Source organism: Chryseobacterium salviniae (assembly GCF_035819015.1).
Lineage (GTDB): Bacteria > Bacteroidota > Bacteroidia > Flavobacteriales > Weeksellaceae > Chryseobacterium > Chryseobacterium salviniae.
Window position 1 is genome coordinate 1 of the sequence record NZ_JAYLAA010000059.1, and the last position, 57671, is coordinate 57671.

Below are 57671 nucleotides of genomic sequence, written 5' to 3' on the forward strand. Positions count from 1 at the left end.
KGGGGGGGCGCGGCTTCGCCCCCCCCCCGAAAAAAAGAAAAAAGCGAGTGCGGAGAGCGGGAATAAGCTCCTAAAAAAATGCTCCTCCTTTCCTGACATCAAAAGAAATGATCGGTCACAAAGACCGATCACTCTCAAATTATTACTTACCTAACATTGCATAATACATAGCAGTAACGCAGAAAGCCTATAGAATATTTTAAAAAATTAAAAAATTTCCAATACCGAAATTTCTACTGACAAACTGTTGTCATCAACCTGTTTTATCTTTGTATCAACAATAACAAACAAATTAAAATTATGACAACTACAGCAATTAACACGAAACAATTCATGACCTCTGAACAACTTCTTGAACACTGGCAGGGGCACAGAAATCTTACAAGAAGAGTAATCGAAGCCTTCCCGGAAAAAGAGCTTTTTGAATTCTCCGTTGGCGGAATGAGGCCTTTTGCAAAATTGGCAGTTGAACTCATCAGCATTGGCGGACCGGCTTTGAAAGGGATTGTAGAGAAAAAAATGGATGCTCATGATGAAGAAAGCTTTAATCCCAAGACAAAAGCAGAACTGCTGAACAAATGGGATGAAGAAACAGAAGTAATCAACCGTTATTTTGGGCAGATTTCGGAGGAGCGTTTCCAGGAAACTTTCAATTTATTCGGGCAGTATGAGTTTCCTGTTTACCAGAATATTCTGTATTTCGTGGATAATGAAATCCATCACCGCGGACAAGGCTACGTGTACCTGAGAGCTTTGGGAATGGAACCGCCTTTTTTTTGGGAGAGATTTTAAGCTTTCTGATGCCGCTCTACCGATTACGGGTATTGATTAACAATACAAATAAAACATCATTTGTTTAAAATCTTATATTCTGCTTAATTAAGTTTTTGCATCAACCTCAGCACTACAAATCTGCTGAGGTTTTTTGATGCTTTGCTGAAATATCTTCAATGATCTCAGCAAGTCTTATTTTAAGAATTTCCGGTTCCAGAATGGTTGCATAATCTGCAAAAGTGATGAGCCATCGTGGAAATCCGTCTGTAATCCATTCTGTTTCAAAGGTGAGTTCCATGCCCAGATCGGTTTCCTTTTCTTCAATTAAGCCGTAATATTTTTTTGAGTTGGAAAGATGGTTGATGATCTTTTTTTCAACGAGAAGCTTTACGATGGTTTTATTTCCGTTTCCGTTTTGGCGGTAGTCGTTGATCTGGCCGTATTCCTGTAGAAAAGGATTCTGGGTTTTATAGATCTGTAAAATCCTGTCGACCCTGAATTGTCTGAAATCGTTGCGCAGCGTACAGAAAGCCATAATATACCAATAGTTAAACTCAAAGAAAACGCCTACCGCTTCAATCGTTCTCATGGAAACGCTTCCATCAATGGTTTTATATTCTATGGTTAGCTGCCGTTTTTCGGCGATACTTTCCAAAACTATCGGAAGGACATCTTTGATATGGTCTTCCGTTTCGGGATAATAATTAAAGATATCAATTTGTTTTTCAATATTCTGAATAAGGTTTTTATCTGAATATTTCAACACTGAACGCACTTTTTCCATCGCCGTTCTGTAATGGCTTCCCAAACTCTGATGGGAAAATTTCTGCATCAGCTTTTCAGCGGTGATGAAACTCAGCACTTCTTCTTTGGTAAACATAACCGGCGGAAGTTTGTATCCTTCCATTAAAGAATAACCGCTTCCTGCTTCACCGATGATGGGAATTCCGGCATTCTCCAATGTTTTGATATCACGATAGATCGTTCTTACACTTACATCGAATTTTACGGCCAGATCCTGCGCTCTCACAATCGGCTTTGACTGTAACTGAGTGAGAATAGCAGTGACGCGGTCGAGTTTTTTAAGGTAATGATCGTTCATGAGTGAGAAGTTAACAAAAATACTTTTTACTTTTTTATTTCTAATTATCTTTAAAACTATTAACCAGCCTATCCAGATTCAGGCTTCTTGCAGCAGCATCAAATATTTCACGGTATGTTCCGTTGATTTGCACCAATTCGTCGTGGGTTCCGCTTTCCACTACCTTTCCTTTTTTCATAACATATATTTTATCCGAATCTAAAATCTGTGATAAAGAATGCGAAATGATAATTACCGTTCTGCCTTCTTTTATAGCATCCAAAGAATTTTTAATCTGTTCTGTTGCAATGGCATCCAGACTTGCGGTCGGCTCATCAAGGAAAATAATCGGCGGATTTTTTAAGAATAATCTGGCAATAGCAATTCTCTGCTGCTGTCCTCCGGAAAGCTGGGTAGCATCATGTTTATAACCATTGGGTAAATCCAGAATCTGCTCATGAAGGTATGCTTTTTTTGCAGCTTCTTCTATTTCCTGAAATGTTGCATTCATATTTCCATACCGGATATTGTCTTCAATGCTTCCCTGGAAAATATGATTTTTCTGCAATACCAATCCAAGGTCATTTCTTAGAAAAGTATTATCAAAATTATTTAAATCAACTCCATCCAAAACAATTTCTCCTGAATCGGGAAGGTAAAATTTGCATAAAAGATTGATAATGGTAGATTTTCCGGCTCCGCTTAATCCAACCAAAGCTGTTGTTTTTCCGTTTTCTATTTTCATCGAAACATCATGTAATGCCTGAGTTCCGTTAGGATACGTAAAATTGATATTTTTCAGTTCAAAATTTCCTGTAATATCCTTTTCCACAAAGTTTCCGTTCGGTTCTTTCTCGTCATCTGCATTCAATATATCGAAATACCCTTCGGCATAAATCATAGCATCGTTCATATCATCATAAATCCGGTGAAGCTGGCGAATCGGTGCCGAAACATTATTAAAAAGCATAATATGAAGCATAATAGCTCCGATGGTCATCTGCTGATCGAGTACAAGATAAACGGTTAAAAGAATAATCAAAACAACACCGAACTGTTCGATAAATGTTTTTAATCCATCATAAATAAAATTCGTTCTCCTTGTAAACATCTGGCTTTCCATCAGCTGCATCTGAAGATCGTATTGCTTTTTCCCTTCAAATTTTTCACGGACAAAACTTTTGATTACCATAATGGAATTGATGAGATTTAATAATCCTGATGTTTTCTGCTCACGCTGGTTTCTCAATGTTCTTCGTACGCCGCTCAGCTTTTTTGCCTGTAAGGAACTGACATAAAAATATATCGGGACAATAACCGTGGAAACAATCCCGACATACATATTTTGAAGGTACATGATGAGTAAAGCAATGATAGCATTTGAAAACAATGGCAGCATATCAATGAAAAAATTCTGAACGAGCCTGGTTAAACTTTCGATTCCTCTGTCGATCCTGATCTGAAGCTTTCCCGATTCGTGGTTTTCATCATTAAAATATGCAACACGATAAAGAAGAATTTTGTCAATTGCCGATTGCGCCAATACCGAACTTACATTAATCCTGATTTTTTCACCATAAAATTTCTGTCCGAAATTGATAAAAATATTCAGCAATTCTTTTCCTAATAAAATAACAGATATCACGATCAAAACATGAATACCTTCCGACATCGGATGCGGAAGCCGGGTAAGCTTTGTGACTTCATCCACGGTATATTTCAGAACCAAAGGGTTTACCTGGGCAGCAAGTGCTCCTAAAAATGTAAGAAATAAAGTTCCGTAAATCATCAGCCGATATGGTTTAATGAATGGAACCAGCTGCTTATAAATCCCGAATAAGGTTACCGTTCTGTTGAATGGTTTTGCCATACAAATTCTTTTAATTGAAAAACGTACCGCTTTACAAAGAAAAAGGTACGTTTTATTCTATTTTTCAGCAAATATCTGCTTTAATTAATTTTCAAAGACATAAGTGGTAAGATAATGCAGTTCCTGTCTGCTTGCAGCTTTAGATTCTGCTTCCGCCTGTTCCAATGAGTATTGGGAATTGATCTCTTTTTTCTGAAATACAAAAGCATTATTGGCCGTTTTATCAACCACATCATTGAAAATATGCTGAATTTCCGAATTTCCCAGTGAGGCAAAACTGATATCTTCAAAACCGTACATTAATCTCAGATCATCGAATTGTGCAAAATTCTGGTTCACAAATTCCTGCAGCTGTGCTTTAGAATCGAAATTTCCGGCCCAAATGTTATAGGCATAGCTTTTCTTTTTAGGCTTATCCAAAATACTCTGATACACGAAGTTTTCCCCCAAATACGCCTCTCTTACCTGCGGATCGTTGGCCAGCTCTTCCGGAAGGCCTTCCTTCAGGATCCTTCCTTCAAACATGATGTAGGTTTTATTGGTAATAGCCAGCGTTTGTTGTACGTTATGGTCGGTGATAAGAATTCCGATGTTTTTATCTACCAAACTTCTTACGATCTTCTGAATATCTTCAACCGCAATCGGGTCTACTCCGGCAAAAGGTTCATCCAAAAGGATAAAGCTTGGATCCGTAGCAAGGCAACGTGCGATTTCTGTTCTACGGCGTTCTCCTCCGGACAAAAGATCTCCTCTGTTTTTTCGGACATGCTGTAATGAGAATTCTTCAATCAGCTCGTCACATTTAATCTGCTGTTCCCGTTTGGAAAGTTTTGTCAGCTGCAAAACGCCCATGATATTTTCCTCCACGGAAAGCTTACGGAAAACAGAAGCTTCCTGCGCAAGATATCCGATACCTTTTTGTGCCCTGCGGTACATGGCATCAGTGGTGATTTCCTGCTTATCCAGGAAAATTTTTCCTGAAGTGGGCTTAACCAATCCTACAATCATGTAAAAAGAAGTGGTTTTTCCGGCTCCGTTCGGACCGAGCAACCCAACAATTTCTCCCTGCTGAACCTGTACGGATACACCTTTTACAACTTTTTTCGGACCGTATTCTTTGATTAAGTTTTCTCCTCGTAAAATCATGAAGCAAATATATAAAATGTAACTGTTTACTTTACAAAAACAATAAAAAAAACACCCCGAAATGAGGTGTCTTTTTATCTGATGAGATTATCTGTTTAAAATCATTGCTGCTTCTTTCGCAAAATAGGTGAAGATCATATCTGCTCCGGCTCTTTTAAAGCAGGTAAGGCTTTCGATAATGGTCTTATCGTTGTCCAGCCAGCCGTTTTGCGCCGCTGCTTTTACCATGGCGTATTCTCCGCTTACATTGTAAACTGCAATTGGAAGATCGATCGCTTCACGAACTTTAGAAACAATATCCAGGTATGGAAGCCCTGGTTTAATCATGATAATATCCGCTCCTTCTTCAATATCTTTGAAAACTTCGTTCAATGCTTCGCGCGAATTGTGAAAATCCATCTGATAGGTTTTTTTATCTTTCGGAATTTCCATAGTATCTTTCGGGGCACTGTCCAGAGCACTTCTAAAAGGTCCGTAAAAAGAGCTGGCATATTTTGCGGCATAACTTAGAATCCCCACATCGGTAAATCCGCTTTCTTCCAATGCTTCGCGGATTACCTGAACTCTTCCGTCCATCATATCGCTCGGTGCTACAATATCTGCTCCGGCTTCTGCGTGTGAGACAGACATTCTTGCCAACGCATCATTGGTTGCATCATTAACGATTTTGCCATTTTCAATAATCCCGTCATGACCGTAAATGGAATAAGGATCGAGTGCTACATCGGGCATCACCACCATTTCCGGAACAGCATCTTTTATCGCTCTGATCGTGTTCTGCATTAATCCGTTTTTGTTCCAGGCTTCTTTTCCGGTATTGTCCTTAAGATCATCTGAAACTTTCATATACAAGTTGACCGCTTTTACTCCTAAAGCAAATAACTCCTTACATTCTTTTACTGTCAGATCAATGCTTCTCCTGAAAATTCCGGGCATCGATGCAATCGGTTCTTCTTTATTTTCGCCCTCCATAACGAAGACCGGCATTACAAAATCACTTGTAGTAAGGATGGATTCTCTTACCAGACTTCTGACAGATTCATTTACTCTCAGCCTTCTATTTCTTGAATGTATCATTTGGAATACTTTTTGAATGAAATTTAATGCAAATTTACTACAACTTAAACAAAAAAGTATTGCAGGAGATTGTAGAATTGCTTAATTTTGTTTTAATATATTTATAGAAATTGTAATTTGATGAAAAAACTTTTACTTTTATTTATCTTTTTAGCTGCTTTTGTTGGATTTTCCAACAATGCAAAAGCTCAGATAAAGGAGCCTTCAGCATTTTCCCAGAAAGCTGATGACGGTGTTCTTGTAGCCTACCCCAATCCTGCAAAGGACTTTTTGATTGTAAAGGCCAAGGACTCTAATCTTAAAATTAGAAGTGTAACTTTTTATTCCATCTTAGGAAATCAGGTTGCCAATTATGCTGTAAATATGAATTCGGGAGAAATTAATATTGAAAAATTAAAACCCGGAAAATATCTGATCCGCTATATATTGAGTGACAACACGATAAAGGTTACACAAATCGTAAAACAATAATTAAATCCTGATAATCATCAGGATTTTTTCTTTTAGATTAATCTGTTTTCAATAATTCCGTAACTTTCGGAACTTTTCCTACTAATCAGTAAAAACAATTTAATGCTAAAAGCTGAACATATCAGAAAGACTTACAATGCAGGCAAAAAAATAGCATTGGACGACTTCAGCATTCATGTTCCGAGAGGAAGCGTGTATGGTCTTTTGGGCCCGAACGGAGCCGGCAAAACTTCATTCATCCGTATTATTAATCAAATTACTCAAGCAGATTCGGGAGATATTATGATCAACGGACAGAAACTCAATCCGGATCATATCAAGGATATTGGCTATATGCCTGAAGAAAGAGGGCTTTACAAAAATATGACCGTGGGCGACCAGCTTCTTTATTTCGGTGAGCTTAAAGGAATGACTAAAAATGATGCTTTGAATGAAGCCAAAAAATGGTTCGATAAGCTGCATATCGATCAATGGTGGAAAAAGAAACTTTCTGAGCTTTCAAAAGGAATGGCGCAAAAGATCCAGTTTGTAGTTACAGTCCTTCATAAACCCAATCTTCTGATCCTGGACGAGCCTTTCTCCGGTTTCGATCCTGTAAATGCGAATCTTATTAAAGATCAGATCATTGAACTGAAAAATAACGGCACCACCATAATTCTTTCAACGCACCGTATGGAAAGCGTTGAAGAAATGTGTGATTATGTGGCGCTTATTAATAATTCTAAAAAGATTATTGACGGAAGGGTATTCGATGTAAGGGAAAAATTCAAGAAAAATATTTTCGGAATTACACTTTCGGAAGTACAGGATATTCAGCTTGAACATTTTAAAAGAAAATATCAGATATTCAATATCATTAATGAAAATAATCTCATTTCCTTTGATCTAAAGAATGAAACGAATCAGAATAATATTCTCATTGATCTGGTTAATGTAGGAAAAGTACGTTCGTTTGAAGAAAAAATACCAAGTATGAATGAAGTTTTTATTAATGCAGTAAGCAGCACTATTTAATTATGAATAATATTTTTTTAATTACAAAAAGAGAGTTTCTGACTCAGGTTAAGAAAAAATCTTTCATTATATTAACTATTCTGGCTCCTATTCTTCTTGTTGCTTTCGGGGCGGTTATCGGCCTAATGTTTAAGGCTAATGAATCTCACAGCGTTATTGAAGTGGTGGATAAAAGCGGATTATTTACCAATCAGCTGAAATCTTCCGAACAATTGAAATATATTTTTGTTTCTGCTGCGGATGAAAAATCGAAAATCAATAATCTTAAAGGTAATGAATCCTTAGACGGAATTTTAGTTTTGCCGGAACTTAAAAATAAGAATTTTGATGATCTTCAAAAAAATACAAGGCTTGTTATCAATAATAAGATAGGCTTTGACACAAAACAAAAAATCATCTCCGATATTAATGAGGTTATCAGGAAGGAAAAAATAAAACAACTGGGCATTGCAGAAACACAGCTTATTAATCTTGATAAAAGCTTTACCCTGAAAACAATTAATGTTTCTGAGAATAATAAGGAAGATTCCGATCTCGCATTTGGAGTAAAAAGCGGATTGAGCATTCTTCTGATGTATGTTACTTTTATGTTTATCATCATCTATGGTGTTCGGGTGATGCGCAGTGTGCTGGAAGAAAAAAACAACCGTGTCGTGGAAATTATCATTTCTTCGGTAAAGCCATTTGAGCTGATGATGGGAAAAATTTTAGGGGTTACGCTGGTTGCCTTAACGCAGTTTGTAGTTTGGATCACCATGTCTGTAATCGGTGCTCTGGTTTTAAATACCGGATTTTCTTCCATTCAGAAAAATATTCCGGGGACAAATGAAGAACTTACAGATAAGCTTGATGTTGCGCAAATTGCCACTCAGGTTTCCCACAGTTTGCTGGAGCTTAATTTTCCGCTGATTATCTTTGTTTTTATCGTTTTTTTCCTGTTGGGATATATCTTTTACAGCTCTATCTACGCAGCTATTGGATCGGCGGTGGATAATGAAACGGAAACACAGCAGTTTACGCTTTTTGCTATTCTTCCTTTAATGTTGGGAATGTATGGTAGTTTTTCGCTGATGAATAATCCCGATGGCCCACTTGGATTCTGGCTTTCGATTATTCCTTTCACATCCCCTGTTGCAATGATTGCAAGAATACCTTTTGGGGTTCCGGCATGGCAGATTGCGCTATCAATCGCTTTACTTTTGGGAACAACTATTTTTATGATTTTCCTGGCAGGAAAGATCTACAGGGTTGGAATCCTGATGTATGGGAATAAAGCTACACTAAAAGAACTCTGGAGGTGGATTAAAGGATGAATTATTATTACGAATGTTAAATAAAATTCCCGAAGCAAGCTTCGGGAATTTTTATGTTTTGAAATCTGAAATTTCTTATCTGAAAATGTAGTTTACACTTACACTGAGAACCTGTTCAGATTTACTTTTATCGGTTCCGTTCGGCTCTTTATCAAGTCCCGGATAGGTATTGGAAAGCCCAAAATCATATCTTGCCGCTATCTCCAGCTGTCTTTTGTAGCTGTAACCAAAACCAAAGCCGATTCCAAAGTTAAAGCTGTTTGCTTTTCCGTTGACATTCGGCAGGGATGCTACTGTAACATCCGGATCGTAATAAGGCCTTGATACCGGTGCATCTTTTACACGCTGATTAATCAAGAAATTAAATCGCGGTCCTATCAATCCGAAGAATTCTGATTCCGCTTCAGAAAAATAGGCTTTAAAGCTGATTGGTACGCTCAGATAATCATTGGCATAAACAGCATCATAACCATCCTTACCTTTAGCATCTTTATCTTTTCCTGTTTCTCCGGCCCCGAAATATTGGATTTCAGGCTGAAAGAAGAATTGATTCGTGCTGCCTACAGGAATTAAAGCCAAAGCTCCCGCCTGTACGGTAAACCTTCTTCCAGAGGGATTGTGAGCATTCTTTACTGCCGAAAGGTTGGCTCCGGCAGAGACTCCGAATCTTGTACTGCTGAAGTCGATTTGTGCAAAAAACATCCCCGACAATAGCAAGGCGGAGGGTAATAAAAATTTTTTCATTGTGTATATATTTAAAATTATGCTAAAACCTTAGCCACGGTAACACCAATATCAGCAGGGGAATCTACTACATTGATACCGTTTTCTCTCATGATTTCCATCTTTGCCTGAGCGGTATCTTCAGCACCACCAACGATAGCACCTGCGTGGCCCATTGTTCTTCCTTTAGGAGCAGTTTGTCCGGCAATGAAACCTACTACAGGTTTTGTAGAACCGCTGGCTTTGTACCATCTTGCAGCTTCTGCTTCAAGACCACCACCGATTTCTCCGATCATTACAACCGCTTCCGTTTCAGGGTCATTGATGAATAATTCCAAAGCTTCTCTGGTAGTTGTCCCGATAATTGGGTCTCCACCAATACCAATTGCTGTAGAAATACCGAAACCGGCTCTTACAACCTGATCTGCAGCTTCATACGTGAGGGTACCTGATTTTGAAACGATACCTACTTTACCTTTTTTGAAAACGAAACCTGGCATAATACCAATTTTAGCTTCTTCAGATGTAATGATTCCCGGGCAGTTCGGACCGATTAATCTGCAGTCTCTGTCGGCAATGTAAGATTTTACTTTCACCATATCTGCTACAGGAATACCTTCGGTAATACATACAATAACTTTGATTCCTGCTTCCGCAGCTTCCATGATGGCATCAGCTGCAAATGCAGGCGGTACGAAAATGATACTCACGTTTGCTCCGGCTTTTGCCACCGCATCAGCTACTGTATTGAATACCGGCTTTCCAAGGTGCTCGCTTCCTCCTTTTCCCGGAGTAACACCACCTACCACGTTGGTTCCGTATTCGATCATCTGGCTTGCGTGGAAAGTACCTTCATTTCCCGTAAATCCTTGTACAATTACTTTAGAATCTTTGTTTACTAAAATTGACATTTTATTATTTATTTAATTTATTTATTAATTTTTAAATGCACACAAATTTAATTAAATTTCTTTGATTAAAGATAAATCTAAACAATTTGTTTATTTGAGATTTCTCAGCTTAACCTCTTTTTTCAGATAGGTTCTGAAGTCTTCTGCAATGGAGCCGAAATAGGTTCCTTTAGATAAATCCCTGTTTACACCTGCTTTGGCGAGTAACACAGTACCTTTTTCTATTCTGAGGCCCGATGCAATTCCCACCTGTCCCCAAATAGTAACTTCATCTTCAATGATACAGCAGCCGGCAATTCCCGTTTGGGACGCAATAAGGCATTTTTTTCCGATTACGGTATCATGCCCGATCTGGATCTGGTTGTCTAACACTGATCCTTCTCCGATAACCGTAGAATCCGTTACTCCTCTGTCAATGGTACATCCGTTTCCGATTTCAACGTTGTTTTTAATGATGACATTGCCAACAGAGATCAGGCGGTCAAAATTTCCGTCCAGTTTTCTGTAGTAGAAAGCATCACCTCCGAGAACCGTATTGGATTGAATGATAACATTATCACCGATCACCGTTCGGTCACCGATTACAACATTCGGGAAGATAAGGGTGTTTTTTCCGATCTTAACATTGTTTCCAATTACTGCTGAACGATGAATATGAGTTCCGTCTCCGATTTCCACATCATGGAGCTCTTCTGTGAAGTTGTAAATTCTCGTGAAGTGGGTATTGATTTTATTGAAATCCCTGAAAGGATCATCGGAAACCAAAAGGGCTTTTCCTTCCGGGCATTCCACTTCTTTATCAATAAGGATAATTGTGGCTGCGGAATTGAGGGCTTTATCGTAATATTTAGGGTGGTTTACAAAAACAATATCTCCTGGTCTTACCCTATGAATCTCATTGGTTCCGAGTACTTCAAAATCTTCGGGACCAATATATTTAGCTCCGATAATTTCGGCAATTGTTTTAAGTTTTTGTGGCTGATGAAACGTCATATTTTTAATGATGTTTAGTTATCAAACATGTCAAGATTAACCTTCATGTTTTTCTTAAATATTTAAAACTAATCGGACTTCATCCGATTCTTGTATAAATTGTCCCTATGAACTCTTTGAAACTTTTATAAATAAAAATTCGGAGTGCAATTGCAGACCGAATTTCTGTAGATTGTATTAAATTATTCTTTAACTCTTTCTAAGTAAGAACCATCTTCCGTGCTTACTTTGATTTTGTCTCCCGGTTCGATAAATAAAGGAACCATTACCCTTGCTCCTGTTTCAACGATAGCGTTTTTAAGAGCGTTGGTGGCTGTATTCCCTTTTACTCCCGGATCGGCTTCCACGACTTCCAGATAGACAGATTGCGGTAATTCTGCGGAAAGAGGTGTTTCATCTGCTTCTTTCAGGATAATTGTCACTTCTTCACCAGCTTTCATAAGGTTTGAGTTTTCGATCATCTCCTTGTTGAGGTACAGCTGAGAGAAGTCGTCATTATTCATGAAGTGGAATCCGTTCTCATCATCGTATAGATACTGGTATTTTCTGGTGATTACTTTTACTTCGTCGATTTTATGACCTGCAGAGAAGGTGTTGTCGATTACTTTTCCGTTGGTTACTGATTTTAGTTTTGTTCTAACGAAAGCAGGGCCTTTTCCCGGTTTTACGTGAAGAAATTCGATAACTTTATAAATATCGTTGCTGTACTCAATGCAAAGTCCTTTTCTGATATCGTTGCTTGTTGCCATTAATTTTTGTATATAATTATTTTCTTTTGTTAAATTGTATTCCCTCTCCCTGCGGCATCATTCTGTTGAATGTATTGTTATTGAACGTATTTACATTATTCTGAAGTCGGTTCACATTCATCTGAATTTCGGAGTTATAGGGGTTGGCCGTTCCAAAAACAGAGTTTGAATTATCCTTTTTCAGGATAGATTTAAAATTACTTTTGGCAAGGCTGTCTTTAGACTTCTCGGGAAGTTTTCTTTCCATGATGGAAGCCTTCGTTGTTTTCTGAGTTTTTAATCCTTCCGTCTGCTGACCGAATACAGTAGTTGCTGAAAGCATCATAAAAAAGATTAAAATTTTCATATCTGATTTTTGTTGAATTATTCTCTTCCGGTTCCGTAGCCTTTAACGATTCCTCTCGGAGAGTTCTGAATGAATTGAAGGATTTCGTCTCTTTCAGCGGTAGGAAGCATTTCTTTCTCGATATGGGAAATTGCCTGTGAAACATTCATTTTCATCTGGAAAATGGCTCTGTAAATTTTCTGGATTTCAAATATTTTTTCGTTGGTAAATCCTCTTCTTCTTAGTCCTACGGAGTTGATTCCTGCATATGACATTGGCTCTCTTGCCACTTTTACATAAGGCGGGATATCTTTTCTTACCAGCGTTCCACCGGAAATCATTACATGCTTGCCGATTTTACCGAACTGATGAACTGCGGATAAACCTCCCATTACGGTATAATCACCAATTTCTACATGTCCTGCAATACCGCAACCGTTTACAATGATAACGTGGTCACCAATCACACAATCATGAGCAATATGCGATGTTGCCATGATAAGGCAGTTTTTACCTATTTTGGTAAATCCCAGTGCTTTTGTTCCTCTGTTTACGGTAACACATTCTCTGATGGTAGTTTCGTCGCCAATAATCACCTGGGTATCTTCCCCATCAAATTTCAGATCCTGAGGAATAGCGGATATTACCGTTCCCGGAAAAATTCTGCAGTTTTTACCAATTCTTGCTCCATCCATGATGGTAACATTGGGACCGATCCAGGTTCCTTCTCCTATTTCTACGTCTCCTGCAATGGTAGTGAAAGGTTCTACGATTACATTTTTGCTGATTTTCGCACGCTTATCTACGGCTGCTAATTGATGAATCATTTAATCAACTTTATTTTTTGCAACTTGAGCCATTAATTCTGCTTCTACAGCAATGGTATCTCCAACATATCCGTAGCCCTGCATGTGGACAATTCCTCTTCTGATCGGCTCGATCAATTCAATCTTGAAAATAATAGTATCCCCCGGCACTACTTTTCTTTTGAATTTTACTTTATCAATTTTTATGAAATAGGTAGAGTAATTTTCAGGATCCGGAACACTAGCCAATACCAGGATACCACCTGTCTGCGCCAATGCTTCCACCTGTAAAACGCCCGGCATTACAGGTTCTTTCGGAAAATGTCCTACGAAGAACGGTTCGTTCATGGTTACATTTTTCAATCCTACTACATGAGAGTCTGAAAGCTCAAGAATTTTGTCAATTAACAAAAACGGGGGTCTGTGCGGCATAAGCCTCATGATTCCGTTGATATCAAAAACAGGTTCTTTGGTAAGGTCAAAATCGGGAACGTTCTTTTTTTTCTGCAGTTTCCACTGTCGGTTAAGTTTTTTGGCAAACTGGGTATTTACATAATGGCCCGGCTTGTTGGCAATCACTTTTCCTTTTATTTTTACTCCTGCTAAAGCGAGGTCACCGATCACGTCGAGTAACTTGTGTCTTGCCGCTTCGTTAGGATAATTTAAATTCAAATTATCAAGAATTCCGTTTGATCTAATGGATACATTGTCTTTTCCGAAAGCTTTTTTCAGCTTTTCCGTAGTTTCGGGAGTAAGATCTTTGTCTACGTATACAATGGCGTTAGAAATATCCCCCCCTTTAATAAGGCCGTGATCTAACAGCATTTCGAGTTCATGTAAGAAGCTGAAAGTTCTTGCAGAGGAAATCTCATCTTTAAATTCTGAAATATTTTTAAGCGTGGCATTTTGGGTTCCTAAAACTTTAGTTCCGAAATCTACCATTGTTGTAACTTCGTATGTATCTGAAGGGATAATTGTGATTTCAGACCCAGTAGCCGGGTCATTATAGGTAAGTACTTCTTTCACAACCAGATATTCTCTGGCAACATTTTGTTCTATAACACCTACGCTTTCAATAGCTTCAACGAAATATTTTGAAGATCCGTCTAAGATTGGAGGTTCGGAAGCATCCATTTCCAGAATCGCATTGTCTATATCACAACCTACTAAAGCAGCTAAAAGATGTTCACAGGTTGTAATTTTTACGCCTAATTTTTCTAATGTTGTCCCTCTTTCTGTGGCTACTACATAGTTTACATCTGCTTCTACCTGGGGATGCCCTTCCAGGTCTGTTCTTACAAAAACGAAACCTGTATTTTCTTTGGCCGGTTTCATGGTAAGTTTTACTTCTTTACCAGTATGAAGTCCGATCCCGGAAAGTGTTACTTCCTGCTGAAGCGTTTTTTGCATATCACTCATTAGTTTAATCTTTTGAGTTATTCTCAAGATTTTTTATTCTATTAACGATTTCAGTAAAGTTTCTGAAATGAATGTAATTTCTCAGATAATCATTATAATTGATTGCCGGTGAGCCATACAATGTTTCTCTATCATTTACGCTGGAGTTTACACCGCTTTGAGCCTGAATTTTCACCTGATTTCCTATTTTTATATGGCCTACGATACCTACCTGGCCGCCAATTTGGTTCCAGTCTCCGATGGTAGTAGATCCTGCGATACCTGCCTGTGCCGCAATTACATTGTTTTCACCTATTTTTACGTTATGTGCAATCTGAATCAGGTTATCGATTTTTGTTCCTTTACCAATTACGGTTGAGCCTATAGTTGCACGGTCGATGCTGCAGTTTGAGCCGATTTCTACATCATCTTCAATAATAACATTTCCCAGCTGCGGAATTTTTTTGAAGCCTTCCGGTGTGGGCTGGAAACCGAATCCGTCTCCGCCGATTACCGTATTAGAATGAATCACACAGTTGTCTCCAATAATGCAATAATCATAAATTCTGGCACCGCTGTCTATTTTACAGTTTTTACCGATCTTCACTCCTTTACCTATGTATACCTGTGGATAAATCTGGGATCCTTCCCCAATTTTCGCTTTTTCTGAAACATACGTAAAGGCACCAATATAAGCTTTTTCACCGATCATGGCCGTTTCATGTATTGAAGAGCCATTTTCAATGCCTTCTTTTTTCCCCTGCATTTCCTGATAAAGGTTCATGAGTATCTGGAAAGAAAGATAGGCATCTTTCACCGATATAATGGTAGGAGTATAAGAATTTTTGGTAATAAGACTTTCTGAAACAATAATCACCGAGCATTTTGTGCTGTCTAAATAATGCGTAAATCTATCTTGTGCTATAAAAGAAAGATGCCCTGTTTCCCCACTTTCAATAGGTGAAACACCAGTAATAAGTGCACTCTCGTCACCTATTATTTTTCCGTCAATAAAACTTGCAATTTGCGAAGCTGTAAATTCCATATTCTGCAAAGATAAGAAATTCTGTAATTCGCAAACATTTTTTGGTTTTCGGAAAGTAAAATTTTAATACTATTTAAGAAAATATGCTTTAAATATCGCGTGGATAGGTGAGGATATAACGTTTGTTGTTGTTAGTCATGAGCCCTGATAAAAGCTGGTCTTCTGATTCCTCAAGCCTTATCTTTTCACCACTTTTCTTCAGGAGATAAATCGGCTGTTTTTCAGTATCATATGGAAGTAGTTTTCTTTTAATTTCATGGACGAGTTTATCACCATTATCAATTCCGAAAAAATTATTGGTTTTTTTTATTTTTTCGTTAATGAATTTCTGTTCAAAAGGGTGTGATGAGATAATTGTTCTGGGAAGGTTCCTCTGGATTACACATTTACACCAGTATGACAGTATATGATCTTCGGCATTTTGCCATAATTTCATTGCCTGAATCACATCATTGTCGTCCAGTTGGGTAAACCTCATGATATCTTCATCAGTAGCTGCACTTTTTTCCCTGTAGAGAAAATATTTGAGATTATCACCGGCCGGAAGCTCAATCCCCTTGGAAACAATATATTTGGCGCGCTCCAGGATTTTTACCAGTAAAAATTCAGCAAGTGCAGACGTTTTATGGTAATACACCTGCCAATACATGAACATTCTGGCCGTTAGAAAATTTTCTATAGAATATACTCCTTTTGCATCTATTACCAGCTCTCCTTCTTCACAGACATTCATCATGGAAATGATACGCTGTGTATTGATGCTTCCTTCGGAAACTCCCGTAAAAAAGCTGTCGCGCTTCAGATAATCCAGCCGGTCGACATCAAGCTGCGAAGAAATCAGCTGATTGAAAAACTTCCGATGATATCTTCCCTGAAACATTTCAATGGCACAGGAAAGTTCGCCTTTAAATTCATCATTCAGGCGATTCATCAGCAACAGGGAAAGCGTTTCGTGATGCCAGTCGTCCATCAGCATGCTTTCCAGTGCATGAGAAAACGGACCATGGCCGATGTCGTGCATTAAAATTGCCAGCATGGCACCTTTTTCTTCATTTTCCGATATTTTCACCCCTTTTTGCTTTAATGTTTCCAAGGCGGTGAACATGAGATGCATTGCTCCAAGTGCATGATGAAATCTTGTATGGGTTGCTCCGGGGAAAATGAGATTGAGAAGACCGGTTTGCCCGATTCTTCTTAACCGCTGAAAATAAGGATGCTCAATAATATCAAATAGGATTTCGTGTGGGATTCTAATAAAACCGTGAACCGGATCGTTGATGATTTTGAGTTTATTTTGCATGGAAAATGTCTGAATTTAGAAACAAATTTAGGGATTTTAAAATTGGGCTTTGTTTAAAATTGCATTAAAAAACCGCACCGAAATTTTGGAAGAATTATTATCGGGAATTATTGCAGTTTTCATTAACTTATATTTAACTTTACACATGTTCATTTTGGCAGATTTTAATGATAGTTGGTCGGCAATTTGATACAATAACCATGTAAAAAAATAAATTTTATGTCGGAAAAGATATTATGGATAGATGATGAAATTGATCTCCTTAAACCTCACATTGTATTCCTTGAAAAAAAGGGCTACCAGATAACTCCCGTGAACAATGTAAACGAGGCACTGGAGCTTATGGATTCTGAAAAATTCGCATTAACACTTATTGATGAAAATATGCCCGGAATATCGGGACTTGAAGCGATCCCTATGATCAAGGATAAGGATAATTCTTTAAAAATAGTGATGGTAACCAAAAGTGAAGAAGAGCATATTATGGAGGAGGCCATCGGATCGCAAATTGCAGATTATATTCTGAAACCTGTAAATCCCAACCAGATTCTGCTTTCTTTAAAGAAAAACCTTCAGCAGGATAACCTTGTTGAGCAGAAAACCATCCTTCAATATCAGCAGGAATTCAGGAACCTTTCCATGGAACTTTCTTACCTCAGAACGTATCAGGATTGGGCAGAATATTACAAGAAAATCCTGAATTGGGAAATTAAGTTTGATAAAGTAACAGATAATGAGTTTGCCGATCTTCTACAGTCGCAGAAGGAAGAGGCTAATATCCAGTTTGCGAAGTTTATTGAAAATAATTATGAAGACTGGCTTCACGATTCGGAAAAACCTATCATGAGCCATACTCTTTTTAAAGAAAAGATAAAACCTGAAGTTGAAAAGGAAAAGGTTTTGTTATTAATGGTTGACAATCTCCGTTATGATCAGTGGAAGGTAATTGAGCCGTTGTTTACAAAATATTATAATAAGATTTCCGAAGATTATTATTACAGTATTCTTCCTACAGCAACGCAGTATGCAAGAAATTCTTTTTTTGCAGGATTAATGCCTTCTGAAATTGAAAAACGCTTTCCTGATAAATGGTTTAATGATAATGAGGAAGGAAATAAAAATGAGTTTGAGCGTGATTTTCTTGAGGACCAGATGAAAAGAATTGGCCTGAGTTCTAAATCCATGAAATATCTTAAAGTGTTGAATGCTGATTTTGAGCGAAAGATTTACGATGATTTTAACCAGCACAAAAATAATGATCTTTTAGTAATCGTATATAATTTTATTGATATTCTTTCTCATGCGAAGACAGACAATCATATTGTTGATCAATTAATTCGTGATGACAAGACTTTCAGATCATTAACTTTAAACTGGTTTGAGAATTCTTCATTAATGAAGATTATTAAGGTTGCTGCTGAAAACGGCTTTAAACTTGTGATCACTACAGACCATGGAACGGTTTATGTAAAAAAACCGAGTAAGGTAGTCGGCGACAGGGAAACTTCAACCAACATCCGTTACAAAACAGGAAAGAGCTTAACATATGATGACAGCGATGTCTGGGCTATCACCAATCCGGAAAAATTGTTTTTACCAAAAGGAAATTTAAGTTCGAAATATATATTTGCCAAGAATAACATTTTCCTGGCGTATCCTAAGAATTATAATCATTTTGTGAATTATTATAAGGAAACCTACCAGCATGGCGGAATTTCACTGGAAGAGTGTATTATTCCGATTAGTATTCTGGAACCTAAATAGCGGATGGCTTTTGGCAGTTTGCCAATGGCTTTTATTAATACCATGTTTCGGTCGGAAAAATCTTCGATTTTTCCGCCCGAAACTATTTTAAGACCTGATAAGCAATTTTCATTTTGTATTTTTGAAAAAATTAAAATTTTGAAATTAATTACTTATAACGTCAACGGAATCAGGGCAGCATTTACCAAAGATTTTTTAGGATGGCTGAAAACAGCAGATCCCGATATCATCTGCATTCAGGAAAGCAAGGCAGGAAACGATCAAATTGATATTGAAAGCCTTGAAAAACTCGGTTACCACAGCTATTGGCATTCCGCACTAAGAAAAGGCTACAGCGGTGTGGGAATAGCCTCTAAAATAAAACCTAACCATGTAGAATATGGCTGCGGTATTGAAGACTACGATAGTGAAGGGAGAGTGATCCGTGCGGATTTTGACGGGTTTTCTGCGATTTCGGTTTATGTTCCTTCTGCTTCGAATATTGAAAGGCTGGATTTCAAGATGCAGTTCTGCTATGATTTTTTAGACTATATCAAAAATTTAAAGAAAGAAATCCCCAACCTTATTATTTCAGGGGATTTTAATATCTGCCATGAAGCGATTGATATTCATAATCCGGCTGGATTAAAAAATGTTTCCGGCTTTTTACCGATGGAAAGAGAATGGATGACGAATTTCATTAATGAATGCGAACTGATTGACAGTTTCCGTTTTTTTAATAACGAACCCGATCATTATACGTGGTGGAGCTACCGGCAAAACTCCAGAGAACGGAATAAAGGCTGGAGACTGGATTATAATTTTACTTCCTATGCTTTAAAGGACAAACTTACAAGAGCGGTTATCTTAAAGGAGGCGGTACATTCTGATCACTGTCCGGCACTCGTGGAGATCGACTTATAATCAGCACATGATAGAAAACAAAAAAGCCAACTGCGAAAAAGTTGGCTTTTTTACTTTAAATCATAAAATTAATCGACAATTTCATATTCTACCGGAATTGTACCTTTATTGATATCTCCGATTTCATCGAACGCTGCTTTAGACATGTCTAAAGCTCTTGCAGAATGGTATGGCCCTCTATCATTAATCTTCACAATTACCTCTTTACCATTGTTCAGGTTGGTTACCTTAATGTTTGTTCCAAAAGGAAGCGTTCTGTTGGCTGCAGTGAACTTTGCATTATCAAAGATTTCTCCGCTGGCCGTTTTTCTACCGTTAAATTTATCGTGGTAGTACGATGCATAACTTGTTTTTTTCGCATCTATGGCATTCATTTTGAACGAATAAATACCAAAGGTTGAAATCATCATTATGATTACGAGAATTAATCTTTTCATCATTTTGAACTTTTATTGTTTGACGGGGCAAATGTATCAGGAATCTTTCAATGAGCCTACTTTAAACGTTAACAAAAGTTAAAAAAAAGTTAAAAAAAACATAATAAATTACACAACTATCTGATTTACAGAATTAAATCTACTAATGTTAAAAAATGTTAAAAATAAATGATAAAAGTTAATAATTTTAACTTAACGCTTAAAATTTGAAAGTCCTTAACATAATTATCTTATTACAAATCAATTAGTTAATGTATTTAAATTTTATCTATCAAGATGTCATATATTGATTTTTGGCTCAAGCAAATAGTAATGACCTCATATAAGAAACTTTCAATAATATTATAAATAGAGGGTCCTATTATAAATTGCCTAATTGGTAGATTTAAAGCAATTAATATAAAATGTAAAGTTTCTTTTCGTATTATAAAAGTTTGAATTATTCACTTAGTATAATTAAAAAAACCGATGAGACGTTTCTCATCGGTTTCATTTCGTGTTGATATCTTAATTTATTATTTAAAATATTCTAGTACATAATCATAAGTTCCGGCCGGATACACAACTGCTATGTTCGGAGAACCTGTAATAGCGTTTCCTGGAGTAGTAGCAACCGTGTAAGAATATAAACTTCTATCATATACTGAATTGGTTCCTGCTTTGAAAATTGTAATTCCATATAAAGCTGTCATTCCTGTAGGTGCCGGAATATTAACAGAAGTAGTGGATCCATCAGCTGTAAAAGATCCTCTTATAGCATATACCTGAGCATTGTTAATAGATGTGCTGGTAACTGTTTCTGTTGTTCCAATGTTTACTTTAGGAGACTGACCTAATGGTAGCCATTGTCCTGTTGTTAAATTCTGATTAGCAGCACCATTTGGATTGCTAAAATAATAGAATCCTGGGGTTACTGACGTTACAATACCATTACCTGATACGGTATTACCAGTTCCTGAGTTATAAACTACCATTCCGTCAAAGTAAGTAGGGAAAAGAATACCGTCAGCATTAGCTGTTTTGAATGTAAACTGGGTAAGGTCTGTACGTGGAAAAATTAATCCTTTACCATCATTAATAGTGGAATCATTATTTGTTGATGCATCCATAAATGCATTTTCATTGGGAATTGTATTTGCAATAGCTCCATTTGAAATAGCTTGAGCACTAATAAATGTATTAGCAGATATTGCCAAAAAAGCGAATATTATTTTTTTCATTTTTTTGCTGTTTAATTATTACTAAATGTTAATTATCTTCCAGAAAGAATTGTCCAAACATTTGTTCCTCCATTATCAGCAACAATAAAACAAAATCCAGATCCAGAAGCAAAAGTTGTAGGCACAGTATTAATAGGTCTTGTTTCACCAACTACGGCAGTAGTAGACCACCCCGCATTACCCGGTCCATTATTAGATATACACCTTGTGGAAAATAATGGAAGAGTACTTGCTGCTGGTAATAGTAACTGACTTTGACCTCCTAGAGCAGTAGTAACTACGGAATAATCATCAGAAGCCCATGTAATTGGTGCAACAGCAGAATGAATTCTTGTTTTCTGAATTTGAAAATTTGTGGTTGAATTGCCTACAGCCTTCCAAACAGAATTTGGAGCATCGTAGTAATAAAATCCTGTAGCAGTTACGTTAACTGCCTTTCCGGAAGCTGTACCATCAGCAATTGAAGAAACAAAAGCCAATGCTCCGTTTTGAGCAGCTAAGTACACAGCATCTTTTGCCTGTAACTGACCTCTCGTCAAACGAGGAACCAATAATGCGTCCGGTCTGGTTGCGTCCGTAGGCGTACCTACAACATCTAAAGTTGAAGCAGGAGTATTTGTGTTAATCCCTACTCTTCCTTGCTGAGCCTGAGTAATTGCAACAAATCCGACCAACATAGTCGTTGTTAATAAAATTTTTCTCATAAGTGTTTAAAGATTTAAATTATATTTTTAACCAAATCAAAATGTACAAATCAGGATCTATTCCCAACCTGCGCTATTCTTGTTTTAAACTAATATTCTCATATATAGTTTTGAATAAATTTTTATTCTGCTAAATTAATATTTTTAGAATAATTACAATAACAAAAGATGAAAAATGTTTTAATAATTTAATTCAAAAAATTATAAATACCTGATAATCATTTAATTAAATTATTAAAATTAATTATTTTCTATATTAATTTTTATTAATAAATCACAATTTGCATTTATTGGACTTATTAGACTTATTGAATAATTAATTCTCCGTAAAGATCAAATTCTTCGGCAGAAGTAATTTTTACATTTGCAAACTCTCCGATTGAAATATAAGTGTTTTCAGCAGACACCAAAACTGTATTGTCTACATCCGGAGAATCGTACTCTGTCCTGCCTATAAAATAGTTCCCTTCTTTACGGTCGAAAATACAACGGTATACTTTCCCGATCTTTTCCTGGTTCTTTTCCCACGAAATCTGCGATTGTATTTCCATAATTTCTTCTACCCTCGCTTCTTTAATTTCCTGTGGAATATCGTCTTCCAATAGGTAAGCCCCGGTATTTTCTTCGTGAGAATAAGTAAAGCATCCGAGCCTGTCGAATTTTTGTGCTCTTACCCAGTCTTTTAATTCCCGGAAAATTTCTTCCGTTTCTCCCGGATATCCTACGATAAGGGTTGTACGGATTGCCATATCCGGAACTTTCTCTCTGAATTTTGCCAGCAGCGCATCTGTCTTTTCTTGGGTAGTTCCTCTTTTCATGGATTTCAAAAGTTCCGAATTGATATGCTGAAGAGGGATATCGATATAGTTGCAGACTTTCGTTTCTTCTCTGATAATATCAAGCACATCTTCCGGGAATCCGCTTGGGAAAGCATAATGCAGGCGAATCCATTCAATTCCTTCCACTTTTACCAATTCTTTGAGTAAGTCGCCAAGCGCACGTTTTTTATAAATATCTAATCCATAATAGGTAAGATCCTGGGCAATCAGAATCAATTCTTTTGTTCCTTTTTTAGCGAGCTTTTGAGCTTCTACCACAAGTTTTTCAATCGGTGTGGAAACGTGTCCACCTCGCATTAAAGGAATTGCACAGAACGAGCAGGGCCTGTCGCAGCCTTCGGAAATTTTAAGATAAGCGTAATGTTTCGGAGTGGTTGTTAAGCGTTCCCCTACAAGCTCATGCTTATAATCTGCACCTAAATGTTTAAGCAGAATCGGGAGATCTCTGGTTCCGAAATATTGATCTACATCTGGGATCTCTCTAATTAAATCCGGTTTATAGCGTTCTGAAAGGCATCCTGTAACAAATACTTTTTCTACCTCTCCTCTGTTTTTAGCCTCTACATAATCAAGAATGGTGTTGATGGATTCTTCTTTGGCATTGTCTATAAATCCGCAGGTATTGATTACCACAATATCTCCTTTGTCTTCATGAACAACTTCTTTTCCATTGGCTTTCAGCTGGCTCATCAAAACTTCAGAGTCATAAACATTCTTGGAGCATCCAAGCGTTACCACATTGATTTTCTTCTTCCCTACAGATTTTGTACGCATCTTTTTGATTTTGAGTTGGCAAAGATACAAAATATTGAAGAGTCCTGCAGAAAAAATAAAGACCACCCGAAAAGAATGGCCTGATATGGTATTAAGTTTTAGTTCTGATTAAAGAGAGGCAAAACCTGGTCTTTTTCAGATAAAACAGCATCTTCAGCGGGAACGATCCAGTCGATATTCAAAAGGGGATCATTATAAATAACTCCTGCTTCTGATTCTTTATTATAAAAATTGTCACATTTATATGCGAAAACAGCTGTCTCGCTCAATACAGAAAACCCGTGCCCGAATCCTCTTGGTACATAGAGCTGTATTTTATTTTCTGCCGTAAGCTCTATTCCGAACCATTTTCCAAAAGTGGGCGATTCCTTTCTCAAATCTACTGCTACATCCCAAACTCTGCCTTCCAAACAAGAAACCAATTTTGCCTGTGCGTGCTCTGCTTTCTGCAAATGAATCCCGCGGATGACTCCATAAGAAGATTTGGATATATTGTCCTGAACAAAGTGGCCGTTCATTCCGGTAAGTTCCTCAAATCTATTCTCATTATACTTTTCAAAAAAATACCCTCTTTCATCCTCAAAAATTGTTGGTTCAATTATATAACAGTCTTTCAGAGGTGTTTGTTTTATTTTCATATTATTTAATTACAGTTGGTTGTACTTTCTTTTTCAGCTTTAATTTAAGGAACAAATAGATACTCCCGAGCGGAACAAATATAACTAAAACAACAGCATAAACCGGCAGTTTTGAGTATATCAAAAATAGATTGACCGCTAATTGAGTGACCGCATAAATTGCACTGATAACCAGGTGAGACATTTTCTTTTCATTGGCAAGCAATTGATACAAATGCCTCCTGTGCGCTTCAAATATATTTTCTTTCAGCATCATTCTTTCTATAATCGTAAGAACAACCTCCATTCCGTATACTGAAAAAAGGAGTATATATTTATAATCCTGGGTCTTCATAATGAGTAGGGTAATTAATGCAATCAGCCAGAATCCTATTCCCATACTTCCTACGTCTCCGGCAAAGCATTTCGCCTTTTTCCTGAAATTATAGAAGAGAAACACCAAACATGCCAATATTGCATAAATAATAAAGTTCTCCTCCGTAAATGAAATGATATCATGATTGATATACAGAAGCGTTACTAATGTTATCAAAGTATAAGCGCCTGTAATACCATTAATCCCATCCATAAAATTGTAGGCATTGAGCGTACCTATAATCATGATGAAGAATATCGGCCATACCCAAATCGGCATTGTATCAAAAGTACCAGTAAAGTTCAGTAAAAGTGCAACCGATAAAAAATGGACTGAAATTCTTATTTTCCCGGATAATGTTTTTATGTCATCAATAAAACTGACAAGGCATATCGCCAATAAACCAAGTCCGAAAGACCAATACATCTCCAATGCTACTTTATAGTTGAATATGCAGAAGATGATAAAGGCGATAGGAAAAATGATTCCGCCTCCTCGGAGGGTAATTTGCGAGTGGGCACTGCGATGATTGGGTTTGTCGATAATATTATATTTATCCGCAATTTTAAAATAGAATATTTCAAAAGCGAAAAGTATTATAAAAACAATTGGTAGAATGTATAAACTATTCATTCAAGAAAATATTAATTATTAGAATATTTGACTGAAAAAAAAAGTTTATAAAACATTTCTCTTATATTATCAAACTTAGTAAAAGAAAATGCATTTAGTAAGCTAAATAGTATATTAATAAATTTTGTATGAATAATTAACTTTTCTTCAGTCTTAAATAAAGATAGTAATTTCTTTTGATCATGGTCGTTCTTATCTTTAACGATAGATAAAGAACTTCTTTCCATTTTTATTACATCTTTTACGTTATAAACTACTTCACTAATATGACAAAGTGAATAAATGCGTTGGTGCTTGGTTAGAAAAGGCACTTTCAATATCGGAAGAAACACTCGTTTTCCCAAATCTTTCATATTGTTTTCTGAATATACGGGAGCAAGCCTTAGAATATGCAACGATTTAGTAGATATTTTTTGCAGTATTTCTTCACATTTCAGTTTGCTTTTTCCATATTTTGTAACAGGAATTGGCTTATCATATATGGAAATACATTCTTTATTGTTTTTATAACTATAGACAGCTACTGAGCTAAGGTATATTACAATACTCTCTTCAACATTCAAATTATTAAAAATGTTATTTGTCATTAAAACATTTGCCTGATCAACAGATATACTGTTCACATTATTTTTACCATGTGCAATCGCTGCAGCATGAATAATAACATCAAATTTTTTATTTTTAAAAAATGTATGACAAGCACTGGCATCCAAAAGATTAAGTTTTGTAAATATTTTACTTTTGGCGGAGGAGGAAATAGCCGTAATTTCAAAATCATCTTTTAATTCTTCAAAAATTCTTTTTCCAATAAAACCACTTGCACCTGTAAGTAAAACTTTAGCTTTCATTTTTCATAATTTGGTTAAAGGTAACAAACTCATAATTATTCTCCTCTAATAATCTGATGAGTTTATGCATTTTGTTATTTACGGTTTTTCTTCCTTTACGAAATCTAAGCTTTGTTAGAAAATTGGTGGTTTCAGGAATTTTAATATCATAATTTCTTGAAAACTCAAAAGGGTGAATGTAAAAAAAATAATGCTTATTGGTTTTAAAATATTTTTTCAGAAGAGTTTTGGTTAGCTTCCAAGGAAAAATTCGGAGATAGCCTCCGCCAGAAACAGGAATGCTTTTTCCCAAGACCTCAACAGTAGAGGCTTCAAACTCAAAAAAGCCATTTTGGTTATAAATATTTGGTCCGGATTCAGAAAAATCTGACAAGTCAATTCTGCCATAAAGGTCATGCTGGTCAAACTTAATTTTACTAGAATCAAAATGAAACCCTAATTCCCTAAGAATTTCCAAACGATCCCTGTCCAAGCTAAAACAAGGTGCCCTATATCCTTTTACATCTATATCAACCAATTCTTTGAAAGACTCAATCCCTAATAAAGTGTCTTTCCTAAAGTCTTCCAGATTTAGTTGCAGGGGCCTTATATGTGAGTAAGAATGCAAACAAACTTCGTGTCCTTTATCTTGTATAAGCTTTATCTTGTCTTTTAAAACCTCTACTAATTCTCCGACGATAAAAAATGTTGTTTTAATATTATACTGATCCAATAGGTCTAAATAGATATCAATTCCATCTAAGGTGGATTGATTTAAATTACATTCATTTTTATTGAAGTAATCAAGATGATACCAATCTTCAACATCCATACTTAAAACTGCATACTTTTTCATATTAATCTACCTCCTGTTTTTGTAAATTCTTGAAATTGCTCTACAGTGGGCCAAGTAAAATAGCTTCCTTTTTCAGGAAGATTATCTTTTTCTTGAAGATTAGAATTTTGAATATCTTTGATGGTTTTACACATAAGATTTCCACCAATTTCTTTAGTTTTTAAAATTAATGAAAACATCGTCTCATCTTCAGCAATATCAATTCTGACCTGATTAAGAATTCGTCCATTATCGATTTTAGAATCCATGTAATGTACAGTAGCCCCTGTATATTTTTCTTTTCTATAAAGAGTCCAAAAGCTAGGCATTACACCAGCATAAAGAGGAAGATAAGAGCAGTGTAAATTGATACAACCAAATTTAGGAATTTGTAACAAATCTTTTTTAAAAACAACCGGTGCAGAGTAAGAAATAATTAAGTCTGGATAAAGCGATTTTATCTCTTCTAAAAATTCTTTATTATTGGGATCTTTAATTCTCAAAAAGCCAATTCCATACCTATTTGATACGGCTTTTAAGCTTCTGGGAGAAATATTCATTTTTTGCTTTGTCAGCCCATCAACAATATTCAAAAATTTGGCGCCGACAATTTTTATCCCCATTTTCATAGTTTGAGCAATACCAAATCCTTGTACGAAGTAGGATTTTTTATTTACTAAACTATGATCAGAATCTATATCTATGATTTTCAGAATTTCAATTCCCGAAAGCCTTGCTATTTTCTCAATATTTTTAGGAACAACAAATGCATCTTCCTGGGTAATAATTATTATTTTCATCATATTGATTAACTAATCACTTTGTTTATGTGTTTAAAATACTTTTCAGTAACTTTATCTTTTGTATAATGTTTTTGAACCAGATTATATCCATTTTCTCCCATTACCTTTAATTTGTTTTTGTTACTTAAAACGTCATTAAGGATTTCTGAAAGCTCTAAGCTTACATTATTTTTGTTATTTTCTACTAAAAATGCTGCTCCGGTATTTTGCAGCAGATCATAGATAGGCGTATTTTTATTGCTAATTACTAAAAGAGGCTTCTTACAAGCCATAATAGTATATACTTTAGAAGGCAGTCCATCTTTTTCAAGATTTTTATTCATAAAAATAAAATGCAGGTCAGCATAATTGACAATCTGCGGAATACTTTCTCTTTTCTGATAATCTATAAGCCTTATATTTGTAAGTTTATTTCTGATAATTTCATCATTAAGCCAACTTCTGCAGGCACCATCTCCAATTACAAAATAGATAATAGGTTTGTCTTTCGTTTTTTTTGCCACTTCAATAAGCGGTTCCCAGTCTTGCGCAAACCCTATATTTCCTGCATACATAACTTTAAGGTTATTATCATTTGGAAATAAATTAGGATCTACACTTGGGTTTTCCAATGGATTATATAGTTCTGTATCGACAAAATTGGCAATAATCTCAATTTTTTCAGGATGTGTCATTCTTGGAATGAGTGTATTCTTAAAGTTTTGATCTATTGTTACAATAGAATCTGAACAGCTATAAACAAATCTTTCCAGTTTTTTTAATAATAACAAGATAAATCTGGATTTAATTACGCCCTGATTAACAAAGAAATCCGGATAAATTTCCTGTACATTATAAATAAATTTTGCTTTTTTTATTTTTGCCAATGCTATTGATACCAATGCTATAGTCAAAGGCGGTGACGGACTAATGATAACATCTACGTTCTTAATTCTTAATCCCAAAATAAAAGATAAAATATGCCAATATATCATAACAATACCTCTCAAAACAACACTTTTGTATTTTTTTTGAGGAACATGATATACTTTAATTCCTTTATAATAACTTATATGGTAAAGTCCAAAAAATCTTTTTGTTAATTTAGTTTTTTCAATATTATCCTCAAGCCTATTGTAGTGAGGTGTTGTAGTCAAAACTTCTACATCAAACCCATTCTTTTTTAAATTAGATGCGATATCATTATATAGATAGGCTGTAGAGACAGCATCAGGCGCAAAAACTATACTGTGAATTAATATTTTCTTAGCCATTATTTTTACTCCACACTACTCTGTTAATATAATCGGTATAGCTGAGAATAATCCTTACCATCTTTTCAGATACATTTGGCATTGAATAATCTGCAACCTGTCTGTAATTTCTTTCTTTTCCGGTTTTCTGCTGTTGAAGCTGGGCAAGTCCCTGCATAACTCTTTCAGGTGACAAACCTACCATCATCACAGAAGCTTCTTCCATTGCTTCCGGTCTTTCATGAGCTTCCCGTATATTCAGGGCTCTGAAATTTAAGATTGAAGATTCTTCAGAAATAGTTCCTGAATCTGATAAAACTGCATAGCTTCTCATCTGTAATGCATTATAATCATGAAATCCTAATGGTTTTAAAAACTGAATTTCAGGTCTCATGGTCAGCTTCATTTTATCAATCATATTTCTGGTTCTCGGATGAGTAGAAACAATAATCGGGAATCCGAACTTCTCCGCGATAGCATTAAGGCTTTCCATCAATCCATTAAAATTTTTCTCTGAATTGATGTTTTCTTCCCTATGAGAAGAAACCACGAAGTATTTTCCCTGTTCTAAATTTAAACGGCTTACTACATCTGAGTTTTCAATTTGTGGTAAATAGTGGTTCAACACTTCAAACATAGGAGAACCCGTTTTAATAATCCGGTCCGCTGGCAACCCCTCTCTTAAAAGATATTCTCTTGCAATATCTGAATACGTAAGATTGATATCCGCAGTGTGATCTACGATTTTTCTGTTGGTTTCCTCAGGAACTCTCTGGTCAAAACACCTGTTACCGGCTTCCATGTGGAAAATAGGAATTTGTCTTTTCTTTGCGGGAATTGCACAAAGACATGAGTTGGTATCTCCTAATACTAAAAAAGCGTCTGGTTTCAATTCTTCTAAAAGAGGATCTATTTTGATCAGAATATTCCCAACAGTTTCAGTTGCTGTTTTTCCGGCAGCCTCTAGAAAATAATCAGGCTTGCGAAGCCCCAGATCTTCGAAGAAAATCTGGTTAAGTTCATAATCATAGTTTTGTCCTGTATGGACGATAATATGTTCAATTGCTTCGGACGCATCCAAAGCTGATAATACTCTTGATAATCTGATGATTTCAGGCCGTGTTCCCACGACGGTTATTACTTTTAATTTCTTCATTTGTAAAATTTGAAATTATTTTTTTTTGCAGCATCAAAAATACCAAATTCAAATGATAAATTGATCTTTCCATGATATCGTGATAAAAATTAAATTTGCTATAGCTTAAAATTCTTATTCTGTTACGTTATTGAAACTGCCGAGGCTAATAATTAATAAAAATATGATATTCTATTCAATCAGACTTCCAAAACATAAGTATCTGCATCTTCAGGATTAAATGGCTCATTGATCCAAAAGATGGTGTATAGTTCTTCTTCTCCAATATTTTTAATGTTATGAGTATACCATATTGGCATGTCTACATACGCAGGCTCATTTCCATCTAGATAAAAGTCTAATACTTCTTCTGTATCAATTTTTCTCAACTGTATTAATGCTTTTCCTTTTATTACTGCAAATCTTTCTATTTTTCTGGTATGAAAATGATTTCCTCTTGTAATACCCACAACAGTCGTTGAAAAGGAACATTGGCCGCCAATGCCAAGCCTGATTACTTCCACAAAGGCACCTCTGGGATCTGTATGCTGGGTAAATTTTACAGGATAATGATTCTTAATATCAAAGTAACTTCTGAACGTATTAAAAAGGTTTAAATCAAAACTACTTTCCAATATAGGAATTTCGCCATTGTCAAAATATAAATTTTTAAAGTTTTCCAGCTTTTGAAGAATTTCTGACACTTTATTTACTGAAGCATGAGGCACTTCATAGAATTTGTTTATACCCTCATTTTCAATCTGGCTGATGATTTCCTGAACGAGCTCTGCTACATAAATTAATTTTACTTCACCATCATTATCAATTACCGGTTTTTCATCATGAATTAATTTATGGCAAAAAGTCGCAACGAAAGAATTATAATTAGGTTTACCAAAAGGGCCAAACACATTAGGAATTACCATTCCCGAAAATTTTCCTCCTGCTCTTTCCGCCCAGTCTGCCAGCAATTCTCTCCCTTCCTTTTTGGATTTTCCATACAGATTATCTCTTTCTTCCTGTGACGAGGATGAAAAAATAACATGTGCTTTGGAGCCAGTTTCTTCAAGGGAAATTACCAGTTTTTTAACAAGATCTACATTATTATGGTAAATAACCTCGGGATCTGGATGACGATTCATTGCCGCCAAATGGATAATCACATCGCATTGTCTGACAAATTCATTTAATTTTTCAAAATTATCAAAAAATTTTCTGTCAAAACTTATTCTTTCGTATTTATCCGGAGTTAATCCTAAAGTATTATATAAATGAGATCCGACAAAACCATTTTGCCCTGTAATTCCGATTCTTTTCATGATATTAATTTTCAAAATAGTCTATGTCAAAACGATATTGGTCATCTATTTCCCCCAATAAGTAATTGGCCATTACCAACAATCTTGATCCGTCTTCTTTTGCCTGGATCGCCGTAGCATATCCTTGAGGAATATGCAGTATATTCAGCAGATGGTTGTCCAGTTCAAATTCTATTATTTTAGTTTGCTTATCTGGTTCGATCCAATTGTCAATTTTCACAAGCTTTATGATAAAAGTTCCTGCTACCGCACTAAACCATCGCTGCTCTATTTTATGTCCTATCCAGCCTCTAACAAAATTTACATCTTTATTTTCTATAAAATAAATTCTTTTCACTTCGGAAGCATCGAAATTATTATTGAAAAGAAGCGTTCCTCTTTCATCCAGATGATTTCCTCCGTAAATAATTTTAGGAATTTCCATATTGATATACTTTAATCAGGATACTGCATAATGTCTTCTCCTAACACTTCTTTTCTGATGAGTGGAAGCTTCATTAAAAGCTTTTTCATTCCTTCAACATCCTGCTGCTGAGTATTATGAGAATGATAATCTTCTATTTTTGAAATATCTGCCATACCTTCAGAAAAGTACTGAGCATAGTTCAGATCCCTGTTATCAGCCGGAATTCTATAAAAATCTCCCATATCTTCAGCTTTAATCATTTCTTCGCGTGTGCATAATGTTTCATATAGCTTTTCACCGTGTCTTGTTCCAATAACTTTTAAAGGATTATCTGCTTTAAACATTTCTTTCAGTGCTTGAGCAAGATCTCCAATTTTTCCTGCAGGAGCTTTATTGACAAACAAATCTCCCGGATTTCCGTGTTCGAAAGCGAATAAAACAAGTTCTACCGCCTCTTCCAATGACATCAGGAATCTTGTCATATTGGGATCTGTAACGGTAATCGGTACTCCATTTTTAATCTGTTTTACAAATAAAGGAATTACAGAACCTCTTGAAGCCATCACATTACCGTATCTTGTAAGACACACCACTGTATTTTCAAGGTTTCTGGATGCTGCAACAGCGACTTTTTCCATCATCGCTTTAGAAATTCCCATCGCATTGATAGGGTAAGCAGCTTTATCAGTGCTTAAGCATATTACTTTTTGTACATGGTTTCGGGCTGCGGCATCAATAACATTCTGAGTTCCCTCAACATTTGTTTTTACGGCCTGCATGGGAAAAAACTCGCATGAAGGAACCTGCTTCAGGGCTGCAGCATGAAAGACATAATCTACCCCTCTCATAGCCGATTCAACACTTCTGTAGTCTCTCACATCGCCTATATAGAATTTCAGTTTATCATTTTTAAACTGATTTCTCATATCATCCTGCTTTTTTTCATCGCGAGAGAAAATTCTGATTTCTTTAAAATGATCTGTATGAATAAATTTCCTTAAAACAGCCGTTCCGAATGAGCCTGTTCCGCCGGTTATTAAAAGTGTTTTATCTTTCATCTGTATTTAGTATGTGTACAATAGAAATCAATCTATATTTATTGTTTTAGTATTTAATGTTTTTAACAAAATCCCATGTTTTTGAGACTCCCTCTAAAAGATCTGTTTTCTGTTCAAACAAAAGGTCTTTTTTAGCTTTTTCAATATTTAAACAAACTTTTTGCACATCAAATTTATTTGAATGCATATGATTTAATTCAACATTTTTTCCGGTGACTTTTCTAATGACCTCTATAATGTCGTTCAAAGAAATAAACGTACTGCTTCCGATATTATAAATTTCGGAAACTTTTTTTGAAACCGAAGCACTATAAATTGCGGAAGCTAAATCTGATATAAAAATATAATCTTTTGCCACATTGCCGTCGCCCCAAATCTCTATGACTTCACCCTTTAAGACTTTTCCTAAAAAAACGGAAATAACCCCTTGGTTACCAAATGGATTTTGACGAGGACCATAAGGATTTGACGGGCGAATAATATTATATTCAATACCAAAATTGAGCGAAAAATATTGTAAATACTTTTCTATTGCAAGTTTTGTAATCCCATAAGAAGAAATAGGATTGGTATGATGACTTTCCGGTATGGGGATGGATGTTGGTTCTCCGTATATAGCTCCACCACTCGAGAGATAAATAATTCTTTTGATGTTATTCTCAACAGCAACTTTGAAAATATTTATAGCATTAATAAGATTAGACTGTATATCGTATTCTATATTTTGGTTTGAAGAGAATGGGGATGTTGTACTTACAGAATGTATAAGAATATCTTTATTACGAAATGTCTCGTTCAACAATTTCTGATTATCAATGCTTCCATAAACATATTTTACGCCATAGATTGGTTCTCGGTACTTTTCAGGACCAATATCCAAAACAGTAACACTATGTCCGTTCGACAAAACTTCGTCAACAATATATGAACCAATGAAGCCGTTGCCACCTAAAATTAAATATTCCATATTAATATATAAAATCTGGTTTATCTCCTTTGAAGGCTATCCATTCATATAGCTCAATAGTCTTTTTGGAGATTTCATCCCAAAGATATTTTTTTTTAATTAATTTTTTTGCATTGTTGCTATATTGGTTTAATTCTTCGTCTGATAAATCTGTCATACTTTTGAGCGCCTGCTTTATATGATCTTTATTTATATCTACCCAAAATCCTGTGTGAAAATCATTCAAATCTCGCCAGCTGGATGATTTTGTTGTAATTACAGGTAAACCGTATGCTAATGCTTCAACAATCACCATTGGTGAACCCTCTGAATAAGACGGCAAAATAAAAAAATCTGATGCTTCAAACACATTATACTTTGCGGCACCAAACTGCGGCTCTATGATAAAAACCTTATCGTTTAGTTGTAAAGCATTTATCATCGCTTCCACTTCAGGCTGATAATTAAATTCATTATTTCCTACGATAACCAAAATCCACTCATTAAACTTTTCCTGAAGTTCTGAAACAGCAGGCAGGAGCATATCCAACCCTTTTTTGGGGGTAATTCTTGAAAGGTAGAGTAATACTTTTTTATCTTTGGGTAAGTGATATTTGGATTTAAACTGATCGCCATTTCCTTTTTCTAAAAGTGCCTTAGATCCTACACCGTTTTCTATATATGCAATAGGATTTTTCAGCCCTAATCTTCTAAAATCTTCTATTTCATATTCAGAGGTTGCATGAAGTACACTTGCTTTTTCTAAATTTCTCCTTTCGAAAAGTGATAAAGCAATTTTTTTCTTTAGTTTAGAATTTTCCAGCGTATGTTCCGCCAAAGTTCCGTGGGCAGCTATTATAGTTTTTGCGCCGTTATCTCTTAGAATAGATGTTATAATGGATTGAGATGTCCATAAACTATGCTGATGAACTATATCAATACTTTTATCGTTTGAAGCTTTTCTTATTTCTTTGCAAGAAGCTTTAATAAAAGGAAAAGTTTGGGGAAAACCGAATAATCTCTCTCTAGGAAAGCCATAATTTTCTGAACTCCATAATATAGTTTCTTCTGTGTCAGAACTCCAGACACTGATATCTTCTCCCAGCTCCAGTTGAGCCTTTGCAAGCCCGATGCTGATACTTCCTAAACCGTAAGAGGCTTTCCCAAAAGAACCTACCGTATGTGTAATTTTCATTTATTCGTAACTTGATATGAATTTCCTAATGACAATATCAGGATTAAAATTTTCTACAGCCAATTGTAAGCTTATTCTTGAAAACTCTTTCCAATTGTTTTTTCTACCCATCAGCTTATTAAATTTATCCTTAATTTCGGCATGATTTGAAGGGTCAAAAACATATCCGTTTTTACCTTCTGCAACGGTTTCGAAATGATTGCCACAACGATTGCTTACAAATACCGGAAGCCCTGATGAAATAGCTTCAACGATAGATAAAGGACTTGGATCTGAAAATGAAGGTAGTAAGAAAACATCAGCATTTTTATATTGTTCACCGATCTGTTCCTGAGTTAGATTTCCAAGGAGTTTAACATTATTCTCAAGATTGTTATCTCTGATATACTTGGCATAATCATCATAGGAACTTCCTGTACCTGCAATTTTCAAATTAATCTTCCTAAGGTTTTCAATACCGATAGCCTCCATAAAATTTTTTATTCCTTTGATATTTTCTTCCAATCTTGCAACCAGAAAAAAAACGGGAATTTCATTTTCTATGGTTTTCTTTGTATCCGTATTAAAAACACTTGTAGATACAACGTTAGGAAGAAATACAATATTATGAATAGGTATATTCCATTTTTCAAATGATTTTACGGCCATCTCTCCCGGAATTATAAATTTTCCATCGACCTGTTTGAAAAACCATTTTTTCAAAAAATCTCTCAGCTTATTTTTTTTCTGACTCTCATTTGTAAGGTAATTGGCCTCACTCCAGACAGATAATGTATTTTTTGCCAGACCTATACTTTTCAAAAAAGCGATAAACATTACATTCGGATTGTTCCAGCTACCCCCTAAGATAATTTCATCTCCGGATTTGATAAGATCACGGACCAAAAGAGGATTAAAATGAAAGAAAAATCCTTTGATATCAAAGTACAGACCGTTCCCAATCTTATATTTGAACTTAAGATCATTCAGATCAATATTCCAGTTTCTGTTTGATTCCGTTTCTCTCATAAAAAAAACTTCAAAATCAAAATTGGTTCCTGTGCGGATTTGCTCCAGGAGATTATAAAAGAAAACCCTGTACGGAGGAATTATATTCGTAAAAAAATATACTTTTTTATTCTTCATTTGTAAGTTATTGTGGTGAGTTTACATTGGCGACATTATATTATTCTTTAAAACGAGAACCTCACTATTCGTTATTCCAAAATGGACCTGATAGAGATAGTAACCTACTACAAGAGCCTTTTTAATATTCATTATTAATCTTTAATGTTGTTAATTTATATACAAATACCGCGGCAAAGAGAAAACCAAACAGATATGCGACAGAACTTAGCATATCACCTCTTAAAATAAAAAATAGAAATCCGAGTGAAATTGTATATAAAACTGAGAAAAAATCACCTGTAACTTTTCTTTCAGATTCCCAATATATTTTATCTATAAGTGCAGTCACATAAGCCAGGAATATTAAAAATAAGATAATTCCCAAATATCCAAAATTCACATAACCTTCCGCAAAATAATTTGCCGCAACGTTGCTAAAAAAGAAATTCAATTTTTCTGCAGTGAAAGCTCCTGTTCCCAAAGGTTTTTCGGGCCATACTGATCTAGGCACCCAAAATAAGAACACACCAAGCAATTGCCCTCCATAGGTAATTATTTCATTGGAAACCAATAAAGCAAAGTTCTGATAAGAATCAAAGTGTTGTTCAGTAAACATTTTGAAATCCAACTTAAATTCTTTACTATTCGTATCATCAAAATTTCGGAAAATATTTAGAAAAGGGAAAACAATAAGTAAACTTCCAACAAAAATCAATGAAAATACATTTTTCTTCCTTACCAATGGGAATAACACCAATACAACCGGAATATACATGGCTGCTGCCGCAAAACGTGGAACAGCACTTGGAAAGCATGTAATAAGGGCCAATATGCCCAATATCACCAAAATCAATATATTCTTTTCTTTGGAAACGGCATAATAAAGAAAACACATGATAGAAATTGGTCGTACAAAATTATTCACAATTAGCCATTTGGTAGGGCTTTCATCGGCTTTCACATCGCTCAATGCATCTGCAACAATTTCTCCACCACGAACCAGCATTGGTACTATATTAAAATTATTGAATGCAAATACTATCACAAAAGCCAACAATGATAAAATTATCAGAAGTAAAGAATTAATAAAAGTTATTTTATCAGGTACTTTAAAGCTGTTAAGCTTTTTCTCTGCTTTTGATCGCTGTATTGTTCTTCTAAAAAAGAAATAAACAATTTTATATAATGTAATGATAATAATCACCAAAATATTCATAAAAAAATACTCCTCTTCCAAAAGAGGTCTGTAATACCAGAAATTGGAATTATCAAATGATTGTAGCAATGGTGCAACCCCGAAGAAAAAAAGAGAAAAAAGGTAGAACATTTTTTCTAATGAATAGGGCTCATTTCCTCTTGAGAAAATATTATATATTGAAAATGCTTGTATAAGGCTGCTAGAAAAGAAAACTCTGCTTGAAAAGTATTCAGAATCGCTTCCTGCAAAAAACATCGCAACAATACAAATAATCGATATGAAGACCCATAAAAGCTTATTCATTATTCTAATTTAAAGTATATTTTAATTATCATCTAAAACCTTTTTAAAAAAGTATATGGTTATTAATTAATGTTTATTATTTCATAAAAATTAAAAATCAATTAAACTCTTTAGATTTCATAATGCTAATCAAATTAAGCTTAATTATTTTCGGTTTAAAATAACTCCATTTTATAATATTTACTTTCAATACTTTAAGGAAGTAAAAACATAAAATTATGATTAAAATATCAACAAAAATTAAATTCCAAGCCGCGCCATAATAACCAAAGTGTTTACTCAAAAATAAGTTTAAAATTAAACCAATTATATTACAAAATAAATTTATTCTGAAATATAGTTTATCAAAATTATGATTTAACAATATTTGAACACCTAGTAAATTACATAGTCCCATCGTTAGTGGTACAAATGATATAATTTGAAGTATTTTAATAGATTCATCAAATTTGTTCCCAAAAATAAGTGTAATTAGGAAAGGGGAAAATACCAGCAAACCTAGAGAAGTAAAAAAATAAAAGTATATAATGATCGGTACTATTTTTTTTACAATATCATTTCCTGTCTCTGTAGATTTCGAAAATGCGTTTGAAACAAAGGGATATATAGCTGTGGAAATAGGAATAAAAAAAATACTTATTACTACAAACAAAAAATTAATACTTGTTGTAAAATATCCAATTTCTTTAGTACTAATAAAAAATCCTAAAATAATGGTATTAGTCGTTGTACGGAAAGCCCCTATTACATTTGATATAAATATAAATCTGTCATTAAGTATAAGAGTAAATAGCTTATTTAATGGTTGTCTGATTAATTTTAGAGAGTACTTTCTTTTTGCGTATATGAGCAAACCTACATTAATGGTAATATTAAAAATTGTTGTAAATAGAGGAATATAAAAATAGTCTTGCTTTATCCTTACAAATATGAAGATAAGGATCATATTAATAAATCCTCTGATCAAAGTTATTCTTGAGAAAATCTTTAAATCTTGAAAACTTTGATAAATAAATTGTGGTGAAAAAACAGATGAAATTAAACCTAAAAACAGGATTATACTAACGACATAATCTTTGTGTAAAACTTTACCGAAAAGTAGAGATATCATAAACAAAATAATCGAAATGACATACAAAATACATCTGGAATAGATAACTTCAGAAAATGCTTTACTGACAAATTCCTTATCATGAAGATTTCTTGAAATTATTTTAGTTCCTGACAGATCGAAGCTGTATAGAACAAACATTGTAAAAAATCCAATAAAAGCGGTACTATAATTTAAAATACCATATCCTTCAGGTCCAATAATTCTCGATACGTAAGGCATAGTAACAAATGGAAATGCCATATTTACGATCTGGCTTACACCTAGAGAAAAAATATTTTCAAATACTTTATTTTTAAACATTATATGTCGATACTATACCTTTAAACTTTTTACAAAAATTATTTTCTATATAAATTATATATGGATATTAAAATAGAAAATTTCTTTTACGGATTACAGGAGCTTTTGCCACCACTTTTTTTCATTAGCATTATATCCGTACCCATATTTATTGCCATAGCCAAAATAATTTTTATTTACGTCATTGAGTACAAATCCTACATTTTTAATTTTTTCCGATTCTATATTTTTAATAGCAAAATCTATTAATTCTTTTTCTGTATAACCAGATCTTGTAACATATAATGTTACATCTGCCATTTCAGCGAAAAGGAAAGAATCAGTAACAAGCATTAGAGGTGCTGTATCTAAAATAATATAGTCATACTTTATTTTAAGTTCACTTATTAATTCTTCATATCGACCATTTGTGAGAAGTTCTGTCGGATTAGGCGGTATACTTCCTGAATATACTACATGCAGATAAGGATTAAAAGTAGAGATATGTACAATATCATCAATTTTGATTTTATCCTCATAAAGATACTCAGTAAGTCCCATTAAACCTTTTCTTGCTGGATTATATCTCTGAAGCTGTGGGTTTCTGATATCAGAACCTATAATAATAACCTTCTTATTTGGGGTAGCGAGTGCCAAAGAAAGATTTACCGAAACAAATGTTTTACCTTCTCCCTTTACTGTGGAAGTTACAAATACTACTTTAGCTTCTTTTTTCTTGGCCAGCATAAAGTTCATATTCGTAATTAATATTCTAAAGGCTTCAGCTAAAGGCGTAAGGTCATTAGTCTTAATAAGTTCATCCTGTCCTCTTTCCAAACTCGGAATTTCTCCGATTACTGATTTACCATGAGATAAAACTTCCAGATCGTGTCTTGACTTGATTTTGTTATTAAGTAATTCTTTAATATAAATAACAATAAAAGGAATAAGCAAGCCAAGCAACAGACCACCCGCAAGAAATACTTGTTTTCTTGGCGAGATGGGATTTGAAGATGTATATGCATAGTCTACAATTCTAGCCTTATTTGCTGTAACTGCTAAAGAAATTGCTGTTTCTTCTCTTTTCTGAAGCAATAAAAGATATAGACTTTCTTTAATCTGCTGTTGCCTTTCAATACTTCTAAACTTTTTTTCCTGGGATGGTACTTTAGTTATCTTTGAATTAATTGTATTTTGCTCTCCCTGATATTGGGCTCTGGCTAGCTGTAAGCCGGTTCGGTTTTTTATTAAACTTTCCATAACAGCACCTCTTAACGAAGAAATCTGCTTACTGAGGTCTACAACAAGAGGGTTTTGTACAGTTGCATTCTCCAGCAATCTGTTTCTTTCTATAACCAACTGATTATAAGCAGATATATTTGTCACTGCCGCTTCATTATTTAAGCCTATGTTTGTGGGCAAGACTTGAGAGTTGTTTTGTCTGCCTAAAAAATCAATCAATGAATTGGTCAATTCAAGTTGAGATTCCAATTCCATCTCTTTTATTCTGGCGTTTGCGGAAGTTTCAAGATTTAATTTGGCTTCCGTTTCAATATCAACAATTTTATTGGAGGCTTTAAAGTCTTCTTTTTGATTCTCAACCTGTCCCAATTCATTTGCAATAATATTTATTCTATCGTCAATAAAATCTTTTGTTTTTTTAGACTCGGAATTTTTATCGCTTATCGCCTCGTTATTATAAACATCTACTAAATTATTAAGAATTTCCTTTGCTTTATCAGTATTAGGATAATTTAATGAAAGACCGATAACGGTAGCATCCTTATTGACTAAATAAACATTTAGATTATTTTGCCAGTTGTTTACTGTATTTTCCAGTGTAGTGTAAGAGAAGTACATTTCTCCAAGATCACCTGCTTTTAGCTTATTAAATTTTCTGTTACGTTCGATAATAAGGTTTGCATAAGGAAGACTGATCGTTTTATTGAACGTTGTCTTAATTTCTTTTGGAAGTTCTTCAGAACTTAAGGTAATATCATTTCCTGATATTTTTATTGAAATAGGTTTTTCAGGATTTTTCGTAAATGGCTTTTCGTTGATGGTATGTATAATTACAGGGGCTGTATCCTTATACAACTCTTTTGTCTTAAATCCTGCCTTTGTATAAATGATATTCTGTAATTCTAGCTTTTTTACAACATCATACATCATCTTCTTAGACTTGAAGATTTCGATTTCGTTCTCAATACTATTTGTACCCATCCTCCCTAAACCGGATAAATCCTGTAATACAGAAAATTCCCCTGCTGCCACGGATGGAGCCTTCTTCGCATCTTTAATAAGTACTGATGATTGAATCTTATATACTGGTGTTGCCTGTTTAATATATAAGTATACTATAACTAAAGATAAAATAGGAATTACAATGAACCAGATCCAATTTCTAAGATAAGGTTTTAAAGCTTCATTAATATTATTTTTTTTACCCTGTTCTTCAACTATAGAGTTATTCATTATTTAGTTTTATAATTAATTCTTATTTTTTTCATTCTTCGTATATGTCAGTCTTTTATTTTTCTGTCCTTACTTAAAACTAAAATATCAAACATTAAATAAGAAATGAAAACAATTGCCCTTAAGTTCCAATATTTTATTTTCGGATTAAAGATACTATAACCGCAGCTGCTGTTATTGCAATAGATGCTGCTGTTAAATAGAGGCCGGTATTAGGATTCTGTTTTGACTGCAGATCTTTTGTATTATTAGTAGATACGATAATCGCATCTCCCTGCTTTAAATAATAGTACGGTGAATTAATAAGATTGGCATCCTGCAAATTTACTTTCCCATGAATAACTTGACCGTTTTCTGTTCTGATAACCAATATATCGTCTCTTTTACCATACATAGTAAGATCTCCTGCCATACCCAGTGCATTAAGAATAGTTCCCTGTCCGTTTGAAATAGTATAATCCCCCTGTCTGTTTACTTCTCCCAAAACAGTTACTTTAAAATTAGCTAATCTGATATTTATAGTGGGATTTATCACATATTTCTGCATTTTCTCCCTCAGCTCTTCCTTAAGATCTACTAATGCCTTTCCTTCCGTATTGATAGTTCCTAAAATTGGAAAATCAATATTACCATTTGAATCAACAATATAGGTTGGTCCTGATATCGTTGTTATTCCTTGGTTAGGTGTATTGCCCCCTGCTAATGAATTAGTCTGAACAAGTTCTGATGAAGAATAGTTTTGGTTGAATGGTTTCACTACATCCATATCCTTCGCTGTTATCAAAATAACAAGCTGGTCTCCTTTTTGTATAGTATTAGCAGAGTTTCTTGCAGAAGATTCTATCGCTACTTTTTCAATATTCTGCAAATAGTTAAGATCATTTTTAGCATTGGGATTAGTTTTACAGGAAACTATTATTATAAATGCTGATAGTATTACCAATATTTTACCTTTCATCGTTTTTTAAAAATTGTACAAATATATACATTTAAATTATTCTATTTATCCAATACTTCATATATTGAATTATTACTTCTGAATTCAGGAACAATTATCTTCAGAAGTTTCACCACTTCAACCTTATCCATCCTTAAAGAGGCTTTGGTAATAGAATTTACGAGCGTTTCGATTTCCTCAAATTCCATAATAGGATCTTTAGAAATCATAATTTTTTCGTTGTGGGTCGGTAATGTTTTGGCATCGTCACTCAGAAGTTCTTCGTAAAGTTTTTCTCCCGGTCTTAAACCTGTGTAAATAATTTTAATATCAATATTCGGTTCAAATCCTGAAAGCTTAATCATTCTTCTTGCCAGATCCAATATTTTCACCGGCTCACCCATGTCAAAAACAAATATCTCTCCCCCCTGTCCCATTGTTCCTGCCTGTAGTACCAGTTCGCAGGCTTCAGGAATCGTCATGAAATATCTTACTATATCAGGATGCGTAATAGTAACAGGCCCACCGGCTTCGATCTGTCTTTTAAAATGCGGAATTACAGATCCGTTGGAACCCAAAACGTTTCCGAATCGGGTGGTGATAAATTTAGTGGTATTTCCTTCTACATTCTGTAATGATTGTACAAATAATTCAGCAGCCCTCTTTGATGCCCCCATCACATTGGTTGGGTTTACCGCCTTATCTGTTGAAATCATTACAAACCTGTTCACATTATATTTACTGGAGAGTGTTGCTATGATTTTTGATCCAAGCACATTAACCAAAATTCCTTCGTGTGGGTTTTCTTCAACCAGCGGAACATGCTTATATGCAGCTGCATGATATACCATAGAAAAGTTGTAAGTCTGGAATAAAGGTTCTATTCTATGTCTATTGGAAACATCCGCCAGAACAAATTTAAATCTGATATGCGGAAATTTTTCTTTCATTTCCAGCTCAATATCGTATAAAGGTGTTTCTGCCTGGTCCAGAACAACAATAAGTGAAGGATTAAACTGGGCAACCTGGCGCACAATTTCGCTTCCAATTGAACCTGCTCCTCCGGTTACCAGTATATTTTTGTTGAAATGCCTTTTTTTGATGTCTTCGTTTTCAATTTTAATAGGTTTCCTGTTCAGAAGATCTTCAATCTGAAGATTACGGATGGAACCTGCAAAATCACTATCTCGAAGTTTCTGTACAGATGGCGCCTTGAAAATGTTGAGGTCTTTCTCAAGAAATAAATTTACCCAGGAATTCATCTCATCTTTAGACATCATCTCTTTTATAATGATAACCCCATCAATAAGAAGTTCTTCTTTGGCATTTTCTTCTATTTTTTCTTTGGCGAAAATCGGTTTACCTAAAAGATATGCTCTCTTGGAATCTGTACGCTGGGTAAGAAATCCTACAACATGATAAGGAAGGCTTGGATTATCCAGAATTGCCCTTGCGATAGCAATAGACTGCTCATCAATTCCTAATACAAGAATTCTTTTCTTCAGGGTACTTCTTCTATATTCTCTCACGATATGAAAAAATTCTTTCACATAAAGCCTGAACAGAAAAAGCCCCATAAAAGAAATTATGAAATACAAGATAAGAAAAGGATTAATAATAAACTCTTTCCCTGTAATCCATTCAGAAATAATATTGGCACTTCCTACTAAAAACAATGTGCAGAAACATGAGATCAGCAGTTTAAAGAGATCTATAAAAGTAGAATGCCTTATAATACCTGCATATGTTTTAAAAATGTACATAAACATGACATTCGCAAATATCAGTCCTGCAAATACCGCAATCTTATCGTTGTTGTAAATAAATTCAGAACGCGTAATTTTTTCTATAATATAGGTAGATAAAAACAGCGATATTACCAGTATGATAATATCTATTACAAGAATAATCCACCGTGGCAGATATCTTACATCAGAGAGATTGACAACATTATCTCCTCCAAACATTTTTTTTCTAAAAGAGTTGTACATTGTCTTTAATAGTATTCATGTATATAAAAATGTGTAATCGTACCTTCATATCCGAAAGTAATGATGCAAATTTAAAATAAAATTTCATCTATTATGAGTATTTAAAAATTAAATTTAGTTCAGAGATAAATAGTATTTATGAATTATTTTCCTACTGATGGATTGCGGAACAGAAAACATCACCGGCAAATAATATACCACATGGCAAGTATGTTTATTTAAAAATTCTAAGATCCTGCCAATCAAAAATGTTTTTCATATGTAGTAAATAATTTTTACAGCTAATACTTTAATTCATCGCTTGCTCTGAATTGCTTTTTTTTTAATGTCAGTCAAAAATATTATTTATTTTTTCATATTCGAAACCTCTGCCCATTAAATATTTTATGGTTTTAGATTTGCGCTGATATTCTTGAAGATTTTGTTGTTTTGAATAATAATCTTCATAGATTTTGCGGATGGCTTTCTCATAATCCCGTTCATCGATTTCATCAAAACAAGTATTGATCAATTTTTCGGGAACGTGCTTTTGTTTCAGGTGAATCCGGATTTTGGCCTTCCCCCAGTGTTTAATATAAAATTTTCCCCGGATATAGCTACGCGTGAACCGTTCTTCATTTAAATAATTTTCCTGCAAAAGATAAAGCATGATTTCTTCTTTCGCTTCATCAATAAGAAGGAACTCTTTCATTTTCTGTTCCACCTCATAGTGACAGCGATCCTGGTACACGCAATAGTTTACCAGCTTCTGTTTAATCTCATCAAAGGTGAACGATTTCTTTTCCATACTCCACAAAAAAGAATGAGCATCTGCTCATTCTTTATATTTTTATTTTGATATTCATTAATACGTAAATAAAGCTCTGCCTTCCATTAATTCATTAACCTTTTTTCTTACGGAAGCAAGTACCTCTTCGTTTTTAATATGGTCTACCACTTCGGAAATTAATCCTGCAATCGTGTCCATATCATTCTCCTTTAATCCTCTTGTTGTGATCGCTGCAGTTCCCAATCTGATCCCGGAAGTTGTAAACGGTGATTTATCGTCAAAAGGAACCATGTTTTTATTGCAGGTAATATCTGCAAGAACCAGCGCCTTTTCAGTTTCCTTACCATTCACGCCTTTATTTCTAAGATCTACAAGCATTAAATGATTATCCGTACCTCCGCTTACAATATCAAAACCTCTGTCGATCATGGCTTTAGCTAATGCCTGCGCATTGGATTTCACCTGTTTTGCATACGTTTCAAACTTTACATCCAAAGCTTCCCCAAAAGCTACTGCCTTTCCGGCAATCACATGCTCCAGCGGACCTCCCTGAATACCCGGGAAAACGGCACCATCCAACACCTGGCTCATCATTTTGATTTCCCCTTTCGGAGTTTTGTGGCCGTAGGTATTTTCAAAATCTTTCCCCATCATAATCATTCCTCCTCGCGGGCCACGCAATGTTTTATGAGTGGTTGTCGTTACAACATGACAGTGTTCAAAAGGCGAGTTCAGCAATCCTTTGGCTACCAAACCGGCAGGGTGAGCAATATCTGCCCAAAGCGTAGCACCGATTTCATCTGCCACTTCTCTGAATTTTGCATAATCAAGATCACGGGAATATGCTGAAAAACCTGCGATAAGCATCTTAGGCTTTTCTCTAAGGGCAACTTCTCTCATCTGATCGTAATCGATAAGACCGGTCTCCTGCTGTACTCCGTAAGAAACCACCTCATACTGAATTCCTGAAAAATTAACCGACGAACCATGGGTAAGATGGCCTCCCATCGAAAGATCCATCCCCATAATTTTATCGCCCGGCTTCAAAACGGCAAGATAAATGGCGGCATTCGCCTGAGATCCGGAATGCGGCTGTACATTTACATAATCCACTCCGAAAAGCTGTTTTGCTCTTTCAATAGCCAACGTTTCAACCTCATCCACCACTTCGCATCCTCCGTAATATCTTTTTCCGGGATATCCTTCAGCATATTTATTGGTAAGCACACTTCCCACGGCTTTCATCACATTATCAGAAACAAAATTCTCTGATGCAATCATCTCGATTCCATGAGTTTGTCTTTGTCTTTCTTTTTCAATCAGGTCGAAAATAATATCCATTTTACTTTTAGTTTTTGAAATTTTTCACCCAAAAATACGAAATTTCCACTGAGATTCGGGTATATAACCATATGATTTTTAGCCTTACCATTGGCAATACATCCTGAAAACATGTTGTTTATTGAAATTTCCACAGCATTTTTCAATTCCTTTTATATTTTCAGAATAATGATAAAAAAATCCTCCCAATAATTTGAGAGGAATAATATGTACTACGGAAATCTAAAACTTTTCGTCCGAAAGCTCTCTGTTGACTATCGCTCCGGTAAAGTTCCCCTGCGCTACTGCATTCGCTACAGATCTCATCATAGTAGTATTATCTCCGCAGGCAAACACTCCTTCTGTGCTTGTTGTATGGAAATGGTCTGTTTTAATGAAGCCATGCTCAGTAAGCTCCAGCTGAAGATCTTCGGTATTGATGTTCTGCTCAAAAGGGATTTTGGCATATAATGCTTCCACCTCTATTTCTCTGCCATCTTTGAGTACAACTTTTCGGATATTCCCGTTTTCATGAACAATTTTTTGTATTTCGCCTTCAACAATATTAATTTTGTTTTGATTGAATTTCTCTGTCTGTTCTTTATTCAATGTACATTCTCCATTGGTAAATAAAGTAAGGTCTTTTGACAGGTTAAAAACCAGTTTTGAAAATTCAAAAGCGAGATCGCCGTTGGAAAGTATTCCTGTTTTTTTACCCTTTACTTCATAGCCATGACAATATGGACAATGGATTACGGAAATTCCCCAGCATTCTGAAAATCCTTCAATATCGGGAATCTGATCTTTTACTCCGGAAGCCAGGATTAATTTTTTGGCTGAAAATTTTTCACCGTTTTCGGTTTCTACTTCAAAACCGCCGGATTTTTTGGAAGTTCTGGTAACAATACCGTCAAAAAAATTTACCGTTTCATATTTTAAAACCTGATCTTTTGCTATTTCTGAAATTTCTTTCGGAGTTCTGCCGTCCTGTGTGAGAAAGTTGTGCGAATGGGGAGTTTGCCTGTTACAAGGCTTTCCGCTGTCGATAATCAAGATATTTCTTAATGATCTTCCCAGAGCCATTCCGGCAGATAATCCTGCATAGCTTCCTCCTATTATAATGACATCAAAGTTGTTTTCCATAAATAATTATTTGTTGATAGTAAGTACAAGTAATGAACCGTTTATTATTCAGCAAAGATAAAACAAATTAATTAATGCAACATAATTGCAATAATAATTATCATTAAAAATAATTATTTATGATTAAAAATATTTAATATCCGGATTTGAAATCATTTACTTCATCCCGAATTCTTTTATTGATATCAATTTTAGCTCCTTGGAAGCTGAAAATCAATGTCCCTTTTTCTCTCGCGAATGGATTCGTAATTGAATCTGATACTTTTCCTGTTTTAAAGAAAGGACCCGTTTTTTCGAGTTCATGATCCGAAATTTCTTTTATGCGGATCAGGTTTTTGTACGGCGTGTTCAAATCAAACCAATTGATATAATCGGCATTAAAAGAAACCGCTTGTATTCCTTTCCGGGAATAATAATTGATTGCTCCTGCCTGTCCGTAATTATCGCAAAGCACCAGTGTTTTTCCGTTTTTTGAAAGTTTTTCATATTGATGGTCTGTTTTTTCGGCGAGTTCTTTCCAACCCAGCATATCTGCGAAATCCTGCGGAAGCAGATGATCTCTTCCATCTTCCCAGCGCAATAAGCCGTACTTCTTGTATTGTTGCTGATGAGAAACAATGTATTCCGGGCTTTTATTAGGAAAACCAATACGGTATAAAGGAATAAAAAATAAAACAGCAATAGCAACAAAAACCACCTTTAAAATTGTACCCTGCCTTAATTTTTCAAAACGATCTGCAAGAAAGACAGAACCGAATGCAATATAAACGGGATAAACGCCGATGGCATAATAATCTTTCGCTTTAAAAAATAAAAATAAGGCAATCGAAAAAATATATGTCCAGAAGAAAAACCTGAACTTTTCAAAAGGCCTGTAAAAGAGCAGGGCATACAATCCTGCAATGATTACGGGAAGGGAACCCCCAAAAAACAGGAATTGAGATTTAACAAAATCCATCCGGCTGACATTCACAAGCTGTCTTTCGGAGAGTTCTTTCATATGATGAATGACAGGAAAACCATTCTGATATTGCCATACAAGATTGGGTAAAATGATAACCACAGCCAATAAAGCTGCTAAATAAAGATGTTTTTGCAGAAATATTTTTCTGTGAGCACTCCATACAATTGCCGGAATAATACCCAACAGCGAAAATGCAATATTGTATTTGTTTAAAAAACCGATTCCCAGAAATACGGCTCCTGCATACAGCCATTCGACTTTCTGAGAGTTTATATATTTAATAACAGCATAATAAAACGTAGTCCACAGCAGTACTTCAAGAGAGTTTGGCTGAAAAAGCATATTGAGCCTGAACAGAACAGAAAATAAAACTCCCGAAGCCGCAAGAATACAGGCATAGAGGGTTCCTTTCAGTTCTTCTACGGTTTTCCAGACTGCAACCATAGTTAACACACCGAATAAAGCCGGAAAAAATTTAACCCAGAAAACAGAATTCCCTAAAGCGTTAATTATAAAAGCCTGCCACGAGCTTACAGGAGGAACGGATAAAAATCCCCACGCAAGGTGCTTCCCCTGATCGAGATGCAGATATTCGTCCCTGTGAAGTTCATATTCAGGATTTATTAAAGAATATTGAATAACAAATTTTAGTACAATAAATATGAGGAGTATAATTCTGCTTTTTTTCATGGTATTCTATTGATGAAATTAAGACATTTTGTAACACGTAAATATTACATCATAAACACAAATATACCGACGAATCCTTATTATCAAAACAAAAAAAATCCTGAGAAAATAATTTTCTCAGGATTGCATCTAATGTATAGTGTTAGTTTACTATTTTTTTGCTTTTTCTTTTAATTCTTCTTTATCTTTATCGGAAGGGTTCCAGACTTTCACTTCTGCATTTTTATCAATTCCGGAAAGAATTTCCACATTGATTCCGTCGCTTGCTCCCAATTTAACGTATACTTTTTTGAACTTGCCGTCTTTCTGTTTTACCTCTACAAAAGGTACATCTTTACCGTTTTTCTTTTCATACTGAATTAAAGACTCATCAAGCAATAAGGCGTTTTTCTTTGATGTAAGAACAATTTCACCATTGGCAGAAAATCCGGCTCTGATGTATTCATTATTCGGGTTAAAAACATCACCTTCCACCGGGAATTTGATCGTTCCGTTATTGTCTTTTCCTTTTGGAGCAATCATCGTTAATCTTCCCGGGAATGTTTTATTCTGAAGAGCACCAATGACGATATTCATATCCATTCCTTGTTTTAATTTTCCGGCCTGTGCTTCATCAATCTCTCCCTGGAAAATTAATGAATTAAGATCAGCGATGGAACAAATAGTAGTTCCCGCGTTGAAAGAGTTGGCTTCAATTACCTGGCTTCCCACTTTTACAGGAACTTCAAGAACCGTTCCTGCCGCCTTTGAACGAATCTGCGTTGTTGCAAGCCCCTGAAGTTCAGGAGTAGCTCCTGTTTTTGCAATAAGCAGCGCTTTCTGGGCAGTTACGAGCTGCTGCTGAGCATTTTTCAAAGCTTGCTGAGTGGTGTACAGCTGTTGCTGGGCATTTAAGAATTCCTGTTTTGAAGCCACACCCTGCTTGTAAAGCCTTTCCTGCATTTCAAACTGCTTACGCATGTTTTCAACGTTCATTCTGGCATTGCTGATCTGAAGCTGCTGGGTATTTACATTCTGCTGGGCATTGTTTACCTCTGCAATATTAGGTACGATTCTCACGGTGGCGATTAGTTGTCCGGCTTCCACCCTATCTCCTTCATCCACTAAAATTTTATCAATAATTCCTGCTATATTGGGTTTGATTTCAATTTCTTCCTTTGGAACAATTTTTCCTGTTGCCATCACCTTGTCCTCCATATTCTGAACAGCTGGTTTACGGGTAAGAAAAGCTTCGCTCTCCTTAGAATTGGATTTTACCAAGTATCCGATTCCTGAGAACAGTGCCACTGCAAATAAAAGCCCCAGAATAATGTAAATGGCTTTTTTCCAGGTGAATTTCTTTTTCATATGTATAGTTTATTTTATTTAAATATTTAATGATTAAAATTTTACTCTGTTCTTAATGCTTCAATAGGCCGTATTTTCACAGCTCTCTGTGCCGGGATCATTCCGATAATCAATCCTAAAATCACCATAACAGCCATTGCCGCAAAAACGTTTCCATAGTTTACCGTAGGATTGTAAAACGGAAACGAATCCTGCCCCTGTGTTGCTATATTTAAAAGCATCAAAACAAATATTCCGAACATAAAACCGAGAAGCCCCGAAGAAAGCGTTATTACGACACTTTCAAGAAGAATCTGGTTTCTCACCTCGGAAGGTTTTGCGCCCAATGCTCTTCGGATTCCAATTTCTTTAGTTCTTTCTTTTACGGTTATCAAAAGGATATTGGAAATGGCGATTACTCCTGCGAGAATTGTTAACGTCCCGACGATGATTGTAAGAAGCTGCATTCCTGTAAGGAAGCCTGTCAATTTTTTAAATTCTTTACCGAGGTTAAAGCTTCCGAATGCATTGGTATCTTCCGGTGAAACCTTGTTTTTGGCCTTTAGTTCAAGCTTTACATTTTCTTCAACGGAATTCACATTGGCATTAGGCTTACTTACAATGGCAAACATATCAATCTGATCTGCCGCATTATACATTTTGGTATAGGTGGAAAGTGGAATAAAGACAGTCTGGTCGTTTTCAAAACCGCCACCTTTCTTTACTCTGAATACACCGATGACGTTAAAGAAAATTCCTTTAATGTTAATAGACTTCCCAAGCGGGTTTTCATTTTTTTTAGAATCAAAAAAGTTTTTGTAAATCTCTTCCCCGATAACGGCTACGTTTTTATTTCCGGAAACATCCGCATCGTTGATGTATCTCCCGAAAATCAGTTTTTTTTCTGAAATTTTATTTCCCACCGGATAATCTCCCGTTAAGGCATAGGTTCCGCTTTTACCGTTTTTTGACATAGATTCGCCCGGAGTTCCCGTAAAACTTCCTCTTGAATTTTGTGGTGAGATATAGTCAATTTCAGAAACTTTCCTCTTCAGCATATCAATATCAGAAAGACGGAGGTGCATCTGTCTTCCTTTGGGAAAGCCTTCGTAAGGAATAGATGTATTTTGCGCCCACAGAAAAATTGAGTTGGTAGCAAACCCTGAAAACAGCTTGTCAAAACCATTTTCCATTCCTTTGGCAGCGCCAAGCAGACTTACATATAAAAACATACCCCAGCCTACACCAATCATGGTAAGGAATGTACGAAGCTTATTATTCCTGAGTGAATAATAAATTTCCTGCCAAGTATCTTTTTTAAATAATATATTCATTTTAATTGTCAATCTTTTTAATAATGTCAATGGTCAATCATTGTTCATCATTCTGTTCTCAGTGCTTCGATAGGCTTAATTTTAGATGCCCTGTATGCCGGAACAAATCCCGCAATCAATCCCGAGAAAACCAGCGCAATGAATGCCGCAAAAATATGTCCCCATCCAACACTCGGGTCTTTAATAAAATACTCTTCCAGATTATTTCCGATTAAATAAAGAGCCAATATACCCAGCCCTACCCCTATCAGTCCGGAGATCACGGTAATGACAACACTTTCCTGAACAATTAACGCAACAATGGTTCTTGGTTTGGCTCCAATAGCTTTCCGCACTCCTATTTCTTTGGTTCTTTCTTTTACGATGTACACCATGATATTGCTGATCCCGATAATTCCTGCTGCAAGAGTTCCCAATCCGATAAAGCCGACAATTCCGGTAAGTACTGCCATAAATGCGAAAGTATCGTTCATATTCTGCGCATTGTTCCAGACCCTTACTCCGTTTTCGTCGTCCGGTGCCACATTTTTCCTTGATTTTAATCTTTCTTTTAATTCGTCACCGTATTTTATGGCTTCCTGGGGTGTTAATTTTTCATTGTAAGCGATATAATTAATACTCACGGTATCGGAGCCTTTTTTCATTTGCTGCAACGTGGTGATCGGAACAGTGATATGCCGCTCGTCCCAGTCGCCGCCATCATCTGAAAATACCCCGACCACTTTAAACATGGTTCCGTTGATATTCAATTCTTTCCCGACGGGGCTTCCGTTTTTGATAAGGTCACGCTGAACCATTCTTCCGATTACGGCAACATTTTGTTTTCTTTCAAGATCAGTTGGCGTAAGGTATCTCCCTTCCAGCATTTTTCTGTTTTCAATGATCTGCTCTTCAGGTTTGGCTCCGTTAATCTGGTAATTGCCGCTCTCTTTGCCGTATTTAACCAATAAATTGGAGGTATATCTCGGCGTGGAACTTCCTACTTTTTCTTTATCGATATTAACCAGGAAATCGTAGTCGTCATTATTCATCGTTACCTGCCTGTCGGATTGAAGGCCATTGTAGGCGATCGTTGTTTTTCCTGTTACAATGGAAATCAGATTTTGGGCGTCTCTGGCAAAACCCTGCGTAAATGCATTCTGCAGGCCCGTTCCTATTCCGAAAAGAACAATGAAAATGAATAATCCCAAAGCCACGGTAAAGCCGGAAAGCACCGTCCGCAATACGTTACTGCGAATAGAACTGAATATTTCCTGCCAGCGATCTAGGTCGAACATATTTCTTTAGATTTGAAGCGGAAAGTCTGATGATGGAAGTCTCCACTCTTTCCGCTGATTTATTTTAATTATTACAATTTTCATTTTTTATCTGCCAGCTTCCATTTCCCATCTTCCAGCCTATAAAACGAGTTGCTTAATAAACTCATCACTTTCGATAATTCCGTCTTTTAGGATGACGTTTCTTTTGGTTTGAGCAGCTACGTCCGGTTCGTGGGTAACAACGATGATTGTTTTCCCTTCATTATTAATATCCTGAAGCAGTTTCATGATATCATGGGTGGTTTTGGAATCTAATGCTCCTGTTGGTTCATCGGCAAGCACAACTTTTGGATTGGTTATCAGGGCTCTTGCAATGGCAACTCTCTGTTTCTGTCCTCCGGAGAGCTCATTGGGCAAATGGCTGGCCCACTGTGCAAGCCCTACTTTTTCCAGATACTCCATTGCTTTACGTTCCCGTTCTCTTCTCGGAACATTTTGATAATATAAAGGAAGGGCTACATTATCCAGAGCGGTTTTATAGCCGATCAGGTTGAATGACTGAAAAATAAATCCTAAAAATTTACTTCTGTATTCTGCAGCTTTCACTTCCGAAAGATGCTCTATCGGAACACCGTCCAGCTCATAGATTCCGGAATCCTTTTCATCAAGAATACCGATAATATTAAGCAGGGTTGATTTTCCGGATCCGGAACTTCCCATGATCGAAACAAATTCACCTTCGGAAATCGAAAGATTGATTCCTTTAAGAACATGAAGCTTACTTTTTCCGGTGTCGTATGACTTATGTAAATCCTGAATTACTAACATTAAGCGGGATATGTTTTATCCAATAAGTAGATATAATTTTTAATTTGTTACGCAGAAAGAAAAATTCTTTTATTAAATCGTTGTTTAATATAATTTCCCTTTAATAATAATATTTTACAAATTACTGTTTAACTTTAATTCACTTCTATCAATCATTTTTCAGAGATATTGCTTTGTAAGCCAGTATCTAAGCGGTTTTCATGTAAATGTGGAAAACTTTTAAGGTTAAAACTCAATCATTTAGTGTTTCGCCCTTTTAAATACAGTTCTTGTTTTCTAACTTTGTACTTGTACATCAACAAAAAATAAACACTTTGCCGGGCTAATAACTTTCATCCGTAAGTGCCAACAAATCAAAATGTTGAATATTTTTTGAACTTTATCCACATTGATCATTATTAATTTTAAAGACATTCTAAAATATGGGAATTTTTGATAAAAGAGTAAGCTATAAACCATTTGAATACCCTGAGGTTCTTCAATTTGTAGAAGCAATCAACAAGTCATTTTGGGTGCACTCGGAAGTGGATTTTACCGCAGATGTTCAGGATTTTCATTCACAGCTGGAACCGAATGAGAAGCATGCTGTAAAAAATGCTCTTCTGGCGATTGCACAGATTGAAGTATCCGTAAAAACATTCTGGGGAAATTTATACAACCATCTTCCGAAACCTGAATTCAACGGCCTGGGAGCTACTTTTGCAGAATGTGAATTCCGCCACTCCGAAGCCTATTCCAGATTATTAGAGGTATTAGGCTACAACGACGAATTTTTGAATGTTGTGGAAATCCCGGCTGTAAAAAAGAGAATCGACTTTTTATCAAATGTTCTGAAGCACGCCAACTCTGCAACGCCTAAAGAATATGTTTCTTCTCTTTTGCTATTCAGCATCCTGATTGAAAACGTTTCGCTTTTCTCCCAGTTTGCCATCATCCTTTCTTTCACCAGATTTAAAGGATACATGAAGAATGTTTCCAATATCATTGCATGGACTTCCGTAGATGAGCAGATCCATGCCAATGCAGGAATCTACCTGATCAATAAAATCCGTGAAGAACAGCCTGATTTACTAACCGATTCTGATATTGAGGATATTTATACTTTGGTTGACCAGTCTGTTGAACTGGAAGGTGAAATCCTTGACTGGATCTTCGAACTGGGAGAATTGAATGTTTTCTCAAAAGAAGATTTACTGAACTTCATGAAATACCGTGTTGACGATAGTTTAAAGAAAATCAACATGGCTACAAAATACAACGTTTCCCCCGAACAGTACCGTCCAATGGTATGGTTTGAGGAGGAAGTTTTTGCCAACTCCATGGATGATTTCTTTGCGAAAAGACCGGTGGATTACACAAAACACGATAAAAGTATTACGGCAAACGATCTTTTCTAAATTTTAGTGAGGCGCGAGCGAAGCGAGCGTCGAAACAGTTAGTATTAGCGATTTGTCATTCTGAATAACGGAAGCTTTACGAACAAAGTGAAGAATCTTAAAAGCTAAGATTCCTCTTCTTTAAGGTGACAAGACTGAACTGTTGTGAGTAAAACCTAACGGGTTTTGAAAACCCGTTAGGTTTGGAGTCGAAAACTTCACGGTTCATGAAGATGTTGATTTGGATTGATACAAAAGACAAAAATTGATCTTAGCCCTGATTGAGCGGCATGTCTGAGCTCTTTTTCTTTGAAAAAGAAAAAAGCGAGTAGCGAAAGCAGGTACACCAATGAAAGAAAGACTATATTTATGCTCTTAAAATAATAAACAATGCATTCGCATTTTACAATATAAAAAATGGAAGAACAAAGTACAAATATATGGTGGCTCAATGAAGAGTCCGAGCAAATGCTCAACAGAGGCTATTTGCTGAAAGGGGAAACAGTAGAAGGTGCTATCGACAGAATTACTACGGCAGCAGCAAAGAGACTGTATAAACCGGAGCTTCAGCCTGCATTCAAGGAAATGATCACTAAAGGATGGATCAGTTTTTCTTCACCGGTTTGGGCCAATATGGGAACCCAGAGAGGTCTTCCTATCTCATGTTTTAACGTTCACATTCCGGACAGCATTGAAGGAATTACCCACAAAATGGGTGAAGTGATCATGCAGACGAAAATAGGGGGCGGAACTTCAGGATATTTCGGGGAGCTTCGTAATAGAGGAACCGCTGTAACGGATAACGGAAAATCTTCAGGAGCCGTTTCTTTCATGAAGCTTTTTGATACGGCAATGGATGTAGTATCTCAGGGTGGCGTAAGAAGAGGTGCTTTTGCAGCGTATCTTGATATTGACCACGGAGATATTGAAGAATTTTTATCGATTAAAGATATCGGAAGCCCTATCCAGAACCTCTTTACGGGGATTTGTGTTCCTGATTACTGGATGCAGGATATGATCGATGGCGATATGGAAAAACGTAAAGTTTGGGCAAGAGTACTGGAAAGCCGTCAGCAAAAAGGTCTTCCGTACATTTTCTTTACAGACAACGTGAACAGAAATAAGCCTCAGGTTTACAAAGATTTAGGATTAACGGTAAATGCAAGCAATCTTTGCTCGGAAATTATGCTTCCTTCCACGATGGAAGAATCTTTCATCTGCTGTTTGTCTTCCATGAACCTTGAATTGTACGATGAATGGAAAGACACGGATGCGGTAAAACTGGCCATCTATTTCCTAGATGCTGTTTTATCCGAATTCATTGATAAAACGGAAGGAAACTATTATCTTCAGGGCGCAAGAAATTTTGCCATGAGACACAGAGCGCTGGGCTTAGGGGTTTTGGGTTACCATTCTTACCTTCAGAAAAATATGATTCCTTTTGAAAGTTTTGAGGCAACGCAGTTCAATGCAAGAGCTTTCAGAAGAATTAAAGAACAGGCTGAACAGGCATCAAGAGAGTTGGCTAATATTTACGGTGAACCGGAACTGCTTAAAGGGTACGGACTGAGAAATACTACCACCATGGCAATTGCTCCTACCACTTCAAGTTCTGCAATTTTGGGACAGACTTCTCCGGGAATTGAGCCATTTGCTTCCAACTATTTTAAAGCCGGTCTCGCAAAAGGAAACTTTATGCGTAAGAATAAATATCTGGCAAAATTATTAGCTGAAAAAGGCCTTGATAATGAGGAAACCTGGAGAACGATTATGTTAAATCATGGTTCTGTACAGCATCTGAAAGAACTGACTGACGAAGAGAAAGCAGTATTTAAAACGTTTAAAGAAATCTCTCCGATGGAAATTATTTCCCAGGCAGCACAAAGACAGCAATATATTGATCAGGCTCAGTCTCTGAATCTTCAGATTCCTTCCACAATGCCGGTGAAAGATGTTAATTATTTATATATTGAAGCCTGGAAAAAAGGGGTAAAAACTCTTTATTATCAAAGAAGTTCTTCTGTTTCTAAAGAAATGATGGTAAATTTTGTTACCTGTACCGCTTGTGAAGCATAAGACTCCCAAATAATAAACATTACATATTCACTTCAGCACGCTTTTACGGCGTGCTTTTTTTATTATATTTGTTAAAAGAGTTAATCACTAAAAAAATTCAGATATGAAATTCGGACAAGTAGAAGATCCTTCAACAATAGATTTTACACTGCCTAAAGATCAT

Annotated in this window: 51 protein-coding genes and 1 pseudogene (1 of these 52 running past the window's edge); 9 read left to right on the forward strand and 43 right to left on the reverse strand. The window is 35.6% G+C overall.

Features of this window, described 5'->3' with window-relative positions:
- Window positions 1-300: 300 nt before the first annotated feature.
- Window positions 301-792, forward strand: a complete 492-nt coding sequence (locus tag SOP96_RS17810) for a DinB family protein (protein WP_326322244.1) — start codon at window positions 301-303, stop codon at window positions 790-792.
- Window positions 793-904: 112 nt separating this feature from the next.
- Here SOP96_RS17810 and SOP96_RS17815 read toward each other — a convergent pair whose 3' ends face one another.
- From SOP96_RS17815 to hemB, 4 genes and pseudogenes are all read right to left on the reverse strand, one after another.
- The gene (locus tag SOP96_RS17815; protein WP_326322245.1) at window positions 905-1876 is read right to left on the reverse strand and encodes a helix-turn-helix transcriptional regulator; all 972 of its coding nucleotides are present in this window, start codon (window positions 1874-1876) and stop codon (window positions 905-907) included.
- Between the two features lie 40 nt (window positions 1877-1916).
- Window positions 1917-3644, reverse strand: coding sequence for an ABC transporter ATP-binding protein (locus SOP96_RS17820; RefSeq protein ID WP_326322308.1), 1728 nt, complete (start codon window positions 3642-3644; stop codon window positions 1917-1919).
- A gap of 501 nt (window positions 3645-4145) precedes the next feature.
- Window positions 4146-4871: pseudogene (gene lptB / locus SOP96_RS17825) on the reverse strand (LPS export ABC transporter ATP-binding protein); the annotation flags it as partial.
- A gap of 87 nt (window positions 4872-4958) precedes the next feature.
- Window positions 4959-5948 (reverse strand): porphobilinogen synthase, encoded by a 990-nt coding sequence (hemB, locus tag SOP96_RS17830; protein ID WP_326322246.1) that lies wholly within the window; start codon window positions 5946-5948, stop codon window positions 4959-4961.
- Between the two features lie 120 nt (window positions 5949-6068).
- On the opposite strand from hemB, the gene SOP96_RS17835 reads away from it, so the two are divergent.
- The 3 genes from SOP96_RS17835 (at window position 6069) to SOP96_RS17845 (ending at window position 8746) form a co-directional block, all read left to right on the forward strand.
- The gene (locus SOP96_RS17835) at window positions 6069-6419 is read left to right on the forward strand and encodes a T9SS type A sorting domain-containing protein (protein ID WP_326322247.1); all 351 of its coding nucleotides are present in this window, start codon (window positions 6069-6071) and stop codon (window positions 6417-6419) included.
- A gap of 102 nt (window positions 6420-6521) precedes the next feature.
- Complete coding sequence (locus SOP96_RS17840) at window positions 6522-7433, forward strand: ABC transporter ATP-binding protein (protein ID WP_326322248.1); 912 nt, start codon at window positions 6522-6524, stop codon at window positions 7431-7433.
- Between the two features lie 2 nt (window positions 7434-7435).
- Window positions 7436-8746 (forward strand): ABC transporter permease, encoded by a 1311-nt coding sequence (locus SOP96_RS17845; protein ID WP_326322249.1) that lies wholly within the window; start codon window positions 7436-7438, stop codon window positions 8744-8746.
- Between the two features lie 75 nt (window positions 8747-8821).
- Here SOP96_RS17845 and SOP96_RS17850 read toward each other — a convergent pair whose 3' ends face one another.
- From SOP96_RS17850 to SOP96_RS17890, 9 genes are all read right to left on the reverse strand, one after another.
- Window positions 8822-9490, reverse strand: coding sequence for an outer membrane beta-barrel protein (locus SOP96_RS17850; RefSeq protein ID WP_326322250.1), 669 nt, complete (start codon window positions 9488-9490; stop codon window positions 8822-8824).
- Between the two features lie 17 nt (window positions 9491-9507).
- Window positions 9508-10380 carry a succinate--CoA ligase subunit alpha gene (gene sucD, locus SOP96_RS17855; protein ID WP_029294782.1) on the reverse strand — a complete coding sequence of 291 codons (873 nt, stop codon included), beginning with the start codon at window positions 10378-10380 and terminating at the stop codon, window positions 9508-9510.
- A gap of 90 nt (window positions 10381-10470) precedes the next feature.
- On the reverse strand, window positions 10471-11373 hold the full coding sequence (locus SOP96_RS17860) for a UDP-3-O-(3-hydroxymyristoyl)glucosamine N-acyltransferase (RefSeq protein ID WP_326322251.1): 903 nt from the start codon (window positions 11371-11373) through the stop codon (window positions 10471-10473).
- A gap of 182 nt (window positions 11374-11555) precedes the next feature.
- On the reverse strand, window positions 11556-12122 hold the full coding sequence (gene efp, locus SOP96_RS17865) for an elongation factor P (protein ID WP_027379799.1): 567 nt from the start codon (window positions 12120-12122) through the stop codon (window positions 11556-11558).
- Window positions 12123-12138: 16 nt separating this feature from the next.
- A complete protein-coding gene (locus tag SOP96_RS17870) occupies window positions 12139-12468 on the reverse strand; it encodes a hypothetical protein (protein WP_326322252.1) in 330 nt (109 codons plus the stop codon).
- A 17-nt stretch (window positions 12469-12485) separates the two neighbouring features.
- Window positions 12486-13274: an acyl-ACP--UDP-N-acetylglucosamine O-acyltransferase gene (gene lpxA / locus SOP96_RS17875; protein WP_326322253.1), complete on the reverse strand. Its 789-nt coding sequence runs from the start codon at window positions 13272-13274 to the stop codon at window positions 12486-12488.
- Complete coding sequence (locus SOP96_RS17880) at window positions 13275-14672, reverse strand: bifunctional UDP-3-O-[3-hydroxymyristoyl] N-acetylglucosamine deacetylase/3-hydroxyacyl-ACP dehydratase (protein ID WP_326322254.1); 1398 nt, start codon at window positions 14670-14672, stop codon at window positions 13275-13277.
- Between the two features lie 4 nt (window positions 14673-14676).
- Window positions 14677-15696 (reverse strand): UDP-3-O-(3-hydroxymyristoyl)glucosamine N-acyltransferase, encoded by a 1020-nt coding sequence (gene lpxD / locus SOP96_RS17885; protein ID WP_326322255.1) that lies wholly within the window; start codon window positions 15694-15696, stop codon window positions 14677-14679.
- An 88-nt stretch (window positions 15697-15784) separates the two neighbouring features.
- A complete protein-coding gene (locus tag SOP96_RS17890) occupies window positions 15785-16996 on the reverse strand; it encodes an HD domain-containing protein (protein WP_326322256.1) in 1212 nt (403 codons plus the stop codon).
- 219 nt (window positions 16997-17215) lie between these two features.
- Between SOP96_RS17890 and porX the strand changes: the two genes are divergently transcribed.
- Both porX and SOP96_RS17900 read left to right on the forward strand, forming a co-directional pair.
- A complete protein-coding gene (porX, locus tag SOP96_RS17895; RefSeq protein WP_326322257.1) occupies window positions 17216-18760 on the forward strand; it encodes a T9SS response regulator signal transducer PorX in 1545 nt (514 codons plus the stop codon).
- 138 nt (window positions 18761-18898) lie between these two features.
- Window positions 18899-19663 (forward strand): exodeoxyribonuclease III, encoded by a 765-nt coding sequence (locus tag SOP96_RS17900; RefSeq protein WP_326322258.1) that lies wholly within the window; start codon window positions 18899-18901, stop codon window positions 19661-19663.
- Window positions 19664-19731: 68 nt separating this feature from the next.
- Here SOP96_RS17900 and SOP96_RS17905 read toward each other — a convergent pair whose 3' ends face one another.
- The 30 genes from SOP96_RS17905 to SOP96_RS18050 form a co-directional block, all read right to left on the reverse strand.
- Entirely contained in the window at window positions 19732-20103 is a 372-nt protein-coding gene (locus SOP96_RS17905; protein ID WP_326322259.1) for a septal ring lytic transglycosylase RlpA family protein, read from the reverse strand.
- Between the two features lie 512 nt (window positions 20104-20615).
- Window positions 20616-21209: a hypothetical protein gene (locus tag SOP96_RS17910; RefSeq protein ID WP_326322260.1), complete on the reverse strand. Its 594-nt coding sequence runs from the start codon at window positions 21207-21209 to the stop codon at window positions 20616-20618.
- A 143-nt stretch (window positions 21210-21352) separates the two neighbouring features.
- On the reverse strand, window positions 21353-21997 hold the full coding sequence (locus SOP96_RS17915) for a hypothetical protein (RefSeq protein ID WP_326322261.1): 645 nt from the start codon (window positions 21995-21997) through the stop codon (window positions 21353-21355).
- Window positions 21998-22329: 332 nt separating this feature from the next.
- Window positions 22330-23637: a 30S ribosomal protein S12 methylthiotransferase RimO gene (gene rimO, locus SOP96_RS17920; protein WP_326322262.1), complete on the reverse strand. Its 1308-nt coding sequence runs from the start codon at window positions 23635-23637 to the stop codon at window positions 22330-22332.
- Window positions 23638-23735: 98 nt separating this feature from the next.
- The gene (gene rfbC, locus SOP96_RS17925) at window positions 23736-24275 is read right to left on the reverse strand and encodes a dTDP-4-dehydrorhamnose 3,5-epimerase (protein WP_326322263.1); all 540 of its coding nucleotides are present in this window, start codon (window positions 24273-24275) and stop codon (window positions 23736-23738) included.
- Between the two features lies 1 nt (window position 24276).
- Window positions 24277-25263: an MraY family glycosyltransferase gene (locus tag SOP96_RS17930; RefSeq protein ID WP_326322264.1), complete on the reverse strand. Its 987-nt coding sequence runs from the start codon at window positions 25261-25263 to the stop codon at window positions 24277-24279.
- 11 nt (window positions 25264-25274) lie between these two features.
- Entirely contained in the window at window positions 25275-26111 is an 837-nt protein-coding gene (locus SOP96_RS17935) for an NAD-dependent epimerase/dehydratase family protein (RefSeq protein ID WP_326322265.1), read from the reverse strand.
- Window positions 26101-26946: a polysaccharide deacetylase family protein gene (locus SOP96_RS17940; RefSeq protein ID WP_326322266.1), complete on the reverse strand. Its 846-nt coding sequence runs from the start codon at window positions 26944-26946 to the stop codon at window positions 26101-26103. Before SOP96_RS17940 ends, SOP96_RS17935 begins: the two co-directional genes overlap by 11 nt.
- A complete protein-coding gene (locus tag SOP96_RS17945; RefSeq protein ID WP_326322267.1) occupies window positions 26943-27728 on the reverse strand; it encodes a methionyl-tRNA formyltransferase in 786 nt (261 codons plus the stop codon). Before SOP96_RS17945 ends, SOP96_RS17940 begins: the two co-directional genes overlap by 4 nt.
- Window positions 27729-27733: 5 nt before the next feature.
- Window positions 27734-28981: a glycosyltransferase family 4 protein gene (locus tag SOP96_RS17950; protein WP_326322268.1), complete on the reverse strand. Its 1248-nt coding sequence runs from the start codon at window positions 28979-28981 to the stop codon at window positions 27734-27736.
- Window positions 28974-30116: a non-hydrolyzing UDP-N-acetylglucosamine 2-epimerase gene (gene wecB / locus SOP96_RS17955; protein ID WP_326322269.1), complete on the reverse strand. Its 1143-nt coding sequence runs from the start codon at window positions 30114-30116 to the stop codon at window positions 28974-28976. Before wecB ends, SOP96_RS17950 begins: the two co-directional genes overlap by 8 nt.
- Window positions 30117-30295: 179 nt before the next feature.
- Window positions 30296-31414 carry a polysaccharide biosynthesis C-terminal domain-containing protein gene (locus SOP96_RS17960; RefSeq protein ID WP_326322270.1) on the reverse strand — a complete coding sequence of 373 codons (1119 nt, stop codon included), beginning with the start codon at window positions 31412-31414 and terminating at the stop codon, window positions 30296-30298.
- Window positions 31415-31418: 4 nt separating this feature from the next.
- Complete coding sequence (locus SOP96_RS17965; protein WP_326322271.1) at window positions 31419-31838, reverse strand: WxcM-like domain-containing protein; 420 nt, start codon at window positions 31836-31838, stop codon at window positions 31419-31421.
- An 11-nt stretch (window positions 31839-31849) separates the two neighbouring features.
- Window positions 31850-32878: a polysaccharide biosynthesis protein gene (locus tag SOP96_RS17970; protein WP_326322272.1), complete on the reverse strand. Its 1029-nt coding sequence runs from the start codon at window positions 32876-32878 to the stop codon at window positions 31850-31852.
- 46 nt (window positions 32879-32924) lie between these two features.
- Entirely contained in the window at window positions 32925-33845 is a 921-nt protein-coding gene (locus SOP96_RS17975) for an NAD-dependent epimerase/dehydratase family protein (RefSeq protein ID WP_326322273.1), read from the reverse strand.
- A 1-nt stretch (window position 33846) separates the two neighbouring features.
- Window positions 33847-35019 carry a glycosyltransferase gene (locus SOP96_RS17980; protein WP_326322274.1) on the reverse strand — a complete coding sequence of 391 codons (1173 nt, stop codon included), beginning with the start codon at window positions 35017-35019 and terminating at the stop codon, window positions 33847-33849.
- Window positions 35020-36144: a glycosyltransferase family 4 protein gene (locus SOP96_RS17985; RefSeq protein WP_326322275.1), complete on the reverse strand. Its 1125-nt coding sequence runs from the start codon at window positions 36142-36144 to the stop codon at window positions 35020-35022.
- A gap of 121 nt (window positions 36145-36265) precedes the next feature.
- Entirely contained in the window at window positions 36266-37627 is a 1362-nt protein-coding gene (locus SOP96_RS17990) for an O-antigen polymerase (RefSeq protein WP_326322276.1), read from the reverse strand.
- A gap of 97 nt (window positions 37628-37724) precedes the next feature.
- Window positions 37725-39041 (reverse strand): oligosaccharide flippase family protein, encoded by a 1317-nt coding sequence (locus SOP96_RS17995; protein WP_326322277.1) that lies wholly within the window; start codon window positions 39039-39041, stop codon window positions 37725-37727.
- Between the two features lie 93 nt (window positions 39042-39134).
- Window positions 39135-41495: a GumC family protein gene (locus SOP96_RS18000; protein ID WP_326322278.1), complete on the reverse strand. Its 2361-nt coding sequence runs from the start codon at window positions 41493-41495 to the stop codon at window positions 39135-39137.
- Window positions 41496-41631: 136 nt separating this feature from the next.
- Window positions 41632-42453, reverse strand: a complete 822-nt coding sequence (locus tag SOP96_RS18005; protein WP_326322279.1) for a polysaccharide biosynthesis/export family protein — start codon at window positions 42451-42453, stop codon at window positions 41632-41634.
- Window positions 42454-42494: 41 nt separating this feature from the next.
- Complete coding sequence (locus SOP96_RS18010) at window positions 42495-44399, reverse strand: polysaccharide biosynthesis protein (protein WP_411911993.1); 1905 nt, start codon at window positions 44397-44399, stop codon at window positions 42495-42497.
- A 352-nt stretch (window positions 44400-44751) separates the two neighbouring features.
- Window positions 44752-45210 (reverse strand): regulatory protein RecX, encoded by a 459-nt coding sequence (locus SOP96_RS18015; RefSeq protein ID WP_326322281.1) that lies wholly within the window; start codon window positions 45208-45210, stop codon window positions 44752-44754.
- Between the two features lie 57 nt (window positions 45211-45267).
- A complete protein-coding gene (gene glyA / locus SOP96_RS18020) occupies window positions 45268-46533 on the reverse strand; it encodes a serine hydroxymethyltransferase (protein WP_326322282.1) in 1266 nt (421 codons plus the stop codon).
- A 222-nt stretch (window positions 46534-46755) separates the two neighbouring features.
- Window positions 46756-47655 carry an NAD(P)/FAD-dependent oxidoreductase gene (locus tag SOP96_RS18025; RefSeq protein WP_326322283.1) on the reverse strand — a complete coding sequence of 300 codons (900 nt, stop codon included), beginning with the start codon at window positions 47653-47655 and terminating at the stop codon, window positions 46756-46758.
- Between the two features lie 133 nt (window positions 47656-47788).
- Complete coding sequence (locus tag SOP96_RS18030) at window positions 47789-49309, reverse strand: glycosyltransferase family 39 protein (protein ID WP_326322284.1); 1521 nt, start codon at window positions 49307-49309, stop codon at window positions 47789-47791.
- 150 nt (window positions 49310-49459) lie between these two features.
- The gene (locus SOP96_RS18035; RefSeq protein ID WP_326322285.1) at window positions 49460-50656 is read right to left on the reverse strand and encodes an efflux RND transporter periplasmic adaptor subunit; all 1197 of its coding nucleotides are present in this window, start codon (window positions 50654-50656) and stop codon (window positions 49460-49462) included.
- A 41-nt stretch (window positions 50657-50697) separates the two neighbouring features.
- Window positions 50698-51969, reverse strand: a complete 1272-nt coding sequence (locus tag SOP96_RS18040) for an ABC transporter permease (RefSeq protein ID WP_326322286.1) — start codon at window positions 51967-51969, stop codon at window positions 50698-50700.
- A gap of 47 nt (window positions 51970-52016) precedes the next feature.
- Window positions 52017-53246 (reverse strand): ABC transporter permease, encoded by a 1230-nt coding sequence (locus tag SOP96_RS18045; RefSeq protein WP_326322287.1) that lies wholly within the window; start codon window positions 53244-53246, stop codon window positions 52017-52019.
- A gap of 120 nt (window positions 53247-53366) precedes the next feature.
- Window positions 53367-54056 carry an ABC transporter ATP-binding protein gene (locus SOP96_RS18050; RefSeq protein ID WP_326322288.1) on the reverse strand — a complete coding sequence of 230 codons (690 nt, stop codon included), beginning with the start codon at window positions 54054-54056 and terminating at the stop codon, window positions 53367-53369.
- Between the two features lie 422 nt (window positions 54057-54478).
- On the opposite strand from SOP96_RS18050, the gene SOP96_RS18055 reads away from it, so the two are divergent.
- From SOP96_RS18055 to SOP96_RS18065, 3 genes are all read left to right on the forward strand, one after another.
- Complete coding sequence (locus SOP96_RS18055) at window positions 54479-55453, forward strand: ribonucleotide-diphosphate reductase subunit beta (RefSeq protein WP_326322289.1); 975 nt, start codon at window positions 54479-54481, stop codon at window positions 55451-55453.
- A 396-nt stretch (window positions 55454-55849) separates the two neighbouring features.
- Entirely contained in the window at window positions 55850-57508 is a 1659-nt protein-coding gene (locus SOP96_RS18060; protein ID WP_326322290.1) for a ribonucleoside-diphosphate reductase subunit alpha, read from the forward strand.
- Window positions 57509-57611: 103 nt separating this feature from the next.
- Window positions 57612-57671 carry the 5' portion of a DUF72 domain-containing protein gene (locus tag SOP96_RS18065; RefSeq protein WP_326322291.1) on the forward strand. The gene runs 831 nt beyond the window's last position, so only the first 60 of its 891 coding nucleotides appear in the window; it begins with the start codon at window positions 57612-57614; the stop codon falls past the right edge of the window.

Bases quoted from the DNA above. Each gene is read 5' to 3' on its own strand.
- SOP96_RS17845 (WP_326322249.1), top strand. From the start codon at position 7,436: ATGAATAATATTTTTTTAATTACAAAAAGAGAGTTTCTGACTCAGGTT.
- SOP96_RS18045 (WP_326322287.1), bottom strand. From the start codon at position 53,246: ATGTTCGACCTAGATCGCTGGCAGGAAATATTCAGTTCTATTCGCAGT.
- SOP96_RS17975 (WP_326322273.1), bottom strand. From the start codon at position 33,845: ATGGAATATTTAATTTTAGGTGGCAACGGCTTCATTGGTTCATATATT.
- SOP96_RS17985 (WP_326322275.1), bottom strand. From the start codon at position 36,144: ATGAAGAATAAAAAAGTATATTTTTTTACGAATATAATTCCTCCGTAC.
- efp (WP_027379799.1), bottom strand. From the start codon at position 12,122: ATGGCAACAAGCAACGATATCAGAAAAGGACTTTGCATTGAGTACAGC.
- SOP96_RS17965 (WP_326322271.1), bottom strand. From the start codon at position 31,838: ATGGAAATTCCTAAAATTATTTACGGAGGAAATCATCTGGATGAAAGA.
- SOP96_RS17995 (WP_326322277.1), bottom strand. From the start codon at position 39,041: ATGTTTAAAAATAAAGTATTTGAAAATATTTTTTCTCTAGGTGTAAGC.
- SOP96_RS18025 (WP_326322283.1), bottom strand. From the start codon at position 47,655: ATGGAAAACAACTTTGATGTCATTATAATAGGAGGAAGCTATGCAGGA.
- rfbC (WP_326322263.1), bottom strand. From the start codon at position 24,275: ATGAAAATAAAACAAACACCTCTGAAAGACTGTTATATAATTGAACCA.
- SOP96_RS17820 (WP_326322308.1), bottom strand. From the start codon at position 3,644: ATGATTTACGGAACTTTATTTCTTACATTTTTAGGAGCACTTGCTGCC.
- SOP96_RS17905 (WP_326322259.1), bottom strand. From the start codon at position 20,103: ATGATGAAAAGATTAATTCTCGTAATCATAATGATGATTTCAACCTTT.
- SOP96_RS18040 (WP_326322286.1), bottom strand. From the start codon at position 51,969: ATGAATATATTATTTAAAAAAGATACTTGGCAGGAAATTTATTATTCA.
- SOP96_RS17935 (WP_326322265.1), bottom strand. From the start codon at position 26,111: ATGAAAGCTAAAGTTTTACTTACAGGTGCAAGTGGTTTTATTGGAAAA.
- SOP96_RS18000 (WP_326322278.1), bottom strand. From the start codon at position 41,495: ATGAATAACTCTATAGTTGAAGAACAGGGTAAAAAAAATAATATTAAT.
- porX (WP_326322257.1), top strand. From the start codon at position 17,216: ATGTCGGAAAAGATATTATGGATAGATGATGAAATTGATCTCCTTAAA.
- SOP96_RS18050 (WP_326322288.1), bottom strand. From the start codon at position 54,056: ATGTTAGTAATTCAGGATTTACATAAGTCATACGACACCGGAAAAAGT.
- SOP96_RS17850 (WP_326322250.1), bottom strand. From the start codon at position 9,490: ATGAAAAAATTTTTATTACCCTCCGCCTTGCTATTGTCGGGGATGTTT.
- SOP96_RS18035 (WP_326322285.1), bottom strand. From the start codon at position 50,656: ATGAAAAAGAAATTCACCTGGAAAAAAGCCATTTACATTATTCTGGGG.
- SOP96_RS18010 (WP_411911993.1), bottom strand. From the start codon at position 44,399: ATGTTTGGAGGAGATAATGTTGTCAATCTCTCTGATGTAAGATATCTG.
- SOP96_RS17880 (WP_326322254.1), bottom strand. From the start codon at position 14,672: ATGAGTGATATGCAAAAAACGCTTCAGCAGGAAGTAACACTTTCCGGG.
- SOP96_RS17910 (WP_326322260.1), bottom strand. From the start codon at position 21,209: ATGGATGCATCAACAAATAATGATTCCACTATTAATGATGGTAAAGGA.
- SOP96_RS17970 (WP_326322272.1), bottom strand. From the start codon at position 32,878: ATGAAAGATAAAACACTTTTAATAACCGGCGGAACAGGCTCATTCGGA.
- SOP96_RS17980 (WP_326322274.1), bottom strand. From the start codon at position 35,019: ATGAAAATTACACATACGGTAGGTTCTTTTGGGAAAGCCTCTTACGGT.
- SOP96_RS18060 (WP_326322290.1), top strand. From the start codon at position 55,850: ATGGAAGAACAAAGTACAAATATATGGTGGCTCAATGAAGAGTCCGAG.
- sucD (WP_029294782.1), bottom strand. From the start codon at position 10,380: ATGTCAATTTTAGTAAACAAAGATTCTAAAGTAATTGTACAAGGATTT.
- rimO (WP_326322262.1), bottom strand. From the start codon at position 23,637: ATGCGTACAAAATCTGTAGGGAAGAAGAAAATCAATGTGGTAACGCTT.
- SOP96_RS18030 (WP_326322284.1), bottom strand. From the start codon at position 49,309: ATGAAAAAAAGCAGAATTATACTCCTCATATTTATTGTACTAAAATTT.
- hemB (WP_326322246.1), bottom strand. From the start codon at position 5,948: ATGATACATTCAAGAAATAGAAGGCTGAGAGTAAATGAATCTGTCAGA.
- lpxA (WP_326322253.1), bottom strand. From the start codon at position 13,274: ATGATTCATCAATTAGCAGCCGTAGATAAGCGTGCGAAAATCAGCAAA.
- SOP96_RS17815 (WP_326322245.1), bottom strand. From the start codon at position 1,876: ATGAACGATCATTACCTTAAAAAACTCGACCGCGTCACTGCTATTCTC.
- SOP96_RS17860 (WP_326322251.1), bottom strand. From the start codon at position 11,373: ATGACGTTTCATCAGCCACAAAAACTTAAAACAATTGCCGAAATTATC.
- SOP96_RS17930 (WP_326322264.1), bottom strand. From the start codon at position 25,263: ATGAATAGTTTATACATTCTACCAATTGTTTTTATAATACTTTTCGCT.
- SOP96_RS17870 (WP_326322252.1), bottom strand. From the start codon at position 12,468: ATGAAAATTTTAATCTTTTTTATGATGCTTTCAGCAACTACTGTATTC.
- SOP96_RS18055 (WP_326322289.1), top strand. From the start codon at position 54,479: ATGGGAATTTTTGATAAAAGAGTAAGCTATAAACCATTTGAATACCCT.
- SOP96_RS17990 (WP_326322276.1), bottom strand. From the start codon at position 37,627: ATGAATAAGCTTTTATGGGTCTTCATATCGATTATTTGTATTGTTGCG.
- lpxD (WP_326322255.1), bottom strand. From the start codon at position 15,696: ATGGAATTTACAGCTTCGCAAATTGCAAGTTTTATTGACGGAAAAATA.
- wecB (WP_326322269.1), bottom strand. From the start codon at position 30,116: ATGAAGAAATTAAAAGTAATAACCGTCGTGGGAACACGGCCTGAAATC.
- SOP96_RS17960 (WP_326322270.1), bottom strand. From the start codon at position 31,414: ATGAAAAGAATCGGAATTACAGGGCAAAATGGTTTTGTCGGATCTCAT.
- SOP96_RS17890 (WP_326322256.1), bottom strand. From the start codon at position 16,996: ATGCAAAATAAACTCAAAATCATCAACGATCCGGTTCACGGTTTTATT.
- SOP96_RS18005 (WP_326322279.1), bottom strand. From the start codon at position 42,453: ATGAAAGGTAAAATATTGGTAATACTATCAGCATTTATAATAATAGTT.
- SOP96_RS17950 (WP_326322268.1), bottom strand. From the start codon at position 28,981: ATGGCTAAGAAAATATTAATTCACAGTATAGTTTTTGCGCCTGATGCT.
- SOP96_RS18015 (WP_326322281.1), bottom strand. From the start codon at position 45,210: ATGGAAAAGAAATCGTTCACCTTTGATGAGATTAAACAGAAGCTGGTA.
- SOP96_RS17835 (WP_326322247.1), top strand. From the start codon at position 6,069: ATGAAAAAACTTTTACTTTTATTTATCTTTTTAGCTGCTTTTGTTGGA.
- SOP96_RS17840 (WP_326322248.1), top strand. From the start codon at position 6,522: ATGCTAAAAGCTGAACATATCAGAAAGACTTACAATGCAGGCAAAAAA.
- SOP96_RS17945 (WP_326322267.1), bottom strand. From the start codon at position 27,728: ATGATGAAAATAATAATTATTACCCAGGAAGATGCATTTGTTGTTCCT.
- SOP96_RS17940 (WP_326322266.1), bottom strand. From the start codon at position 26,946: ATGAAAAAGTATGCAGTTTTAAGTATGGATGTTGAAGATTGGTATCAT.
- glyA (WP_326322282.1), bottom strand. From the start codon at position 46,533: ATGGATATTATTTTCGACCTGATTGAAAAAGAAAGACAAAGACAAACT.
- SOP96_RS17810 (WP_326322244.1), top strand. From the start codon at position 301: ATGACAACTACAGCAATTAACACGAAACAATTCATGACCTCTGAACAA.
- SOP96_RS17915 (WP_326322261.1), bottom strand. From the start codon at position 21,997: ATGTTGGTCGGATTTGTTGCAATTACTCAGGCTCAGCAAGGAAGAGTA.